At 56.5% G+C, this 49,498-nt stretch carries 60 protein-coding genes; 8 read left to right on the plus strand and 52 right to left on the minus strand.

Annotated features, from left to right (window positions below; genetic code table 11):
* Positions 1 to 259: 259 nt before the first annotated feature.
* Together ABIE61_RS15540 and clpB are read right to left on the minus strand one after the other, a co-directional pair.
* Positions 260 to 577, minus strand: a complete 318-nt coding sequence (locus ABIE61_RS15540) for an antibiotic biosynthesis monooxygenase family protein (RefSeq protein WP_354411135.1) — start codon at positions 575 to 577, stop codon at positions 260 to 262.
* Between the two features lie 589 nt (positions 578 to 1,166).
* Complete coding sequence (gene clpB / locus ABIE61_RS15545; protein WP_354411137.1) at positions 1,167 to 3,743, minus strand: ATP-dependent chaperone ClpB; 2,577 nt, start codon at positions 3,741 to 3,743, stop codon at positions 1,167 to 1,169.
* 225 nt (positions 3,744 to 3,968) lie between these two features.
* Here clpB and ABIE61_RS15550 point away from each other — a divergent pair, with 225 nt between their 5' ends.
* Complete coding sequence (locus tag ABIE61_RS15550) at positions 3,969 to 5,882, plus strand: PhoX family protein (RefSeq protein ID WP_354411140.1); 1,914 nt, start codon at positions 3,969 to 3,971, stop codon at positions 5,880 to 5,882.
* A gap of 38 nt (positions 5,883 to 5,920) precedes the next feature.
* On the opposite strand, the gene ABIE61_RS15555 is transcribed toward ABIE61_RS15550, so the two are convergent.
* The 5 genes from ABIE61_RS15555 to rluD are packed head-to-tail and all read right to left on the minus strand — an operon-like array spanning position 5,921 to position 10,026.
* Positions 5,921 to 6,130 carry a hypothetical protein gene (locus tag ABIE61_RS15555; RefSeq protein ID WP_354411142.1) on the minus strand — a complete coding sequence of 70 codons (210 nt, stop codon included), beginning with the start codon at positions 6,128 to 6,130 and terminating at the stop codon, positions 5,921 to 5,923.
* Positions 6,127 to 8,082 (minus strand): ferrous iron transport protein B, encoded by a 1,956-nt coding sequence (feoB, locus tag ABIE61_RS15560; protein ID WP_354411145.1) that lies wholly within the window; start codon positions 8,080 to 8,082, stop codon positions 6,127 to 6,129. The genes ABIE61_RS15555 and feoB overlap by 4 nt, the downstream gene beginning before the upstream one ends.
* Entirely contained in the window at positions 8,075 to 8,305 is a 231-nt protein-coding gene (locus tag ABIE61_RS15565; RefSeq protein WP_354411148.1) for a FeoA family protein, read from the minus strand. The genes feoB and ABIE61_RS15565 overlap by 8 nt, the downstream gene beginning before the upstream one ends.
* The gene (gene pgeF, locus ABIE61_RS15570; protein WP_354411151.1) at positions 8,306 to 9,061 is read right to left on the minus strand and encodes a peptidoglycan editing factor PgeF; all 756 of its coding nucleotides are present in this window, start codon (positions 9,059 to 9,061) and stop codon (positions 8,306 to 8,308) included.
* Complete coding sequence (rluD, locus tag ABIE61_RS15575) at positions 9,058 to 10,026, minus strand: 23S rRNA pseudouridine(1911/1915/1917) synthase RluD (protein ID WP_091826474.1); 969 nt, start codon at positions 10,024 to 10,026, stop codon at positions 9,058 to 9,060. The genes pgeF and rluD overlap by 4 nt, the downstream gene beginning before the upstream one ends.
* Before the next feature lie 136 nt (positions 10,027 to 10,162).
* On the opposite strand from rluD, the gene ABIE61_RS15580 reads away from it, so the two are divergent.
* Entirely contained in the window at positions 10,163 to 11,125 is a 963-nt protein-coding gene (locus ABIE61_RS15580) for an outer membrane protein assembly factor BamD (protein WP_206838424.1), read from the plus strand.
* Between the two features lie 74 nt (positions 11,126 to 11,199).
* On the opposite strand, the gene ABIE61_RS15585 is transcribed toward ABIE61_RS15580, so the two are convergent.
* The 8 genes from ABIE61_RS15585 to murJ all read right to left on the minus strand — a co-directional run bounded on the left by ABIE61_RS15585 (position 11,200) and on the right by murJ (position 20,944).
* The gene (locus ABIE61_RS15585; RefSeq protein WP_354411155.1) at positions 11,200 to 12,828 is read right to left on the minus strand and encodes an NAD+ synthase; all 1,629 of its coding nucleotides are present in this window, start codon (positions 12,826 to 12,828) and stop codon (positions 11,200 to 11,202) included.
* Between the two features lie 17 nt (positions 12,829 to 12,845).
* Positions 12,846 to 13,952 carry a glycine oxidase ThiO gene (thiO, locus tag ABIE61_RS15590; protein ID WP_354411157.1) on the minus strand — a complete coding sequence of 369 codons (1,107 nt, stop codon included), beginning with the start codon at positions 13,950 to 13,952 and terminating at the stop codon, positions 12,846 to 12,848.
* A 63-nt stretch (positions 13,953 to 14,015) separates the two neighbouring features.
* The gene (locus ABIE61_RS15595) at positions 14,016 to 14,555 is read right to left on the minus strand and encodes a GspH/FimT family protein (RefSeq protein ID WP_354411160.1); all 540 of its coding nucleotides are present in this window, start codon (positions 14,553 to 14,555) and stop codon (positions 14,016 to 14,018) included.
* Positions 14,556 to 14,643: 88 nt separating this feature from the next.
* Complete coding sequence (locus ABIE61_RS15600) at positions 14,644 to 15,078, minus strand: FKBP-type peptidyl-prolyl cis-trans isomerase (protein WP_354411163.1); 435 nt, start codon at positions 15,076 to 15,078, stop codon at positions 14,644 to 14,646.
* Positions 15,075 to 15,587 carry a signal peptidase II gene (gene lspA, locus ABIE61_RS15605; RefSeq protein ID WP_091826465.1) on the minus strand — a complete coding sequence of 171 codons (513 nt, stop codon included), beginning with the start codon at positions 15,585 to 15,587 and terminating at the stop codon, positions 15,075 to 15,077. Before lspA ends, ABIE61_RS15600 begins: the two co-directional genes overlap by 4 nt.
* Entirely contained in the window at positions 15,587 to 18,403 is a 2,817-nt protein-coding gene (gene ileS, locus ABIE61_RS15610; protein ID WP_354411166.1) for an isoleucine--tRNA ligase, read from the minus strand. Before ileS ends, lspA begins: the two co-directional genes overlap by 1 nt.
* Positions 18,404 to 18,427: 24 nt before the next feature.
* Entirely contained in the window at positions 18,428 to 19,366 is a 939-nt protein-coding gene (gene ribF / locus ABIE61_RS15615; protein WP_091826461.1) for a bifunctional riboflavin kinase/FAD synthetase, read from the minus strand.
* Between the two features lie 81 nt (positions 19,367 to 19,447).
* Entirely contained in the window at positions 19,448 to 20,944 is a 1,497-nt protein-coding gene (gene murJ, locus ABIE61_RS15620) for a murein biosynthesis integral membrane protein MurJ (RefSeq protein ID WP_502915065.1), read from the minus strand.
* 253 nt (positions 20,945 to 21,197) lie between these two features.
* Here murJ and rpsT point away from each other — a divergent pair, with 253 nt between their 5' ends.
* A complete protein-coding gene (gene rpsT, locus ABIE61_RS15625; RefSeq protein ID WP_091826457.1) occupies positions 21,198 to 21,461 on the plus strand; it encodes a 30S ribosomal protein S20 in 264 nt (87 codons plus the stop codon).
* Positions 21,462 to 21,553: 92 nt separating this feature from the next.
* Here the strand turns inward: rpsT and proB are convergent, their stop codons facing one another.
* The 4 genes from proB to rplU all read right to left on the minus strand — a co-directional run bounded on the left by proB (position 21,554) and on the right by rplU (position 24,635).
* On the minus strand, positions 21,554 to 22,678 hold the full coding sequence (proB, locus tag ABIE61_RS15630; protein ID WP_354411171.1) for a glutamate 5-kinase: 1,125 nt from the start codon (positions 22,676 to 22,678) through the stop codon (positions 21,554 to 21,556).
* Positions 22,679 to 22,693: 15 nt separating this feature from the next.
* Complete coding sequence (cgtA, locus tag ABIE61_RS15635; protein ID WP_206841830.1) at positions 22,694 to 23,893, minus strand: Obg family GTPase CgtA; 1,200 nt, start codon at positions 23,891 to 23,893, stop codon at positions 22,694 to 22,696.
* A gap of 148 nt (positions 23,894 to 24,041) precedes the next feature.
* Positions 24,042 to 24,299 (minus strand): 50S ribosomal protein L27, encoded by a 258-nt coding sequence (rpmA, locus tag ABIE61_RS15640; protein WP_091826454.1) that lies wholly within the window; start codon positions 24,297 to 24,299, stop codon positions 24,042 to 24,044.
* Between the two features lie 24 nt (positions 24,300 to 24,323).
* Complete coding sequence (gene rplU / locus ABIE61_RS15645; RefSeq protein ID WP_091826453.1) at positions 24,324 to 24,635, minus strand: 50S ribosomal protein L21; 312 nt, start codon at positions 24,633 to 24,635, stop codon at positions 24,324 to 24,326.
* A gap of 267 nt (positions 24,636 to 24,902) precedes the next feature.
* On the opposite strand from rplU, the gene ispB reads away from it, so the two are divergent.
* From ispB to fabB, 3 genes are all read left to right on the plus strand, one after another.
* Positions 24,903 to 25,871, plus strand: a complete 969-nt coding sequence (gene ispB / locus ABIE61_RS15650; RefSeq protein WP_091826451.1) for an octaprenyl diphosphate synthase — start codon at positions 24,903 to 24,905, stop codon at positions 25,869 to 25,871.
* A 173-nt stretch (positions 25,872 to 26,044) separates the two neighbouring features.
* Positions 26,045 to 26,560 carry a 3-hydroxyacyl-[acyl-carrier-protein] dehydratase FabA gene (gene fabA / locus ABIE61_RS15655; RefSeq protein WP_206838369.1) on the plus strand — a complete coding sequence of 172 codons (516 nt, stop codon included), beginning with the start codon at positions 26,045 to 26,047 and terminating at the stop codon, positions 26,558 to 26,560.
* A 74-nt stretch (positions 26,561 to 26,634) separates the two neighbouring features.
* On the plus strand, positions 26,635 to 27,852 hold the full coding sequence (fabB, locus tag ABIE61_RS15660; protein ID WP_206838349.1) for a beta-ketoacyl-ACP synthase I: 1,218 nt from the start codon (positions 26,635 to 26,637) through the stop codon (positions 27,850 to 27,852).
* 84 nt (positions 27,853 to 27,936) lie between these two features.
* On the opposite strand, the gene ABIE61_RS15665 is transcribed toward fabB, so the two are convergent.
* Complete coding sequence (locus ABIE61_RS15665; RefSeq protein WP_242530077.1) at positions 27,937 to 28,683, minus strand: lysophospholipid acyltransferase family protein; 747 nt, start codon at positions 28,681 to 28,683, stop codon at positions 27,937 to 27,939.
* A complete protein-coding gene (locus tag ABIE61_RS15670) occupies positions 28,683 to 29,804 on the minus strand; it encodes a 1-acyl-sn-glycerol-3-phosphate acyltransferase (protein ID WP_206838335.1) in 1,122 nt (373 codons plus the stop codon). The genes ABIE61_RS15665 and ABIE61_RS15670 overlap by 1 nt, the downstream gene beginning before the upstream one ends.
* A gap of 188 nt (positions 29,805 to 29,992) precedes the next feature.
* On the opposite strand from ABIE61_RS15670, the gene ABIE61_RS15675 reads away from it, so the two are divergent.
* Entirely contained in the window at positions 29,993 to 30,379 is a 387-nt protein-coding gene (locus ABIE61_RS15675) for a SirB2 family protein (RefSeq protein WP_091826443.1), read from the plus strand.
* Between the two features lie 24 nt (positions 30,380 to 30,403).
* Here the strand turns inward: ABIE61_RS15675 and rfbD are convergent, their stop codons facing one another.
* Positions 30,404 to 31,330 (minus strand): dTDP-4-dehydrorhamnose reductase, encoded by a 927-nt coding sequence (rfbD, locus tag ABIE61_RS15680; RefSeq protein WP_254775009.1) that lies wholly within the window; start codon positions 31,328 to 31,330, stop codon positions 30,404 to 30,406.
* Positions 31,331 to 31,498: 168 nt separating this feature from the next.
* Positions 31,499 to 32,044, minus strand: a complete 546-nt coding sequence (gene ssb, locus ABIE61_RS15685; RefSeq protein WP_354411178.1) for a single-stranded DNA-binding protein — start codon at positions 32,042 to 32,044, stop codon at positions 31,499 to 31,501.
* A 145-nt stretch (positions 32,045 to 32,189) separates the two neighbouring features.
* Between ssb and uvrA the strand changes: the two genes are divergently transcribed.
* Entirely contained in the window at positions 32,190 to 35,018 is a 2,829-nt protein-coding gene (gene uvrA, locus ABIE61_RS15690; protein ID WP_354411181.1) for an excinuclease ABC subunit UvrA, read from the plus strand.
* A 107-nt stretch (positions 35,019 to 35,125) separates the two neighbouring features.
* On the opposite strand, the gene rplQ is transcribed toward uvrA, so the two are convergent.
* The 29 genes from rplQ to ABIE61_RS15835 form a co-directional block, all read right to left on the minus strand.
* The gene (gene rplQ / locus ABIE61_RS15695) at positions 35,126 to 35,521 is read right to left on the minus strand and encodes a 50S ribosomal protein L17 (protein ID WP_091826436.1); all 396 of its coding nucleotides are present in this window, start codon (positions 35,519 to 35,521) and stop codon (positions 35,126 to 35,128) included.
* A 38-nt stretch (positions 35,522 to 35,559) separates the two neighbouring features.
* A complete protein-coding gene (locus ABIE61_RS15700) occupies positions 35,560 to 36,564 on the minus strand; it encodes a DNA-directed RNA polymerase subunit alpha (protein WP_091826434.1) in 1,005 nt (334 codons plus the stop codon).
* Between the two features lie 26 nt (positions 36,565 to 36,590).
* Positions 36,591 to 37,211: a 30S ribosomal protein S4 gene (gene rpsD, locus ABIE61_RS15705; RefSeq protein WP_354411184.1), complete on the minus strand. Its 621-nt coding sequence runs from the start codon at positions 37,209 to 37,211 to the stop codon at positions 36,591 to 36,593.
* A 15-nt stretch (positions 37,212 to 37,226) separates the two neighbouring features.
* Positions 37,227 to 37,616: a 30S ribosomal protein S11 gene (gene rpsK, locus ABIE61_RS15710; protein WP_010324082.1), complete on the minus strand. Its 390-nt coding sequence runs from the start codon at positions 37,614 to 37,616 to the stop codon at positions 37,227 to 37,229.
* Between the two features lie 19 nt (positions 37,617 to 37,635).
* Positions 37,636 to 37,992: a 30S ribosomal protein S13 gene (rpsM, locus tag ABIE61_RS15715; RefSeq protein ID WP_091826430.1), complete on the minus strand. Its 357-nt coding sequence runs from the start codon at positions 37,990 to 37,992 to the stop codon at positions 37,636 to 37,638.
* A 139-nt stretch (positions 37,993 to 38,131) separates the two neighbouring features.
* Positions 38,132 to 38,248 carry a 50S ribosomal protein L36 gene (gene rpmJ, locus ABIE61_RS15720; protein WP_007021200.1) on the minus strand — a complete coding sequence of 39 codons (117 nt, stop codon included), beginning with the start codon at positions 38,246 to 38,248 and terminating at the stop codon, positions 38,132 to 38,134.
* Between the two features lie 17 nt (positions 38,249 to 38,265).
* Positions 38,266 to 39,591: a preprotein translocase subunit SecY gene (gene secY, locus ABIE61_RS15725; RefSeq protein ID WP_091826428.1), complete on the minus strand. Its 1,326-nt coding sequence runs from the start codon at positions 39,589 to 39,591 to the stop codon at positions 38,266 to 38,268.
* On the minus strand, positions 39,592 to 40,026 hold the full coding sequence (gene rplO / locus ABIE61_RS15730) for a 50S ribosomal protein L15 (protein ID WP_091826427.1): 435 nt from the start codon (positions 40,024 to 40,026) through the stop codon (positions 39,592 to 39,594). It lies immediately after the preceding gene.
* Between the two features lie 13 nt (positions 40,027 to 40,039).
* Complete coding sequence (rpmD, locus tag ABIE61_RS15735; RefSeq protein WP_091826425.1) at positions 40,040 to 40,222, minus strand: 50S ribosomal protein L30; 183 nt, start codon at positions 40,220 to 40,222, stop codon at positions 40,040 to 40,042.
* A gap of 3 nt (positions 40,223 to 40,225) precedes the next feature.
* The gene (gene rpsE, locus ABIE61_RS15740; RefSeq protein ID WP_091826423.1) at positions 40,226 to 40,729 is read right to left on the minus strand and encodes a 30S ribosomal protein S5; all 504 of its coding nucleotides are present in this window, start codon (positions 40,727 to 40,729) and stop codon (positions 40,226 to 40,228) included.
* Between the two features lie 11 nt (positions 40,730 to 40,740).
* A complete protein-coding gene (rplR, locus tag ABIE61_RS15745; RefSeq protein ID WP_091826421.1) occupies positions 40,741 to 41,091 on the minus strand; it encodes a 50S ribosomal protein L18 in 351 nt (116 codons plus the stop codon).
* Positions 41,092 to 41,100: 9 nt separating this feature from the next.
* Positions 41,101 to 41,634 carry a 50S ribosomal protein L6 gene (rplF, locus tag ABIE61_RS15750; protein WP_091826419.1) on the minus strand — a complete coding sequence of 178 codons (534 nt, stop codon included), beginning with the start codon at positions 41,632 to 41,634 and terminating at the stop codon, positions 41,101 to 41,103.
* Positions 41,635 to 41,645: 11 nt separating this feature from the next.
* Complete coding sequence (gene rpsH / locus ABIE61_RS15755; protein WP_206838304.1) at positions 41,646 to 42,038, minus strand: 30S ribosomal protein S8; 393 nt, start codon at positions 42,036 to 42,038, stop codon at positions 41,646 to 41,648.
* A gap of 83 nt (positions 42,039 to 42,121) precedes the next feature.
* Complete coding sequence (gene rpsN, locus ABIE61_RS15760) at positions 42,122 to 42,427, minus strand: 30S ribosomal protein S14 (protein ID WP_091826414.1); 306 nt, start codon at positions 42,425 to 42,427, stop codon at positions 42,122 to 42,124.
* A 15-nt stretch (positions 42,428 to 42,442) separates the two neighbouring features.
* The gene (gene rplE / locus ABIE61_RS15765) at positions 42,443 to 42,982 is read right to left on the minus strand and encodes a 50S ribosomal protein L5 (RefSeq protein WP_091826412.1); all 540 of its coding nucleotides are present in this window, start codon (positions 42,980 to 42,982) and stop codon (positions 42,443 to 42,445) included.
* Between the two features lie 15 nt (positions 42,983 to 42,997).
* Positions 42,998 to 43,321: a 50S ribosomal protein L24 gene (rplX, locus tag ABIE61_RS15770; protein WP_091826410.1), complete on the minus strand. Its 324-nt coding sequence runs from the start codon at positions 43,319 to 43,321 to the stop codon at positions 42,998 to 43,000.
* A gap of 99 nt (positions 43,322 to 43,420) precedes the next feature.
* Positions 43,421 to 43,789, minus strand: coding sequence for a 50S ribosomal protein L14 (gene rplN / locus ABIE61_RS15775; protein WP_091826408.1), 369 nt, complete (start codon positions 43,787 to 43,789; stop codon positions 43,421 to 43,423).
* Positions 43,790 to 43,877: 88 nt separating this feature from the next.
* On the minus strand, positions 43,878 to 44,141 hold the full coding sequence (gene rpsQ, locus ABIE61_RS15780) for a 30S ribosomal protein S17 (protein ID WP_010324095.1): 264 nt from the start codon (positions 44,139 to 44,141) through the stop codon (positions 43,878 to 43,880).
* Positions 44,138 to 44,332: a 50S ribosomal protein L29 gene (gene rpmC, locus ABIE61_RS15785; RefSeq protein ID WP_091826407.1), complete on the minus strand. Its 195-nt coding sequence runs from the start codon at positions 44,330 to 44,332 to the stop codon at positions 44,138 to 44,140. The genes rpsQ and rpmC overlap by 4 nt, the downstream gene beginning before the upstream one ends.
* Entirely contained in the window at positions 44,332 to 44,745 is a 414-nt protein-coding gene (rplP, locus tag ABIE61_RS15790; protein ID WP_091826405.1) for a 50S ribosomal protein L16, read from the minus strand. The genes rpmC and rplP overlap by 1 nt, the downstream gene beginning before the upstream one ends.
* An 11-nt stretch (positions 44,746 to 44,756) precedes the next feature.
* On the minus strand, positions 44,757 to 45,440 hold the full coding sequence (gene rpsC / locus ABIE61_RS15795; RefSeq protein ID WP_091826403.1) for a 30S ribosomal protein S3: 684 nt from the start codon (positions 45,438 to 45,440) through the stop codon (positions 44,757 to 44,759).
* Between the two features lie 25 nt (positions 45,441 to 45,465).
* Positions 45,466 to 45,798, minus strand: a complete 333-nt coding sequence (rplV, locus tag ABIE61_RS15800; protein ID WP_425270423.1) for a 50S ribosomal protein L22 — start codon at positions 45,796 to 45,798, stop codon at positions 45,466 to 45,468.
* An 8-nt stretch (positions 45,799 to 45,806) separates the two neighbouring features.
* Positions 45,807 to 46,085 (minus strand): 30S ribosomal protein S19, encoded by a 279-nt coding sequence (gene rpsS, locus ABIE61_RS15805; protein WP_010324100.1) that lies wholly within the window; start codon positions 46,083 to 46,085, stop codon positions 45,807 to 45,809.
* Positions 46,086 to 46,097: 12 nt separating this feature from the next.
* Positions 46,098 to 46,925 carry a 50S ribosomal protein L2 gene (gene rplB / locus ABIE61_RS15810; RefSeq protein WP_091826398.1) on the minus strand — a complete coding sequence of 276 codons (828 nt, stop codon included), beginning with the start codon at positions 46,923 to 46,925 and terminating at the stop codon, positions 46,098 to 46,100.
* A gap of 14 nt (positions 46,926 to 46,939) precedes the next feature.
* Positions 46,940 to 47,236 carry a 50S ribosomal protein L23 gene (rplW, locus tag ABIE61_RS15815; protein ID WP_091826395.1) on the minus strand — a complete coding sequence of 99 codons (297 nt, stop codon included), beginning with the start codon at positions 47,234 to 47,236 and terminating at the stop codon, positions 46,940 to 46,942.
* Positions 47,233 to 47,838, minus strand: a complete 606-nt coding sequence (gene rplD / locus ABIE61_RS15820) for a 50S ribosomal protein L4 (RefSeq protein WP_091826393.1) — start codon at positions 47,836 to 47,838, stop codon at positions 47,233 to 47,235. Before rplD ends, rplW begins: the two co-directional genes overlap by 4 nt.
* An 11-nt stretch (positions 47,839 to 47,849) precedes the next feature.
* Entirely contained in the window at positions 47,850 to 48,488 is a 639-nt protein-coding gene (gene rplC, locus ABIE61_RS15825) for a 50S ribosomal protein L3 (RefSeq protein WP_091826391.1), read from the minus strand.
* Between the two features lie 110 nt (positions 48,489 to 48,598).
* Positions 48,599 to 48,910 carry a 30S ribosomal protein S10 gene (gene rpsJ / locus ABIE61_RS15830; RefSeq protein ID WP_091826389.1) on the minus strand — a complete coding sequence of 104 codons (312 nt, stop codon included), beginning with the start codon at positions 48,908 to 48,910 and terminating at the stop codon, positions 48,599 to 48,601.
* Positions 48,911 to 49,099: 189 nt separating this feature from the next.
* Positions 49,100 to 49,498, minus strand: a 399-nt coding sequence (locus ABIE61_RS15835; RefSeq protein ID WP_502915064.1) for an EF-Tu C-terminal domain-related protein, incomplete at its 5' end; no start/stop codon positions are given.

Raw genomic sequence — 49,498 nt, forward strand, 5'->3', positions numbered from 1 at the left:
GGCGGCAGAATCCGGATAAGATCGAGCGGTGTTAAAGAATGTGGTTATATTCAATGCGGTGGCACGGCAATAGCAGATGAATTCACTGATTCAGGTATCAACTACGTAGCTAAGCACAGTGGAAGCCAGAATTATGTAGATAAGCCAACCAAATAAACTTATTCCTGTTTTGATACTCACTACAAATCCTTTTGCTATATAACGCCCCAATAAGCCGCCGAAAGGAGCGCAGCGTATTGAGGTCGGATTAATTGGTTTGTTAAATGCCGTAGTCCCGTTCTACCTTCGATATACGAGTTTTGAATGATGAATACCATTTTTCATGACCAAGCCTTTGGGCTTCTTGGTGCTCTGCATTTGCCTTCCACTGCCTGATGGACTCAAGGTCAGCCCAATATGAAACGGTAATTCCAACATCCTCTCGTGCCGACTCCACGCCCAAAAACCCTGGTTGTTTTGAGGCCAGTTCAACCATTCGATCTGCCATTTGTCCGTAACCGCTATCACCTTCAGTACGGTGAGATGTAAAAATTACGGCGTAGTATGGCGGCTTCGGTGTGTTAGCGATGAGGGACATCTTTACTCCTTTAGGTATTTAACAGCCTATTTATGAGGTAAACCTCATAATAATTATTAACCCGGCGGCAGTTCCTGTCGGAAAGAGGCCAGTAGCCATGCTGCTTTCAGCGGCGCCTTGCAGGTCTAAATTGCCACCGGTTTAATATTAGCGGGTATACCTTTTAATTCCTTCACCCATCACATAACCAACTGATAGATAAGGATTTATTTTTCGTTGAATTGACAAAAAGGTATACCCGTTCGACAGAGGGCCACTCAGCAGTGAGCACCATCAACGGCAGCCGGGAAGGGATCAGAGGAAAAATATGGTGAGGTTTGGTCATACCTGATACTCCTTCATTACGTGCTGAACGCCGCCGTGCTGCGCTGATCTGCACGGTACTCCCTGTCATCCATTAACAACACTATAGCCAGCACAGTCTGAACTGACCACCCAACCAAAGTAAAAAATCTATCATCCTGGCTCTGCACCTCCTCTCCTGGGTAGCCGTGCATCGGTTCACTGCCAGCTTCAGTAGCCGAAAAGCAAAAAAGCCCACCGATCGCTCGGCAGGCTTTTTCTATCAACACGGTGTGACAACCAGAGATTACCTGAAGGTAAACTCCCCAGCCTCCACATCCACCGCGATCTCGCGACCGGGTTCGTATTCTCCGGCCAGCAGTCTCTGCGCCAGCGGGTTTTCGATCCACTGCTGGATCGCCCGCTTCAGCGGGCGGGCGCCGTAGATCGGCTCGAAGCCCACGTCCACCAGTTTGTCCATAGCGGTGCTGGTGAAGGTGATGCTCAGCTCGCGCTCGGCCAGGCGCCTGCGCAGGCGGTCCAGCTGGATCTCGGCGATGCCGGCCACCTGTTCCTTGCGCAGGCTGTGGAATACCACCACCTCGTCGATGCGGTTGATCACTTCGGGACGGAAGTGAGTACCCACAGACTCCATCACTGCCTGTTTCATCAGGTTGTAGTCGTCGTCATCGCTGTAGTTCTGGATCAGGTCAGACCCCAGGTTGGAGGTCATCACCACGATGGTGTTGCGGAAGTCCACGGTACGGCCCTGGCCATCGGTCAGGCGGCCGTCTTCCAGCACCTGCAGCAGGATGTTGAATACATCCGGGTGCGCCTTCTCCACTTCGTCCAGCAGCAGCACCGAGTAGGGCTTGCGGCGCACCGCTTCGGTCAGGTAGCCGCCCTCTTCGTAGCCGACATAGCCCGGAGGTGCACCGATCAGGCGTGCGACGGAGTGCTTCTCCATGAACTCGGACATGTCGATGCGGACCATGGCGTCTTCGGTATCGAACAGGAAGCTGGCCAGCGCTTTGCACAGTTCGGTCTTGCCCACCCCGGTCGGGCCGAGGAACAGGAAGGAGCCGTTGGGGCGGTTGGGGTCGGACAGACCGGCGCGGGAACGGCGCACGGCGTTGGACACGGCCACCACCGCTTCGCTCTGGCCCACCACGCGCTGGTGCAGGGCATCTTCCATGCGCAGCAGCTTTTCGCGCTCGCCTTCCAACATCTTGCTGACCGGGATGCCGGTCCAGCGGGCGACCACTTCGGCCACTTCCTCTTCAGTCACCTTGTTGCGCAGCAGCTTGTGCTCTTCCGCCTGTTGCTCGGTGCTGTCGGCGGCCTGCAGCTGTTTCTCCAGCTCGGGAATGCGGCCGTACTGCAGCTCGGACATCTTCGCCAGGTCACCGGCACGACGCGCCTGTTCCATTTCGACACGGGCCTGATCAAGCTGTTCCTTGATCTGCTGCGAACCCTGCAGGCTGGCTTTTTCGGCCTTCCACACCTCTTCGAAGTCGGAGTACTCTTTCTCCAGCTTGCCGATGTTGTGCTCCAGCTCTTGCAGACGCTTGCGCGAGGCTTCGTCTTTCTCTTTCTTCAGTGCTTCGCGTTCCATCTTCAGCTGGATCAGGCGACGGTCGAGACGATCCATCTCTTCCGGCTTGGAGTCCATCTCCATGCGGATGCGCGAGGCGGCTTCGTCGATCAGGTCGATCGCCTTGTCCGGCAGCTGGCGGTCAGTGATGTAACGCTGACTCAGCTTGGCGGAGGCGATGATCGCGGAGTCGGTGATATCGACGCCGTGGTGCACTTCGTAGCGCTCCTTGAGGCCTCGCAGAATGGCGATGGTGTCCTCTTCGGAGGGCTCATCGACAATCACCTTCTGGAAGCGACGTTCCAGCGCAGCGTCCTTTTCCACGTACTGACGATACTCGTCCAGCGTGGTGGCACCGACACAGTGCAGCTCGCCACGCGCCAGCGCGGGCTTGAGCATGTTGCCCGCATCCATGGCGCCTTCGCCCTTGCCGGCGCCGACCATGGTGTGCAGCTCGTCGATGAACAGGATGATCTGGCCTTCCTGTTTCGACAGTTCGTTCAGTACCGCTTTCAGGCGCTCTTCAAACTCGCCACGGAACTTGGCACCGGCAATCAGCGATCCCATATCCAGCGACAGCACTTTCTTGCGCTTGAGCCCTTCGGGCACTTCGCCGTTGACGATGCGCTGCGCCAGCCCTTCAACGATGGCGGTCTTGCCCACACCGGGCTCACCGATCAGCACCGGGTTGTTCTTGGTGCGGCGCTGCAGCACCTGAATAGTACGGCGAATCTCGTCATCACGACCGATCACCGGGTCCAGCTTGCCGGACTCGGCGCGCTCGGTCAGGTCGATGCAGTATTTGTCCAGCGCCTGACGGGTCTCTTCCGCGTTGGGATCGTTCACGCTGTCGCCTCCCCGCATGTTATTGATAGCGTTTTCCAGTGACTGGCGGTTCACGCCACAGTCTTTCAATACTTTGCCGGCATCGCCCTTGTCATCCAGCATCGCCAGCAGCACCAGCTCGCTGGCGATGTACTGATCGCCACGCTGCTGCGCCAGCTTGTCGGTCAGGTTGAACAGACGGGCCATGTTCTGGGACAGGCGGATCTCGCCATCGGGGCTGCTGACGACCGGCAGGCGGTCCAGTGCTTCGCCCACCTTGGCGGTCAGGGTCATCCGGTCGGCACCGGCCTGACGCAAAAGCGGCGCCACCGAGCCGTTCTGCTGCTGCAAAAAGGCAGCCAGCAGGTGGATCGGCTCCATCATGTTGTGGTCCTTGCCGATCGCCAGTGACTGGGCGTCGGACAGGGCTTCCTGAAGTCGTGAGGTAAATTTGTCGGGTCGCATGAGGTCTCCTGTGGATCTCTCGGTGCCGCTGGTCCGACATAGGGGGTCAGACGGTTCGGCTGTTTCTGTTACCCCTATAGATAGGGGCCAGCAGGGGCGGCTTCAAGATCTGACAGTAATTAAATTAGTTATTTCTTATACAGCAGTACACTTTTCTTAATTCTGTAATAGCACACTGCTACAACATGCACCTGCATCCCGGTAACCCAATACAGGACAGGTGACATGAATCAGATTGAGCATTTTGATCCCGAAGATCATCCGGAACTGGAACAGACCGATTTTGACCGCATGACGGCGAAAGGCATCAGCCGTCGCAACTTCCTGCGTGGTGGAGCCGCTGCCATGGGCCTGTTCCTGGCCGCCAACCCGCTGGCACAGGCAGTTGCAGCCGTGACCCGCCCGAAACCCAGCAAGCTGATGGGATTCAAGGCCGTACCGGCCAGCACCGCCGATACTTTTGTGGTGCCCGAAGGCTATGTAGCCAAGCCGCTGATTTCCTGGGGCGATCCCATCCTCAAGGGTGCGCCGGCGTTTGACGCATCCGGTTCCCAGAATGCAGCCGCGCAGGCCGGTCAGTTCGGTGACAATACCGACGGCATGAGCTTCTTCCCACTGGACGAAGACCGTGCATTGCTGGCAGTGAATAACGAGTACATCAACCCGGAATACCTGTTCGCCCATCAGGGCAAGCAGGACCTGACCGCCGATGAGGTGAAAAAATCCCAGGCGGCACATGGCGTGTCCATCTTCGAGATCCGCCGCAACGCCAAGGGCGAGTGGCAGGTGAACCGCAATTCCGACCATAACCGTCGTATCACCGCCTACACACCGATGGAGCTGACCGGCCCGGCCGCTGGCCATGCGCTGATGAAAACCGCCGCCGACCCTTCAGGCCGCAAGCCGCTGGGCACATTCAACAACTGCGCCAACGGCGAAACGCCCTGGGGCACCTACCTGACCTGCGAAGAGAATTTCCACAAGTACTTCGCCTCGGCTCAGGATGACGTTGCACTGCCGGCACGCGATACACGCTACGGCCTGAAAGCGGGCAACCGTGACTACCAGTGGTATCGCCATGATGAGCGATTCGATCTGGCCAAGCATGCGAACGAGCCGCACCGCTTCGGCTGGGTGGTCGAGATCGATCCGATGGACCCGACCGCTACACCGAAGAAGCGCACCGCTCTGGGCCGTTTCAAGCATGAGAATGCCGCTCTGACCATCGACCCGTCCGGTCATGTGGTGGTGTATTTGGGTGATGACGAGCGTGGCGAGCACCTGTACAAGTTCGTTTCCAAGGCCAAATACAACCCGAACAACCAGCAGGCCAACCGTGACCTGTTGGAAGAAGGCACCCTGTACGTGGCACGCTTCTCCGCCAATGACGGCGAGATCAAGGGCCAGGGCGAGTGGATCGAGCTGACTCACGGCAAGAATGGCCTTACCGCCGAGAACGGCTTTGCCGACCAGGCGGAAGTGCTGATCTTTGCCCGTGAAGCCGCCACGCAAGTAGGCGCCACCACCATGGATCGCCCGGAGTGGGTAGCTGTTCATCCGGACAACAAGGCAGTGTTCTGCACTCTGACCAACAACAAGAACCGCGGCAAGGAAGGCCAGCCGGTGGGTGGTCCGAACCCGCGAGCCAAGAACAACTACGGCCAGATCGTGCGCTGGTGGCCGCATCAGGGCAACCATGTGGACAGCCGCTTTGACTGGGACCTGTTCGCCATGGCCGGCAACCCAACCGTTGCCGAAGGCCTCTACGCCGGCAGCGACAACATCACTGCCGACAACATGTTCAACAGCCCGGATGGTCTTGGCTTTGATGCTGCCGGCCGCCTCTGGATTCAGACCGACGGCAAGTACAGCAACGAGGGCGAGTTTGCCGGCATGGGCAACAACCAGATGCTTTGTGCCGATCCGCAGACCGGCGAAATCCGCCGCTTTGCCACTGGCCCCATCGCCTGTGAGATCACCGGTCTGGCGTTCTCGCCGGATCAGCGCACGGTATTCATCGGTGTGCAGCACCCGGGTGAAGAGCTGGCCCCGTCGCACTTCCCGGGCGGCGGCAACAGCAAGCCGCGTTCCACCATTATGGTGGTACAGCGTGAAGATGGTGGTGTGATCGGCGCCTGAAACCCATAAGCGCTTTGATAAAAAGCCCGGCTGAGCAATCAGTCGGGCTTTTTGTTATTGGCAGCCGAGGGGCTGACATTCGTCTGGTTACGCTTGCCGCAACTACCACTGCAACCGGCACAAGTGGAGGTATCAGTGCTGCAGCAGCCGACCTTAAGGCTGGAGCGAATACGGTGCAGCAGCCAGATGCTGACCAGTAACACCAGGCCGACCAAAATGACCCAATCGAACACAGTCATCGTGCTCACAGCAACCACTGCCCTACATGAAAGGTTATCCAGGCACACACCCACGCCAGTGTCAGCCCAAGCAGCAGTGAAACAACAGCCCAGGCCCACCGCCCGGTTTCACGCCGAATTACTGCCAGTGTTGCCAGACAAGGCATGTAAAGAAGGGTGTAGACCATAAAGGCCAGCCCCGCGCTTGCCGGCAGTACCTGGCCTATCGCCTGCTGCAGCTGGGCGGTATTCTCGCTGTTGGCCTGATAGACAACCGCCAGCGATGCGACGATCACCTCTTTGGCAAGGAAACCGGACAGCAGTGCAACCGTTTCATGCCAGGTGAACCCCAAAGGAGCAAAGAGCGGCGTTAGGGCATGACCGAACTGTTCCAGCAACGGTTCACCACCACGCGGGAAGGTTTGCAGCAGCCAGATCAGAATGGAACCAATCAGAATCACGGTGCCCGCCTTGGTTATAAAGTCGCGGCAGCGATCCCAAAGATGCAGCAGCAGTGAGCGGCCACCAGGCATACGCCAGGGCGGCAATTCCATGATGAACGTTTCGTCATAATGCGCCGGCAGCACCCGTGCAAAGATCGCGGCACATGCCAACGCGATCAAGACCCCAAGCCCGTAGACCGCAAACAACACCGTGCCCGCGTTGTCCGGAAAAAACACCCCGGCAAGTAACAGCAGTACCGGCAACCGCGCCGAGCAGCTCATAAAGGGGTTGATCAGAATGGTGATCAGGCGGGCGCGGGGTTCTTCTATGGAGCGGGTCGCCATAATTGCCGGCACGTTACAGCCAAACCCCATCACCAGAGGCACCAGCGCCTTGCCATGCAAACCCACTCGACTGAGCAGCCGGTCGACAAGAAAGGTAGCACGGGCCATGTAGCCACTCTGCTCAAGCAACTCCATGAACAGGAACAGAAGCACTACATTGGGCAGGAATACCAGCACACCACCGACACCGGCCAATATCCCATCGACTATCACTTCCCGCAGCAGAGACTCAGGTATGTGTTGTGCCACCTGTGTCGTAATCCAGTCCACGCCCTGAGAGATCCAGTCTGCAGGCAGCGCCCCTGCGGTAAAGGTGGTTTCGAACATCAACCACAGCAGTGCAACCAGAACCGGTAGCCCCAGCCAACGGTTCAGCACAATACGATCCAGACGATCATCAGCCAAATTGCACTCTTCATGGCTCTGCCCCATGCGGTGCAGCAAGCCATGAACCCAGCCGTAGCGCCCTTCGGACACCAGTTCGCCAGCTCCGAGTGCGTGCTCGGCCTGGATGCTGTTCTGCCCCTCATCCAGCATGGCCTGCTGTTCATCGGTCAAGGCAAAATCCACGTCGCCAGCGGACTCCAGCCAGCGCACGCTCTGCCAACGCGGCAGCCCATGTGTTTCCAGACGATTCAACAGGGTATCAATATGAGGTTCGTATTCGATTGTAAGCGGGGGTACTGCAACCGGCTGCTGCAGCCGAGTCACGACCGCGTCCAACAGTTTGTCGCAATAGAGTTTGCGTCGGCCATCGCTGGGCAGCACCGGAACGCCCAATACCTCCGACATGGCGGCCAGGTCTGGTCGAGTGCCGTTGCGCTCAGCCTCGTCCAGCATGTTCAGCGCCAGCAGCAGCGGTACGTTCTGTTCCATCAACTGACTGGTTAACGCCAAGTGCCGACCCAGGTTGCCTGCATCCAGCACGTTGATCACCAGATCCGGCTGCTCTTGCGTCAGGTAGTCTCTTGCGACTCGCTCTTCACTGCGGTTCTGACTCAGGGAATAGATACCCGGCAGGTCGACGATTTTCAGCCGCACACCTCGGTGCTCACATTCCCCGATACGACCACTGACCGTCACCCCTGACAGGTTCCCGGTACGCTGACTGGCCCCAGTGAGCTGATTGAATAACGAGGTCTTACCGCAGTTGGGGTTGCCTATCAGGGCGAGCGTGTAGCAGCGATCAGTCATCTTGCAATTGTATCCAAATATGTTGCGCCTCAGCGTTGCGCAGACAGAATTTCTGATTGCCGATCCGGTATGCACGCGGGTCGCCCCAGAGAGACTTGGTACGCAGCTCTACTCGCTGGCCTCGCAGGATGCCCAATGCTGCCAGCCGCTGCCGCAAGGACTGCGGCCCATCCAGAGCCAGGATAAGCGCAACTTGCTGAGCTTTTAAATCAGTCAGGTTCATTCAGCTGTCCCTGCGGCCTCCGGCCGCTGCTTCTAGCCAGATAAGACTCGCCATGCGACCGGTTACGCCGTCGCGGCGATAGGAGAAAAACAGATCCTGCTGGGTGAAGGTGCAATACTCACCGCCACTGATCACGGTAACACCGGCCCGGTGCAGTCGCTGCCACGCCAACTGATAAAGATCCGCCAACCAGCGGTTGGGGTGCAGTGGCGAGGGGACGAATGCCTGTTCCGCCGCGGGCATCTGTTCACAGAAGGCGGCCCGTACCTCAGGCCCGACCTCAAAGGCCAGTGGCCCGATCGCCGGCCCCAGCCAGACCTGCACCCGCTCGGGTGTTTCAAAACAGTCCAGGGTGGCTTCCAGTACACCGTTCAACAGCCCGCGCCAACCGGCATGGGCAGCAGCAACTCGCTGGCCGGCCGGATCGGCAAACAGCACCGGCAGGCAATCTGCCGTCAGCACTGCACACGCCACGCCGGGAGTCGAACTCCAACAGGCATCGGCCTCGCGGACACGGCCATCGGCCTGAGCCTCGACCACTTCGATGCCGTGTACCTGCGACAGCCATTGAGGCTTGATGCTACCGAGCGCCTGCTGCAACTGCCAACGGTTGGTGGCCACGGCCTCCGGCTGATCACCCACATGGTCACCCAGATTCAGCGACGCCCATGGCGACTGGCTCACCCCGCCAATACGGGTGGTGACACATGCACCAATACCATCAGAGAGGGACCAGTCCGGCCGGATCAGTTTCATAGCTCGTAGTCGTATTCCTGTGCATCCCGTTTCAAAACGGTCAAAAGATGCTGCATGTCTTCGGGTAGATCGATTTCCCAGGACATCAGCTCGCCACTGGTCGGATGATACAGCTCCAGTTTTTTGGCATGCAGCGCCTGACGGTGGAACGCTTTCAAGGCACGCTGCATGGCACCACTGGCTCCTTTGGGCATGCGAAAGCGACCACCGTAAAGCGGATCACCCACCAGTGGGTAATTGATATGAGCCATGTGGACACGGATCTGGTGGGTGCGCCCGGTCTCCAGCTTGAGCCGGATGTGCGTGTGCGCACGAAACTTTTCAAGTACTCGATAGTGAGTGATCGCTTCCTTCCCAACCCCTACAACCGCCATCTTCTGGCGGTTTTTGGAGTGGCGTCCCATTGGCTCCTCGACGCAGCCCCCACCTGTCATGACACCATTTACAACCGCTTCATATTCCCGCCCCATGCTGCGCTCCTGCAGCTGGACCACGATATCGGTCTGGGCAGCAATTGTCTTGGCCACGACCATGAGGCCTGTGGTTTCCTTATCCAGCCGATGCACGATGCCGGCACGCGGTACCTGAGCAATATCCGGGCAGTGGTGCAGCAGGGCATTCATCAGTGTACCACTGGCATGACCGGCGCCGGGATGGACGACCAGCCCTGAAGGCTTGTTGATCACCATGATCGATTCATCTTCGTAGATGATGTCGAGGGGGATCACCTGTGCCTCGTGATGCTCGATGCGCTGCAGCTCGGTTTTGACCTCGATCCGTTCGCCACCATTAAGCTTGTCACGGGGCCGGAGCACCTTGCCGTCAACGGTTAGAGTTCCCTCCTTGATCCAGCCCTGCAGGCGGGAACGGGAATAATCCGGGAACAGCTGCGCGACCGCCTGATCCAGTCGCATTCCGAACATTTCGGTCGGTACCTGTGTTTCTAACTCTAACTGTTCTGACATCAATATGATTCTTAATCGGCGGATGTTTTGGCATGGGCTCCGGTTATGTTTAAATAGGCCGGATACTATCTGGCCAGTATAACCGAATCCGGCCAGTCACGCCGAATTCGGCTCCCAGCATCAGGAATGATCGATCATGCGACCCTTGAAAATCTTGGCTACTCTGGCGCTTTTCAGCCTGCTCTCCGCCTGCTCATGGTTTGGAGGCGACAAGGTAGCACCGGATGTACCGGAGCAGCAGCTCTATGACGAGGCACTCAGCGCTCTGGAAGCCGACAACTACGGCCTGGCGGTTGAAAAGCTGCAGCTGCTGGAAGCCCGCTATCCGTTTGGCCGTTACTCGGAGCAGGCTCAGCTGGAGTTGATCTACGCCTACTTCCGCAATTACGAACCGGAATCGGCCCGTGCCGCTGCCGACCGCTTCATTCGTCTGCACCCGAACCACGATAACATCGACTACGCCTACTACCTCAAGGGCCTGACCGCATTCGAGGAAGACCGTTCCTTCTTCGAAAAATATCTGCCAATCGATGTGAGCCAGCGCGATCCCGGTGCCGCACTTGAGTCTTTCGAGAGCTTCTCGACCCTGCTCAACCGCTACCCGCAGAGCGAGTATGCACCGGATGCGCAAAAGCGCATGCAGTACCTGAAAAACCGTCTGGCTACCCACGAGATCCATGTGGCCTCCTACTACATGCGCCGTCAGGCTTGGGTGGCCGCAGCCAACCGTGGTCGTTATGTGGTCGAGAACCTGCAGGAAACTCCAGCCGTTCCCGATGCGCTGGCGATCATGGCCGAGGCCTATACCGAGCTGAACATGCATGACTTGGCCAAAAATGCATTGGAAGTGCTGCAGCTGAACTACCCGGAGTATCAGATACGTCCGTTCAAGCAGGACAGTGCGACCCTGATGCAAGCCGCCAGTTTTGGTCTGCTCGGCGGTGCCGAGCCGGCTGAACCGGCCCGCCCCACTCCGGCCGCTGACCGCCTGCGGGCCGAAGCGCAGGATCGTGCAGACGCTGAAGAGCAAGCCAACAAGCGCTCGCTGTTCAGTCGCATGACCTTTGGTGTATTTGATGATGAGGATGCGGCCGAATAAGCCAAGGCTTCATCCTTACGCACATAAAAAGGCCGGCAAAATGCCGGCCTTTTTTGTTGCAGCGACAACCGGAATCAGATTCCGGCTTTCCAGCCTGACGTAATCGGATAACGCCGGTCGCGGCCAAAGCCGCGCTGGGTTACGCGTGGCCCGATCGGTGCCTGACGCCGCTTGTACTCGTTTATATCGACCAGACGCAGCACTCGGTTTACATCCTCTGCGGCAAAACCCTCGTCGATAATCGCCTGAGCGGAGTAATCACGCTCCACATACAGTTCAAGAATGCGGTCCAGTACATCGTAGTCCGGCAGGCTGTCCTGATCGGTCTGGTCAGGCGCCAGCTCGGCCGATGGCGGACGATCGATGACGCGCTGAGGTATCACCGGCGACAGCGTATTGCGATAGCGCGACAGCCGGTATACCAGCGTTTTGGGGATATCCTTGAGCACATCAAAGCCACCGGCCATATCGCCGTACAGGGTGGAATAGCCCACGGCCATTTCACTCTTGTTACCGGTGGTGAGCACCAGATAGCCTTTCTTGTTGGAGATCGCCATCAGCAGCACACCCCGACAGCGGGCCTGCAGATTCTCTTCGGTGGTATCCGGATTCAGCCCCTCGAACTGGGGAGCCAGCTGCTGCATGAAGCTGTCATACAGCGGCTCGATGGAGATCACATCGTACTGAATATCCAGCGCCCGCGCTTCGGCTTCGGCATCCTCAAGGCTCATGGAGGAGGTATAGCGGAACGGCATCATCACCGCTTCTACCCGGTCGGCACCCAGCGCATCCACCGCCACCGCCACCGTCAGGGCCGAATCGATGCCACCCGATAGCCCCAGCACCACGCCGCGAAAACCGTTCTTGTTGATGTAATCACGCACGCCTTGCACCAGTACCTGATAGACCAGTGCGTCACTGTCCGGCTCGGCCACGCCAGCCTGCTCCGGTTTCAGCACAGCCGTTGCCGGGTCGAAACTGCAGCTGTACAGCGCTTCTTCGCAATGTACCCCCTGAAACAGAATATCGCCCTGGGCCGAGGCCAGCATGGAGCCGCCATCGAACACCAGTTCATCCTGCCCGCCGGTCAGGTTCAGATACACCAGAGGGCAACCCAGTTGCTGCGCCCGCTGATGCAGCACATCGCGACGTTGTGCCGGTTTGCCGATATGGAAAGGGGATGCGTTGAGGCTCAGTACCAGCTCTGCACCCGCAGCCCTCAGCTGTTCAACCGGCCCGGTGTGCCAGATGTCTTCGCAGATGCTCAGGCCGATTTTGATGCCCTTGTGCTCAAACAGCCCGACTTCATCGCCCGCCGCAAAATAGCGCTTCTCGTCGAACACCTGAAAGTTGGGCAGGCACTGCTTGGCATACTCATGCAGCAGCTCACCGTCACGGATCACGCCGGCCATGTTGTAAAGCGCGCCCTCGCGATAGCGTGGGTAGCCCAGCACCAGCGTAACCCCCGATACGGCGGCAAGAATGCGCTGCAGCGCTTCCTGAACACGCAGCTCAAGGCTGGGGCGCAGCAGCAGGTCTTCAGGCGGATAACCGGTCAGGGCCAATTCGGGGAACAGCACGAGATCAGCGTTCAGTTCATCTCGTGCCTTGAGAGCCGTATCGATGATACGGCCCGTATTGCCGGGGATATCTCCCACCAGCAGATTCAGCTGGGCCATGACGACCCGGATCGGTGTGCTCATCTCTCTCCTGCGACTGCTCAGAGTGCCTGTAAACGTCCAGCAGGAGAGTATGCCTCAGGATTGATGACGGGTGAACGCTCAAGCAGCAGATCGGACAACAGGCGCGTGGACGCCGGCGCCAAAACCAGACCGTTGCGGTAGTGTCCGGTATTCAGGTGTAGCCCCTTCCAGCCGGGAACGGCACCGATAAAGGGAATACCGTCAGGAGAGCCTGGACGCAGGCCGGCCCAATGATGTTCGACTTCATATGCGGCCAGCTCGGGCACAATGCGGGTGGCGGTATCAAACAGGGAATGGCCAGCCTCTTCCGTGGTCTGCTTGTCAAAGCCCACATGCTCCAGTGTGCTGCCTACCAGTACGCGGCCATCATTGCGCGGAATAACGTAACGTCCTTCCAGCATCACCACACGATTGACCAGCCCAACAGGGGCTCTGAACACCATCATCTGCCCGCGCACCGGCTCGACTGGCAGCTTCAGCCCCAGTGATGCCAGCAATTCACCACTCCAGGCCCCACCGGCCAGAATCACCTCATCGGCTTGATGCTGGCCACGAGCCGTTTTCACGCCAGTCACTCGCTCACCGAAAGTGGTAAAGCCCACAATCTCGGTATCTTCATACAGGGTGATATTGGGGTGCTTCTGTACGCTTTCGCGCAAAGCGCGACCAAGGCGCGGGTTGCGGATGCTGGCGACTTCCGGCATCCAAATACCAGACTCGAAGCCTGCTGCCAGATTGGGTTCGGTTTCGTAGATGAATGGGGCCTCAACACGAGTCAGAGGGCGGTGATAACGCCGCGCCCAGTCCAATGCTCGTTGCTCCTGTTCCGAGTCCACATTGACCATCAGCATCCCTTTCTGACGCAGTTCAGGGTCGCAGCCGGTTTCTGAGTACAGGTCTTCAGCCAGATGCACATAGCTGCTCTGAGACCACAGCGCCAGCGCTGTCACTTCATCGCTGTAACGCCAGGGGTACAGCGGCGATACAATGCCGCCCCCCGCCCATGACGCTTCACGGGCACATTGGCCGCGTTCAATCAGTTTTACCTTGGCACCAGCCTGCGCAAGCAGGCGGGCAGTCATCAGGCCAATAACACCAGCACCAGCTATCAGAAAATCGGACATGGAACGACGCTCCCTTGTTACGTTTTGTGGTCAGGCCCCCTCCCGGTGGAGCCCATTTTCGCTTCAGGGGTTGATCACCTCAGTACGCACACGGCCCAGTAAAGAGACCACCACCCGGTGCTCAATGGCCGTGCCCTCTGCCTGCAGAGCAAATGTGCCATTGGAGCCACCCAGAGCTGTACCGTCCGGTTGATAGATAAGAGAATCACCCCGATTCCAGATTATGTTCACAGCTGTGTGAAAGTTTGCAACGTAAAACACTGTTTCCCCTGCGCCAACCCTGCGATCCTGATCCAGATCAACGAACAGCAGGGCCCCTTGCCACTGCCGCTGACCGGCGCGACCGGTTCCGGCACATTGAGCACCATCCAGTGTACGACAGGCTGTTACCCGGCGATTGCGTGTGAGCGCTTCCGAGCGGGCACTGGCCAGCAACGAGCGAATTTCGGTTTGAGTCGATGCGAGCCGGCTGGAAGCCAGCAGGGAGTGAAAGCCGCCAGGGCCAATTGCAATCAGAATACCCAGTATGGCAATGGCCAACAGGCATTCGATCAGCGTAAGCCCCCGCTGGGTGGCCGGGGCAATATGGGTATGATCATCCATGATCCTGTCTCTTGCTGTACTTACCTTGTGCAGGCCGTTCTCGTCCTGAGTCGGGCCTTTTACAGACTGAACAGTCTGGTGACGGGTGTCAAGCGGCCTCGACCACCTCCACCTGTACTTCAAAGATAAGCGTCTTGCCGGCCAGTGGATGGTTGAAGTCCACCGTGACCTTGTCATCGTTGAACTCGGTCACCATGCCCGGCAGTTCACCGCCCGGCTCCTGAAATGATACGACCAGGCCCGGCTCCAGCTCCATATCCTTGAACTGACTGCGTGGCAGTATCTGGATATTGGAGGGGTTGTGCATGCCGAAGCCGCGTTCGGGTGCGATGGTCAACTCGGTGTGCTCACCGGCCTTGAGGCCGAGCATCGCCTGCTCGAATCCTTCCGGGATATTGCCGTCGCCGAAGGTGAAGCTGGCGGGCTGAGCATCGAAGTTGCTGTCGATGATCTGTCCGTCCTGCAGTTTAATTGCAAAATGCAGACTGACCCGAGTACCGGGACCGATTGCAGCGTCTGTCATTTCTGTTCCTCAACAGTTGTGTCGTTACGGCTGAACAGCATATCGACCAGCAGCGCGATGGTGCCCAGCGTGATGGCCGTGTCAGCGATATTAAAGGCCGGGAAGTAATAGCCTTCCCAGTGCAGCGATATGAAATCCACCACATGACCATGCACTGTACGATCATAAAGGTTGCCCAGAGCACCGCCCAGCACTAGCGCCAGTCCCACGCCCAACAGGTAATGTGACCGGGGGGTACGGTACATCCAGTGCAGCAGGAAGGCACTCATGCCCATAGCGATGGCCACGAACAGCCAGCGCTGCCAGCCACCGGCACCGGCCAGAAAGCTGAACGCGGCACCCGTGTTATAGAGCAGCGTCAGATCAAATACCGGCAGCAGAGGCACTGGGTTGGCATAGGTCAGCAGGCTGTCAGCCAGATACTTGCTGCCCAGATCAAGCACGATCACCAGCAGGCTGAGCCAAAGCCAGTGCAACGCACTGGCTCCTGTCTTGAGAGTCTTGGTCATCAGGCAAAATGGCGAGTTTCGCCCTCACCTTCAACGTTGCTGACGCAGCGACCGCACAGCTCCTCATGGCCGGCATGGCTGCCCACATCTTCGCGGTGGTGCCAGCAACGACCACACTTGGCATGACCAGAAGCCGCCACAGCCACCTTGAGGCCGTTCACATCCGTGGCCCGGGCATCACCGGCTTCGCTAAGCGGCTTCAGCGTGGCCTCGGAAGTGATCAGGACAAAGCGCAGCTCATCGCCCAGACGCTCCAGATCGGCCCGCAGACTGTCATCCACATACAGGATCGCCTCTGCCGCCAGTGAAGCCTTCACCAGCTTTTCGTTACGGGCATCTTCCAGACACTTGTTGACGGCGTCTTTCACCGCCATCACTCGCTGCCAGAACTCGCGACCAAAGGCATCGTCCTCAGCCAGCTCGAACAGTTCTTCATACCAGGTGGTCAGCAGAATCGAGTCCTTGTGCTCGCCCGGCAGCGCTTCATAGATCTCTTCAGCCGTGAAGCTGAGGATCGGCGCGATCCAGCGCACCAGCGCCTGGGCGATATGGAACAGCGCGGTCTGACAGGAACGACGTGCCAGCGAGTCCGGCTGGGTGGTGTACTGACGGTCCTTGATAATATCAAGATAGAACCCGCCCAGTTCCTGCACGCAGAAGTGGTGCACCTGCTGGTACACATCGAGGAAACGATAGCTGTCGTAGGCCGCAATTACCTTCTGCTGCAGACGCGCCGTGGCGTCTACGGCCCAACGGTCGAGTGCCAGCATGTCAGCAGCATCCACACTGTGGGTGGCCGGGTCGAAACCGTTCAGGTTGGCCAGCAGGAAGCGAGCGGTGTTACGAATACGACGGTAGGAATCAGCTGTGCGCTGCAGAATCTGCTTGGACACGGCCATTTCACCGGAGTAATCGGTCGAGGCGACCCAGAGGCGCAGGATATCGGCACCGAGGGTATCGGTGACTTCCTGTGGCGCGATCACGTTACCGAGCGACTTGGACATTTTGTAGCCCTTTTCGTCGACGGTGAAACCGTGGGTCAGCACCTGCTTGTAGGGCGCGCAGCCGTTGATGGCGATGGAGGTTTTCAGCGATGACTGGAACCAGCCACGGTGCTGGTCAGAACCTTCCAGATACATGTCGGCCGGGAAGCTGAGGCCTTCGCGCTCGCGCAGGACCGCATGGTGGGTCACACCGGAGTCGAACCAGACATCCAGAGTATCGGTGACCTTGTCGTAGTCGGCCGCTTCATCGCCCAGCAGTTCGGTTGCGTCCAGCTCAAACCAGGCATCGATGCCGCCCTGTTCGATCTTCTGCGCGACCTGCTCGATCAGTTCAGCGGTGCGCGGGTGCAGCTCACCGGTCTGCTTGTGGGTAAAGACGGTGATCGGCACACCCCAGGTACGCTGGCGCGAAACACACCAGTCTGGGCTCTGCTCAACCATGGATTCAATGCGGTTCTGGCCCCACTCGGGGAACCACTGCACGCCCTTGATCGCATCCAGCGCCTGGCTCTTCAGCTGCTTCGCCTCCATGGAGACAAACCACTGCGGTGTGGCACGGTAGATCAGCGGCGTTTTGGTTCGCCAGCAGTGCGGGTAGCTGTGCTGGAAACGCTTCAGGTGCACCAGGGTACCCTCACGTTCCAGCGCCTCGCACACCGGACCATCGGCCTTGTAGACGTGAACACCGGCAAATTCGCCGGCCGCATCGGTATAGGTACCGTCGGCCTGCACCAGGTTCAGTGTGCCCAGACCGTAGGCCTGACCGACCACAAAGTCTTCCATGCCGTGATCAGGCGCCGTGTGAACGGCACCGGTACCGGCATCGGTGGTGACGTGATCACCGAGGATCACCGGCACCTGACGGTCATAGATCGGATGCTTGAGCTGCAGCAACTCCAGCGCTGCGCCGTTGCAGGTCGCCAGCACTTCAAACTTGTCCACACCCCAGCGCGCCATGATGTCGTCGACCATCTCGGCAGCCAGGACCATGCGATCCACACCCTGCTCGGTGTGCGCTTCCACCAGCGCATAATCCAGAGCACCGTTGATCGACACCGCCTGGTTGGCGGGAATGGTCCAGGGCGTGGTGGTCCAGATCACCACCGATACCGGCGCCTCACCGGCAGTGGCGCCGAACAGTGCCAGCACCTTGTTCTGATCGATGAAGGTAAAACGCACATCGATGGCGGTGGAGGTCTTGTCCTGATATTCCACTTCGGCTTCAGCCAGTGCGGACTGACCGACCACACTCCAGTAGACCGGCTTGTAGCCCTTCACCAGATGGCCGTTGTCGATGATCTTGCCCAGCGCGCGCACGATGTTGGCTTCGGTGTCGAAATTCATCGTCAGGTAGGGGTTGTCCCAGTCGCCCAGTACGCCCAGACGGATAAAATCCGCTTTCTGCCCGGCGACCTGCTCGGCGGCGTATTCGCGACACTTCTGACGGAATTCACGGTAGGGCACCTTATCACCGGCCTTGCCGATCAGGGTTTCGACCTTGTGCTCGATCGGCAGCCCATGACAATCCCACCCTGGCACGTAGGGGGCGTCAAAGCCGCTCAGAGTCCTGGACTTGATGATCATGTCCTTGATCACCTTGTTGACCGCATGACCGATATGAATATTACCGTTGGCGTAGGGAGGACCATCGTGGAGGATAAACGTCTTGCGTCCCTTGCCCTCTTCACGCAACTGACGATACAGGTCGATTTCATCCCAGCGCGCCAGACGAGCCGGTTCACGCTGCGGCAGGTTGCCGCGCATCGGGAATGCCGTTTCCGGCAGGTTGAGTGTCGCTTTGTAATCGGTCATAACAGGTCGCTTCCAGAGGTAAGGTCAGTCTCGGCCCGCCTGGGCAAACCAGGCGCGGACATGTTCAATATCGGCTTCTATCTGTGTCTTGAGCGCGTCCAGGCCATCAAAGGCCTGTTCGGGGCGAATGAAGTGCAGAAACTCCACCCGCATCAGGCTGCCATACAACTCGGCCCCTGTGTAGTCGAGCAGGTGCGCTTCCAGCACCGGCAGACGGCCATGTACGGTGGGACGCAACCCCACATTACAGACGGCAGGCAAACACTGGCCATCAAAATGAGCCCAGGCTGCAAACACCCCTCGCAGAGGACAGGGGTAGCGGTGCATGCGCACGTTCGCGGTTGGCACACCCAACTGCCGCCCCAGTTTCTGGCCATGCATCACTCGGCCGGTAACGGCGTAACGCCAACCCAGCAGTTGCTCGGCCAGCTCAAAATCATTCCGCATCAGCGCAGTGCGAACACGCGTGCTGCTGACACGCTCGCCCAGCAACGTGAAGGTGTGCGTGCCCTCAACCGTGAAACCGTGACGCTCGCCGGCTTCGCACAGCATGTGATAGTCGCCGCGGCGGTCACAACCAAAACGGAAGTCATCGCCCACCACGAAATGCTCTACCGCCAGCCCCTTCAGCAGCAGCTCATTGATGAACGCTTCCGCCGACATCTGTCGCAGGCGTGCATTGAAGCTGAGGCAGACCACCCGGTCTACACCCTCGGCCGCCAACAGACGTACCTTTTCATCAAAACGGGTCAGACGGGGCGGCACGCTGTCGCCGCCAAAGAATTCACGCGGCTGGGGTTCAAAAATGATAACGACACTCGGCAGCCCAAGCGCAGCCGCCTTTGCCTTGACCTGCGCCAGCACCTTGCGATGGCCCAGGTGAACACCATCGAAGTTGCCAATTGTTGCCACGCAGCCACGGTGGCGATCACGCAGATTGTGTAAGCCTCGTATCAGTTCCATGCAGTTGCCGAGCCAGCGCCAGAATTTCGGACTGCGAAGTATATCGTACTCTGAACCCGGCGAGTACCGCTCAGAAAGTGTTCAACCGCGCAGATGGCGTAACCTGAGACCGGTCACCAGCAGCATCAGGAGATACGCCCCCGCTCCGGCCAGCACCAACACTGTCATCCACTGCACTCGCAGCCATACACTTGCCTCAAGCCAGTTCCCGGCCAGCCAATTCATGATCAGCAACAGCACCGCCACCAGCGTGATGGAAGCACTGGCCAGCCGGAACAGCATCATGGCCCAGCCCGGTTGCCAGCGGAACACGCCTTCCTTGATCAGCCCATGCAGCAGCCAGCCCGCATTCATGAAGGCAGAAATGGATGTTGCCAGCGCCAGCCCCACATGGTCCAGCGGCCAGATCAGAATCAAGTTGAGTACCATATTGGCGGCCATCGCCTTGACGGCAATTTTGACCGGGGTACGGGTATTCTGACGGGCAAAATAGCCCGGTGCCAGCACCTTGATCAGCATGAACGCCAGCAGGCCAAAGGCATACGCGCGCAGACTCATGGCCGCCATCTGCACATCCCGATCGGTCATCTCACCGTAATGGAACAGGGTTGCGATCAGCGGTTCGGCCAGCACCGCCAGCGCCAGCGCAGCGGGCAGACCGATCAGCAGAATCATGCGGATCGCCCAGTCGAGGGTATGGGCAAAACGTTCCGGGCTTTTTTCGGCATGAATACGGGACAGACTGGGCAGAATCACGGTAGCGATAGCGATGCCGAACACACCCAGCGGCAGCTCCGACAGCCTGTCAGAGTAGTAAAGCCAGGACACACTGCCGGTCTGCAGGAAGGAGGCCAGCACTGTATCCAACAGCAGGTTGATCTGCGCCACCGAGACGCCGAACAATGCCGGCAGCATCAGCTTCAAAATTCGGCGCACACCCTCATCCTTGAAATCAGCCTTCGGAAGCGGCAACAACCGCAGCCGCGCCAGAAACGGCAACTGGAACAGCAGCTGTACACCGCCGGCCATCAGCACCCCCCAGGCCAGTGCCATGATGGGGGTTTCGAACCAGGGGCTGAGCCAAACCGCAGAGCCAATCAGACACAGATTCAGCAGCACCGGGGTAAAGGCCGGAATGGCGAAGCGCTCGTAGCTGTTCAGAATGGCACCGCAAAAAGCAGTCAGAGAGATCAGCAGCAGATAGGGAAAGGTGATTCTGAGCATGTTGGCGGCAAGCTCAAACTTTTCGCCACCGGCCATGTAAAAGCCCGGCGCAAAAACAGCAGCCAGCACAGGCGCTCCTATCACCGCAATTACCGTGACCAGCACCAGCACCGAACCCAGCGCCCCGGCAACGCGATCAACAAGCTGTTTGACCGCGGCAAGATCTCGCTGGCTGCGATACTCGGACAGCACCGGCACAAAGGCCTGGGAGAAAGCGCCCTCGGCAAACAGACGGCGGAGGAAGTTGGGTATCTTGAATGCGACAAAGAAGGCATCGGCACTGCCACTGGCACCAAAGTAATTGGCAATCACCACATCACGCACCAGGCCAAGCACTCGCGACATCATGGTCATGATGCCCACAACGCCACTGGAGCGCAGTAGCCCGACACCGCCCCGTTTCGCCTTGTCTGTCACACTGACCCCTTTATTGAAATGCAAAAAATGTGCGCCGATCATATCCCCCTTTGCCAGACAGACAAAGTGGATTCAAGACGACGCGCGTAAAGGTTGACATCGACCGGCCGGACATGAATAATGTCGCGTCTAATTTTCGGCACTCGCATCGTCGTAATCTGATCAACCCAATTATCAAAGGAGCCGGACCGTGGCTAATTCCGCAGGATCCAAAAAACGCGCTCGCCAGGCGGAGAAGCGTCGTCAACACAACGCTAGCCTGCGCTCCATGGCGCGCACGTACATGAAAAAAGTAATCGCTGCCATCGACGGCGGTGACAAGGCTGCTGCTGAAGCAGCGTTCAAGGTCGCTCAGCCGATCATGGACAGCTCTGTAACCAAAGGCATCTTCCACAAGAACAAGATCGCCCGCACCAAGAGCCGCCTGACCGCTCGCATCAAGGCAATGGCATAAGTCACTACCTTGTCAGCATAAAAAAACCGGCAATTGCCGGTTTTTTTGTGCCTGTCATTCAGCTGCTGTAATAACGCCGCGAGGTACCGACCTCAGGCCAGCACCAGGTTATCGCGGTGCACCAGCTCTTCCTCGCCCATGAAGCCCAGCAATGACTCGATTTCGCGACTGGGACGACCGATAATTCGACGCGCATCCTCTACGCCGTAATTTGCCAGCCCGCGTGCAACCACACGCCCCTGCTCATCCATCATCATCACCATCTCGCCACGCGAGAAATCACCGCTGACCGAGCGTACTCCAGCAGGCAGGAGACTCTTGCCCCGTTCCGCCAGCGCCATCACAGCACCAGCATCCAGCACCAGCGTACCGCGCGCCTGCAGGTGCCCGGCAATCCACTGCTTGCGTGCCGCCATGGGCTCTCGCTCAGGCAGCAGCAAAGTACCGATCAGCTCACCGCGGTGGAGCCGCAGCAGCACATCCGGCTCGCGCCCACTGGCAATCAGCGTCAGTGCACCAGAGCGCGCTGCCAGCTTGGCTGCACGCACCTTGGTCGCCATGCCACCGCGTCCAAGCCGACCACCATCTCCAGCCATGGCGACCAGTCGCTCATCCTCCGCCATCGCTTCACTGATCAGCTCGGCATCGGGATTGCTGCGCGGATCAGCGGTATACAGCCCCTGCTGATCAGTCAGCAGTACCAGCACATCCGCTTCGACCGCGTTGGCCACCAGCGCCCCCAGCGTATCGTTGTCACCGAAGCGAATCTCACTGGTGACAACGGTATCGTTTTCGTTGACCACTGCAACCACACCCAGCTCGATCAGGGTACGCAGCGTGGAGCGAGCATTGAGATAGCGCTTGCGATTGGACAAGTCATCGTGGGTCAGCAATATCTGAGCCGTGTGCATGCCGTGACGGCGGAAATTGGTCTCATAGGCCTGCACCAACCCCATCTGACCGACAGCCGCTGCCGCTTGAAGGCGGTAAATCTCGCGCGGACGCCCAGCCCAGCCCAGCCGGGTCATTCCCTCAGCCACTGAGCCAGAAGACACCAGCACCACCTCGACACCACTGCGCGTCAGCTCTACCAGCTGGCCCACCCAGTGCGCAATGGCGACCTGATCCAGCCCCTGACCATCATTGGTCAGCAGCGCACTGCCAATCTTGACCACCCAGCGCCCGCGCTGGGTCAGACCATTACGTCCCGCTGTCACCTTATACCTTCTCCGTCAGGGTACATACTCCACTTCGACATCGTAATCATCATCGTCGAAGTCATCATCATCGAGACCATCATCCGCCATGCGACGCGCCCGTTGCTCCATGCGCAGACGCTGCAGATTTTCACGCGCCTCTTCATCGATCAGTGCACGCGTATGCCGCTCTTGCTCGAGCAGTTCCGGATCTTCCGCTATAGCTGCCGCACGGGCATCCAGAAAATCCTGCAGGTCATGCACCAGCGGCGTCAGCCCCAGCTTGTTCAGCGCTGAAATTCGATAAACTGGACCTTCCCAGCCCAACGCGTCGATTACGGCCTGACAGGCTGCATCCTGCTCCTCTTCAGGCAACATATCCAGCTTGTTCAGCACCAGCCAGCGCGGCTGTTGCGCCAGCGTCTGGCTGAATTTTTCAAGTTCGTTCACGGCGGTCACCGCCGCCTGCGCGGGCGTAGTTTCATCCCAGGGCGCCATATCCACCAGATGCAGCAGCACCCGGTTGCGCGCCAGATGCTTGAGGAAGCGAATCCCCAGCCCCGCGCCTTCGGCCGCACCTTCGATGATGCCCGGAATATCGGCCACCACGAAGCTGCGATGCGCTTCGGTGCGCACCACGCCAAGGTTGGGCACCAGCGTTGTAAACGGGTAATCCGCCACTTTCGGCTTGGCTGCCGAGATGGAGCGAATAAGGGTGGACTTGCCCGCATTGGGCAGACCCAACAACCCTACATCGGCCAACACCTTCAGCTCCAGCCGCAGGTTGCGCAATTCGCCTTCACTGCCCTTGGTGGTCTGGCGTGGTGCGCGGTTGACACTGCTCTTGAAGCGCGTGTTACCCAAGCCATGAAAACCGCCCTGAGCAATCTTGTCCTGCTGACCGATACGGGTCAGATCCGCCAACACCTCTCCGGTATCGACATCCACTATTGTTGTACCCACAGGCACCTTCAGGATGAGATCTTCCCCCTTGGAGCCGGTGCAGTTGCGCCCGCTGCCGGATTCACCGTTCTGCGCCTTGAATCGGCGGGTAAAGCGATAATCGATCAGCGTATTGAGCGATTCATCCGCCTCAACCCAGATCGAGCCACCATCACCGCCATCTCCGCCATCAGGCCCGCCCTTTGGAATGAATTTCTCACGCCGGAAGCTCAGACAGCCGTTACCACCCTTGCCAGCTTCCACTGTGATGGTCGCTTCATCTACAAATTTCATCATTACCTCCAACTTTCATTCATCCCGGGATCAGAGGAGTACACCCTCTCAATCCGGGCGGGACAGCCGGACGCTTGCGCACGGCCGCCTGCAAACGAAAAAAGCCCCGCCTGGGCGGAGCTTTTCGATGCGAGTATCAGATCACTGCTCAGGCAGGAACGACGCTCACATATTTACGGTTGTTCGGACCCTTGACCTCGAACTTGACCACGCCGTTTGCAGTTGCAAACAGGGTGTGATCCTTGCCCAGACCAACGTTGGTGCCGGCGTGGAACTTGGTGCCACGCTGACGGATCAGAATGTTACCCGCGATAACGGCCTGACCACCGAAACGCTTTACGCCCAGACGCTTTGATTGTGAGTCGCGGCCGTTACGCGTTGAACCACCAGCCTTCTTATGAGCCATTATTCAATCTCCTAATTCGGTTGATCAGCCACTGATGCCTGTGATTTTAACTTCTGTAAACCACTGACGGTGACCCTGACGCTTCATGTGATGCTTGCGGCGACGGAACTTGATGATGGTGACCTTGTCACCACGGCCGTGAGCTACAACTTCTGCAGCCACTTTGGCACCTTCAACAACCGGAGCACCGACCTTAACGTCGTCGCCGTTACCGACCAGCAAAACGCGGTCGAACTCAACGCTGGAACCTGCTTCAGCAGTCAGTTTTTCCAGCTTCAGTGTCTGTCCTTCCTGCACACGGTACTGTTTACCGCCGCTTACGATTACTGCAAACATGCTTTTCTCCAAGTATTAACCTGCCCGGCTACTGGAAACGAAACCTACTTCTAATGGCCGAAGTCTGAAGACTTCTGGACACCCTATGGTAGGGAGCGATCGTGGACAGGTTTAAGGCGCGCAATTTTACCCGAGTCCCTCGCCACAGGCAAGCGCAATCCTTGCCAAATCCCCCGCCCCGACACCCGTCTCCCAGCCCGGCTTGACACCCTTCTCCCAGCCCCCTAGCATGCGGCGGGTGTTCAGTCCACATACAGAACCCCGCCCATGCAGCCACACCAGCTTAATCCGACCATAGAGCCGCAGTTCGATGCGGTAACCGATTATATTCTCAACCACCTTGGGTCGACTGTGCCTCTGGTCGAGAAAATCGGTCACTATATTGTCGCCGGCGGCGGCAAGCGACTGCGCCCGCTATTGGTACTACTCAGCGCCAACGCTTGCGGCTACAGGGGAGAGCAACATATCCCGCTGGCCGCCGTAATCGAATTCATCCATACCGCTACCCTGCTGCACGACGATGTTGTGGATAACTCAGAGCTGCGCCGTGGCAATGCAACCGCCAATGCCAAATGGGGCAATGCGCCCAGCGTACTGGTGGGTGATTTTCTCTATTCCCGCGCTTTCCAGATCATGGTCGAGATAAACCGCATGGAGATCATGCAGGTGATCTCCAATGCAACTACCGTAATCGCCGAAGGTGAAGTGTTACAGCTGCTGAATCAGCGCAACCCGGACACCTCCGAAGAGTCCTACATGCAGGTCATTCTCGGCAAAACGGCGATGCTGTTTGAGGCTGCTACCGAAGTTGGCGCCATTCTGGCCGATGCCAGCGCAGAAGAGCGAGAAGCACTGCGCCTGTACGGTCGCCACCTGGGTATCGCCTTCCAGCTGGTGGACGACCTGATGGACTATCTGTCCGACAGCGCCACCATGGGCAAGAATGTCGGTGATGACCTGGCCGAGGGCAAGGCCACCCTGCCACTGATCCACGCCATGCGAGTCGGCAGCGAGACTGAGCGCAAACTGATTCGTGGCGCCATTCGCGAAGGCGGCCTGGACGATCTGCAACCGGTACTGGATATCGTGCAGCGCACAGGGTCAATCGACTACACCCGCCAGCAGGCCGAAGCCGAAGTCAGTCGCGCCATTACCGCGCTGGAAGCACTGCCGGCCAGTTCTTTCCGTGAGACACTCACCACCCTGGCACAGATGGCAACCCGCCGCACCAGCTGATTCCAGAGCACGCTGCAGCTCGACCGCGGCGTGCAACTTGAGCCTTTGCAGCCGCTAAAATCCCCCATCTGATCCGATATCGATCAAATAAGGGCACACAGGCCGTGCCTGCAGGCAGTCAAATCGGTATAATCGGGCAAATTTTATGAAATGCCTTGGATATACGGTTTCCTATGACTAGACCCTCCTCCTTTGAACGTGAAGAGCTGCTCAAGTGCGGCCATGGCGAGATGTTCGGCCCAGGCAATGCCCAGCTGCCGGTCGGCAACATGCTGATGCTGGACCGCATCATCGACATCAACACCGATGGTGGTCAGTACGGCAAGGGTGAGATCATCGCCGAACTCGATATCCGCCCAGACCTTTGGTTCTTTGACTGCCACTTCCCGGGAGACCCTGTCATGCCGGGCTGTCTCGGTCTTGATGCCATGTGGCAGCTGGTAGGCTTTTTCCTCGGCTGGCGCGGCAATGAAGGACGCGGACGCGCCCTGGGCTCCGGTGAAGTCAAGTTCACCGGTCAGGTGCTTCCCACCGCCAGCAAGGTGACCTATCACATCGAACTCAAGCGTGTCATCGAGCGCAAGCTGGTTATGGGTATAGCCGATGGTTCACTGTCTGTTGACGGCCGTACCATCTATACTGCCACGGACCTGCGTGTCGGCCTGTTCAAGCAGACAGATAACTTCTGAGCCTGAACTTCGACCCGTTAACCTTGCCATATAATAAGACAGTATATTTCTGAACGATTGAAGAGAGGCTACACATGCGACGCGTCGTTGTGACCGGTATGGGGATCGTTTCCTGCCTGGGAAATGATCTGGAAACAGTTCTGGACTCACTGAAGCAGGGGCGCTCCGGCATCAAGTTTCAGCCGGAGTACAAGGAGCTTGGCTTCCGCAGTCAGGTTGCGGGCAGCATCGATATCGACCTGGACAGCCTGATCGATCGCAAGCTGCGTCGATTCATGGGCAACGCTGCGGCTTATGCCTACCTGGCCATGAAGCAGGCGATTGAAGATTCCGGCCTGAGCGAAGACCAGATCTCCAATGTCCGTACCGGCCTGATCGCCGGCTCAGGGGGTGCATCTTCAGCCGATATCGTTGAAACCGCTGATATTCTGCGTGAAAAAGGTGTCCGCCGCGTAGGCCCCTACCGCGTTACCCGCACCATGGGCTCCACCGTCTCCGCCTGTCTGGCAACTCCGTTCAAGATCAAGGGTGTCAACTACTCGATCACCTCAGCCTGCGCGACCAGTGCACACTGCATCGGTAACGCCATGGAGCAGATCCAGCTCGGCAAGCAGGACGTTGTTTTTGCCGGTGGTGGTGAAGAGCTGCACTGGTCGCTGAGTGTCATGTTTGACGCCATGGGCGCGCTGTCCAGCAAGTACAACGATACTCCGGAAAAAGCGTCTCGTGCTTATGACGCCAATCGCGACGGTTTCGTGATCGCAGGTGGTGCCGGCATGCTGGTGCTCGAAGAACTGGAGCACGCCAAAGCTCGTGGTGCCAAGATTTACGCTGAGCTGACTGGCTACGGCGCTACTTCCGACGGCTACGACATGGTTGCACCATCCGGTGAAGGCGCCATTCGTTGCATGCAGCAGGCGATGGCCACCGTAGATGGCCCCATCGACTACATCAACTCCCACGGCACCTCCACTCCGGCTGGTGACATTCAGGAGCTGAAGGCGATGAAGCAGACCTTCGGTGACAAGATGCCGCCGGTCAGCTCTACCAAGTCACTCACCGGTCACTCACTGGGCGCCACCGGTGCACAGGAAGCGATCTACTCGATCCTGATGCAGCAGAACAACTTCATCTGTGCGTCGGCCAACATCGAAGAACTGGATCCGGAAGCGGCCGGCATGCCGGTTGTCACGGAACGCAAGGACAACATCGAGCTCAAGCGCGTCATGTCCAACAGCTTCGGCTTCGGCGGCACCAACTCAACTTTGGTGTTCGAGAAATACGAAGGCTGATACTGCGGCCAGCCCCATTGGCTGGCCCATAAAAAAGCCGCTCATAATGGAGCGGCTTTTTTATGGGCCGAATTCAACCTTAGCTTACTCCAGACTGCCCTGCTCTCGCATGGTCTGCTCCAGCCAGCCTGCTACTTCAGCATGCACTTCATCCACACTGCGCCCTTCCGTCTGGATCGCGGGACCTACACTGACCTGCACGGTGCCGGGATACTTGACGAACGAGTTACCGGGCCAGTAAAGACCCGCATTATGTGCCACCGGTACAATCGGTACACCGCGACTCACGGCCAGCATCGCACCGCCCTTGTTCAGCTTGCCCATCTGCCCCACAGGTACACGTGTACCCTGCGGGAAAATCAGCAATGGAATACCGCTGTCCAGCCGCTGCTGCCCCTGCTCCAGCAGCTGTTTCAGCGCACCGCGCCGCTTGCTGCGATCAAGCGCGATCGGACGCAACAGTGCCAGTGCCCAGCCGAACAGCGGGATTCGTAGCAGCTCGCGCTTGAGCACCACGGCCTGAGGCCGAATGAGTGTCTGGAAGTACAGCGTCTCCCACTCGCTCTGATGATTGGCAACAACCACATACGCACCTTCTTTTGGAAGATGCTCACGCCCCTTCAGTTCAACCCCCAAACCACAGCAGATGCGCAACCAATCGATATAAAAATAATTGATCAGGGTCAGAAACTTGAACCGGGCCCGAAACGGCAGCAATGGGCCAATCAGCAAACAGGGGATCGCAAACAGCATGGTCAACGGGTAAAAGCCAACCGCATAGAGCAGGCCGCGCAGATACAGCCGCATGCCCCCAGAGCGTTGAGCAGGCATCAGCTCTCCCCCTGGCTGGCATTGTGATGATTGAAGACCGGGTTGGCGTACATCTGACGCAGGAACGGCCGCTCCTCATCGCTCACACTTTCAAGGCGCGCGTCAAAGGCCTGCTGCTGCTCGACACTGACCGCCTCGCCGGCAGCAGCAAGATTGCTTGGGTGCAGCCGGTAATTGAGGTGGATTTGACGATCGATCTCAGCGGCAATCTGCTCAGGGGTTTCAAACTCGCCACTCAGCGGAGTACCAAAAGCGATGTGAACCTCCCCCTTGTCGCCGGTAATGCCTCGGACAATACTGCTGATATCCTCGTATTCAGATTTCTCGTATGCACCGTGCAGCGCAACAGCGGCCAGCTCACGAGCCTTGAGCGCATCACAGGGGTCAAGCTCATAGGCAATGGATACCGGTACAATGTTGAGCCGCCCCACCATCTCGCCCAGGCTGCGCTGCTTGCGGTGCGACATGTAGAACATTTTCATCAATGCCGGATCTGTACGGTCATTGCCATCTTTCGCTCGCCCCTCACGCTGCGCGATCCAGATAGAGTGGCCATTGCTGATGCTGTGATCGATGTAGGAAGAGAGTTGAGTCAGCGCCGACATCATCTCTCGCCCCTTGGCAGAGCGATTAACGATGAAGCTTTTATTAAGCCGCATCAGGTCCGACACATAGGGTTTGCGCAGAAGGTTATCACCGATCGCAATGCGCACCGTCGACATGCCAGCCTTATAGCGAACCCAGTTCACAAACGCCGGGTCCATGGCGATGTCACGGTGATTGGATACGAACAGATAAGCTTCGTTGGGGTCCAAACGCTCAATACCCGAGCAGCTAACCCGCGTTGTGGTGCGTCCGATCATTTTCTGCATGTAATCGGCCACCAGCTGCTGGAAACCATCTATGCTTTCGATCTCGCCAACTCGTGCTGCCACAGCAATGCGCACCAGTGGACGCAGCAGCCAACCCAGCGGGCCGGAAGCCCTGGGAAACTGGTAGCGCGTCAGGGCCGAGATACATTCGTCGTCGCGCACCAGCCGCTGAAGTACCGCCTCGACTTCATCATCCCGGTAGGGGCGGATGGACTGATAGGGATCCGGTGTCAGAGTCTGAGCATTCATTCGCGTATGTCACGCCTCTAGCGGCTGCTGAAAAGTTGCACATTTTACCCTGTTACTGCCCGTTTTACAGTGCAACGGGAGGTAAAACATTACCCTGCAGGCAAAGGCGAATTTCAAATCAGACATGCCGCAGGTATAGTGAAGCCCATCCAACACCCACCCGCCTGCAATAGTTGAGGAAACCGGCATTGAATACTTACCTGATGCTTAAACATGCACACCTGACCATGGTCGGACTGAGTATCATCCTGTTCATGTTGCGCGCAGCACTTATGCTGGTTTGGCCCAAGGCGCTCAATGCTCGCTGGCTCAAGATTTTCCCCCATGTGATCGATACGTTGCTGCTGGTCAGTGCGATCGGCCTGATGCTGGTGCTGTCGCAATACCCGCTCACCCATCACTGGCTCACAGCCAAGATACTGGGTCTGGTCGGATATATTGGTTTTGGAACGGTTGCGCTGAAGCGTGGCAAAACAATGAAAACACGCCTGCTGGCTCTGGTCGCGGCACTGTTGTGTCTGGGGTATATTCTGGCAGTGGCTTTGACGCGTTCTGCCAGCCTTGGACTGTTTTAAAATGTGAAGGTATACGGCGAACATTTAGAGTTCGCCGTAATGCTCCCGAATGACGCGCTGCAACTCACTGCGCCAGGGACGCTGACGAATACCGAAGGTACTGAGCAGCTTACGGCACTTGAGCACAGATGAAGCCGGCCGCTGTGCAGCAGCCGGATAATCAGCCGATGCTACGGCACGAAGTTCCTGTACAGCAAGCTCCTCATACTGCCGCGCCGCGGCCAGAATCGCCTCACTGAAGCCATAACGGGAGGTGATTTCAGCGCCGCAATAGTGATAGGTTCCCCACACATCAATACCGCAGGTCAGCTGGCGCAGGATGGCCAGGATGACACGCGCCACATCTTCAGCCGAGGTAGGGCAGCCACGCCGGTCATCAACCGCCTCAATCATGGCTTCATGCCGCGCCTGCTCCAGTGTACGCAAAAGATAATTGTCACCACGGGCACTGAACACCCAGCTCACACGCAGGATAAGATGTTGAGAGTGCAGGCTGCGCACGGATTCTTCACCTTCCCACTTGCTGCGCCCAAATACGCCCAGCGGGGAGGCAGCGTCATCCTCACTGTAGCCACTGGCATAGTGGCCATCGAAGACATAGTCCGAGGACAGGTGCAGCAGCGGGATACTGAGCAGCGCACAGGCGGCAGCAAGGTTGGCCGCGCCGGCACTGTTCACGGCCAAAGCCTGATCAGGCTGCCGTTCGGCATCATCAACCCGGTTGAAGCCGGCACAGTTGATCACGTAGTCAGGCAGGTGTCGTTCAAGTTGCTGTCGGATCTGCTCAGGGTCGGTCACATCAAGTTTGCGTCGTCCCAGGGCGATACACTCAAGCCCCTGCTGTTGCAACAACAGCTCCGCCAGAGCATGACCAATCTGGCCATCCGCTCCGCAGATGAGAACCTTGGCTGATGTTGTATAGGCGCTGGCCACCATTGACGGGATGTTCACCTGTTACTGGAATGAAAGTTCGGGGGCAAGCCCGGTTCATTTCGAGCATACCGCAAACTCTGCCCCTGCACACCTGCCCGATATGAAAAAAGTGCCCTGCAACAGACACAAAAGCCCCGCGTTGCGGGGCCTTTGAACAGGTATTGCTGCAGTCGCGTGGATCAGCTCTCAGAACGGGATGTCATCATCAAAGTCATCAAAACCCGGGGCTGGCTGCTGAGATTGTTGCGAGGGTTGTTGTGGCGGCTGCTGACGCGGAGCCTGCTGTGGCGGTGCCTGATTGTATTGTTGTGGCTGACCATAGCCCATGTCGCCGCCCTGAGGTGCATAACCGCCACCCTGTGAAGGTTGCTGGTAACCACCACCCCCTTCACCACCGCGTCCATCCAGCATCTGCATCTCGCTGGCTACAATTTCAGTCGTGTAGCGATCCTGGCCATCCTGTCCCTGCCACTTGCGGGTACGCAGGGAGCCCTCAATGTAAACCTTTGAACCCTTGCGCAGATATTCGCCCGCAATTTCAGCCAGACGGTTGAAGAATACGACCCGATGCCACTCGGTACGCTCCTGCATCTGGCCGCTCTGTTTGTCTTTCCAGCTATCGCTGGTGGCAAGGTTCACGTTGGTGACCGCATTGCCAGATGGCATGTAACGTACTTCGGGATCAGCTCCCAGATTACCGATCAGAATTACCTTATTGATACCGCGCGCCATCTCACTCTCCCGTTATCCTGTTAGCCTGGGCCACCGCATCCTGCATGTGGCCGTACGCCCATGAGGATACCACAAGCACAGCTGTTTTTGCTGTCCCGCTATAGGCTCTATAATAGTCCTTTTTGCCAGCCAAGGCGGAGCCGCAATGGACAAGATTCTGGTACGGGGTGCACGCACCCACAACCTGAAAAATATTGACCTCGATATCCCCCGCGACCAGTTGATCGTCATCACAGGGCTGTCGGGATCAGGCAAGTCCTCACTCGCCTTCGACACTCTCTACGCCGAAGGACAGCGCCGCTACGTGGAATCCTTGTCCACCTATGCACGCCAGTTCCTGTCGATGATGGAAAAGCCCGATGTAGACCATATCGAAGGACTGTCACCGGCCATATCGATCGAGCAGAAATCCACATCGCATAATCCCCGCTCGACAGTTGGTACCATCACCGAGATTTACGATTACCTGCGTCTGCTCTTTGCCCGAGCAGGCGAACCGCGCTGCCCTGAACATGACTTGCCGCTGGCGGCACAGACCGTCAGCCAGATGGTTGATCAGGTGCTCGCACTGCCCGAAGGCACACGCGTAATGCTGTTGGCTCCCGTCGTACAGGGCCGCAAGGGTGAGCACTTACATATCATCAGCCAGCTGCGCAGCCAGGGCTTCGTCCGCGCCCGTATAGATGGGCTGGTGGTCGATCTTGATGATGCCCCAACACTGGACAAGAAACGCAAACACGATATTGAAGTGGTGGTTGATCGCATCAAGGTTCGAGAGGACCTTCAAACCCGCTTGGCAGAATCATTTGAAACCGCTCTGGAGCTGAGCGATGGCATTGCCAGAATTGCCCCCATGGATGAGGGTATGGAGGAGATGGTATTTTCGGCACGTTTCGCCTGCCCGACCTGCGGCCACAGCATTCAGGAACTCGAGCCTCGTTTGTTCTCATTCAACAACCCCCACGGCGCCTGCCCTGCCTGTGATGGTCTTGGGGTACGACAGTATTTTGATCCAGCCAAACTGGTACAGGACGCATCACTGACCCTTGCACAGGGTGCCATACGTGGCTGGGATAAGCGAAGTCTCTACTATTACCAACAGCTGCAGGCGGTAGGTCAACACTACGGCTTTGATCTGGATACCCCGTTTGAGAAACTCAGCGAACAACACCGCAATATCATTCTGCACGGCAGTGGTGATGACAGCGTAGACTTTCACTACCGTAATGACCGAGGCGAACGCGTTAAGAAGGCGCACCCCTTTGAAGGCGTGATCAATAATCTGGAGCGGCGCTACCGGGAAACCGAGTCCGAAAGCGTACGCGAAGACCTGGCTCGCTATCTCAACATGCATGCATGCCCCTCATGCAATGGCAGCCGACTGCGTGCTGACGCGCGCCATGTATTTATTGACCAACGCACTCTGCCTGATCTTGTACGCCTGCCGATTGGTCAGGCAAAAGAGTACTTTGAACAGCTTCAACTCGGAGGCAAACAAGGCGAGATCGCCGACAAGATTCTGAAAGAGATTCGTGAGCGCCTGAGTTTTCTGGTCAATGTAGGACTCGACTACCTATCGCTTGAACGCAGTGCTGATACTCTTTCAGGTGGTGAAGCTCAGCGCATCCGACTGGCAAGTCAGATTGGTGCAGGTCTGGTCGGTGTCATGTATGTACTGGATGAGCCATCCATCGGACTGCATCAACGCGACAATGAACGTCTGCTCAAAACTCTGGAACACCTGCGTGACCTGGGCAATACCGTAATCGTAGTAGAACACGATGAAGACGCGATTCGAATGGCGGATTATCTGATCGATATTGGCCCCGGAGCCGGCGTACATGGGGGCCGAGTCATCGCTGCGGGCCTGCCCCAGACCATTATGGACAATCCCGAATCGATCACAGGCCAGTATCTGTCCGGCAAACGGTCGATTGCGATACCGGAACAGCGCAAGCCGGTGGACAGTGACAGGATACTGCGTCTGATAGGCGCCAGCGGCAACAACCTGCAGCAGGTGACGCTCGAAATTCCTGTTGGACTGATGACCTGCGTGACCGGCGTGTCGGGTTCCGGCAAATCCACATTGATCAACAACACGTTGTACCCGGTTGCCGCCACGGCACTTAATCATGCGACAACGCTGGACGCGGCACCTTATGAGCGGATTGAAGGATTGGACCTGTTTGATAAGGTCATCGATATAGACCAGAGTCCGATTGGACGCACTCCACGCTCCAACCCCGCAACCTATACCGGCATTTTCACACCGATCCGTGAACTCTTTTCCGGGACCCAGGAAGCACGTTCACGCGGCTACAAACCGGGACGTTTCAGTTTCAATGTAAAAGGTGGCCGCTGTGAAGCCTGCCAGGGGGACGGCGTAATCAAGGTGGAGATGCACTTCCTGCCGGACATCTATGTGCCCTGCGATATTTGCAAAGGGAAGCGCTATAACCGTGAAACCCTGGAAGTGAAATACAAGGGCAAAAGCATTGATGAGGTGTTACAGCTGACGGTTGAGGATGCGCGTGAATTCTTCGACGCCATACCGGCGCTGGCTCGACGATTGCAGACGCTGATCGATGTCGGTCTCAGTTATATCCGCCTCGGGCAGGCCGCCACCACGCTGTCTGGCGGCGAAGCCCAGCGTGTCAAACTGGCGCGAGAATTAAGCAAGCGGGACACCGGCAAGACCCTGTATATTCTTGACGAGCCCACCACCGGGCTGCATTTCTATGACATACAGCAACTGCTCAATGTCCTTGATCGCCTGCGGGATCACGGCAATACCATCGTCGTGATTGAACACAACCTGGACGTAATCAAGACCGCCGACTGGATCATAGACCTGGGCCCGGAAGGTGGCAGCGGTGGTGGCGAAATCATTGCCACCGGCACACCTGAGACCGTTGCAAACGTGCCACAGTCACATACCGGACGCTTCCTGAAATCCATGTTGAAATCTGTCTGACCTTGTGCGGGCTGTCACCAACACTACAGCCCGCCTTCACCAAATTACAGGCGAAAAAAAACCCGGTAACCAAAGGCACCGGGTTTTTTTAACAGTTCAGAAGAGTATTAATCTTCTGCACTCTCATCTGCAACAGTCTGACCAACCGGACGATCTACCAGTTCAACGTAGGCCATTGGAGCCTTGTCGCCGGCACGGTATCCGCACTTGAGAATGCGGATATAGCCACCGGGACGAGCCGCATAACGCGGACCCAGTTCGTTGAACAGTTTACCTACAGCATCGTTGCTGCGGGTACGGGAGAACGCCAGACGACGGTTAGCAACCGAATCGATCTTGGCCAGAGTGATCAGCGGCTCAGCAAAGCGGCGCAGTTCTTTAGCTTTAGGCAGAGTAGTCTTGATCAGTTCGTGTTCGAACAGAGACACTGCCATATTTTTGAACATCGCTTTGCGGTGAGCACTTGTACGATTTAAGTGTCGACCAGATTTACGATGACGCATTTTCTAAATCCTTTGCAACTTAGGGTTAGAAGTCAGACTCAAGAGGCAACCTTGTCATCGCCTTTCAGACTGGCCGGGGGCCAGTTTTCCAGACGCATGCCAAGCGACAGACCTTTAGATGCCAGCACATCTTTGATCTCGGTCAGAGACTTCTTGCCCAAGTTAGGAGTCTTCAGCAGCTCTACTTCGGTGCGCTGGATCAGATCACCAATATAATAGATCTGCTCTGCTTTCAGACAGTTCGCGGAACGTACAGTCAGCTCCAGGTCGTCGACCGGGCGCAGAAGAACAGGATCAATCTCCGGCTCATTCGGCTCGGCGCGAGTCTGTTCACCCGCGTCTTCCAGATCAACAAACACGACCAGCTGCTGCTGCAGTATGGTAGCCGCACGACGGATGCACTCTTCCGGATCGATAGTACCGTTGGATTCAATATCGATCACGAGCTTGTCCAAGTCGGTGCGCTGTTCTACACGTGCACTTTCAACTGCATAGGACACGCGCAGAACAGGGCTGTAGCTGGCATCCAGCTGCAGACGTCCGATGGCACGAGTTTCATCCTCGTCGCTGTTACGTGAGTCAGCCGGCACATAGCCACGGCCGCGTGTCACGCGCAGCTGCATGTTCAGTGCAGCACCTGGATTCAGGTGAGCAATTACATGTTCGGGATTGGCAATTTCAACGTCCTGAGTCAGCTGAATATCGCCAGCCGTGACAGAACCTGCCTCTGACTTGGAGAGTGTCAGAAGCGCCTCATCACCGTTGTGCAGAGCGATAGCAACACCTTTGAGGTTCAGCAGGATCTCGATGACATCCTCCTGCACCCCTTCTATGCTGCTGTACTCGTGCAACACACCCTCAATCTCAACTTCCGAAATTGCACAACCCGGCATGGAAGAGAGCAGGATACGGCGCAGCGCATTGCCCAGGGTATGGCCGAACCCTCGCTCCAGTGGCTCAAGAGTCACCTTGGCGCGGGTTTTGCTAATCTCCTGCACGTCAATGTGACGCGGGTAAAGAAACTCGTTTACTGAACGCTGCATAGTTCCACCAGTCAAGAGTTCAAGAATTACTTCGAGTAGAGCTCGACGATCAGGTGCTCGTTGATGTCGGCTGAAAGATCGCTACGTTCCGGCAGGGACTTGAAAGTACCTTCCATCTTCGAAGCATCAACTTCAATCCATTCAACGGGAGCACGCTGAGCAGCCAGATCCAGTGCGTGTTTGATACGCAGCTGGTTTCTGGCTTTTTCGCGAACTGCTACTACGTCGCCAGCCTGTACCTGGTAGGAAGGAATATTAACTACCTGACCATTGACAGTGATCTGACGGTGAGACACAACCTGACGTGCTTCAGCACGGGTAGAACCATAACCCATGCGGTATACAACGTTGTCCAGACGGCCTTCGAGAAGCTGAAGCAGGTTTTCACCTGTAGCACCCTTGCGGCGTGCTGCTTCTTTGTAATAACCACGGAACTGACGTTCCAGCACGCCGTAAATGCGACGTACTTTTTGCTTTTCACGCAGCTGCAGACCGTATTCAGACAGGCGACCGCGACGGGCACCGTGAACACCGGGTACTGTTTCTGCTTTGCACTTGCTGTCAAGCGCGCGGACACCACTCTTCAGGAAGAGATCGGTGCCTTCACGACGGGACAGCTTGCACTTTGGTCCAAGATAACGAGCCATATTACCGTCTCCAGATTAAACGCGACGCTTCTTCGGCGGACGACAACCGTTGTGCGGAATCGGGGTCACGTCCGTGATGTTTGTGATTTTGTAGCCACAGCCGTTCAGTGCACGGACTGCTGACTCACGACCCGGTCCCGGGCCTTTCACAAACACGTCGAGGTTTTTCAGACCGTATTCCAGAGCTGCCTGACCGGCACGCTCAGCTGCCACCTGGGCGGCAAACGGGGTGCTCTTGCGGGAACCACGGAAGCCGGAGCCACCTGAAGTTGCCCAGCTCAGAGCATTACCCTGGCGATCGGTAATAGTGATGATAGTGTTGTTAAAAGAGGCGTGGATGTGCGCGAGCCCATCCGCTACCTGCTTTTTAACCTTTTTACGAGTGCGATTACCTGGCTTAGCCATATTCGGAAATTCCTATCGCTTACTTACGGATCGGCTTACGCGGCCCTTTACGGGTACGCGCATTGGTCTTGCTGCGCTGACCACGCACCGGCAGATTACGACGGTGACGCAGGCCACGGTAGCAACCGAGGTCCATAAGGCGCTTGATGTTCATGTTGACTTCACGACGCAAGTCGCCTTCAACGGTCAACTTGGCAATTTCACCACGAACATTATCGAGCTGCTCTTCAGACAGATCACCAATCTTGGTGCTAGGCGCAATGCCGGTAGCATCACAGATCTGTTGTGCAGTCGTGCGGCCTATCCCGTAAATGTAAGTCAGAGAAATTACCGCATGCTTATTGTCAGGAATATTGACGCCAGCTATACGGGCCATTCAATGTACTCCATATTTATGTCCTGGGAGAAATGCTCACCAGAACCAATCATTCTTTAGTTCGTGGAAGGCGCGCAATGTTACACCCTGATCAAAAATAAATCAAGGCTACGCACCTCCACTCCCGGCCAGCTGTGGATTAACCCTGGCGCTGCTTGTGTCGGGGTTCCACTTTGCAGATCACGCGCACGGAACCGTTGCGTCGTACGATCTTGCAGTTACGGCAAATCTTTTTAACAGATGCACGTACTTTCATGATCCACCTCATTAGGCTTAGCGCAGCAGACCTGCGCCGCCTTTAAGATTCGATTTTTTCATCAGGGACTCATACTGGTGTGACATCAGATGCGACTGCACCTGCGCCATAAAGTCCATAACCACTACCACCACGATCAGCAACGATGTACCGCCGAAGTAGAATGGCACGTTCCAGGCTACCACCAGAAACTGGGGCATCAGCGAAACGGCCGTGATATAGAGTGCACCAAACAATGTCAGGCGACTCAGCACGGAGTCGATATACCGTGCGGACTGATCACCAGGACGAATCCCTGGAATAAAGGCACCTGATTTCTTCAGGTTATCTGCTACATCACGTGGATTGAAAACAATCGCAGTGTAGAAGTAGCAGAAGAACACAATTGCCATCGCAAACAGCAGAATGTACAGCGGCTGTCCTGGCCCAAGAGCCAGTGCCACATCCTGCAGCCACTCCATCCCTTCAGACTGACCAAACCATTGGCCAACCGAAGCCGGGAAGAGCAGGATGCTGGACGCGAAGATCGGCGGGATAACCCCAGCCATATTGACCTTCAAAGGCAGATGACTTGACTGCGCGGCATAGACACGACGTCCCTGCTGACGTTTTGCATAGTTAATGGTAATGCGGCGTTGGCCACGCTCCATGAACACAACAAAACCAACAGTAGCAATGGCCATGACAGCAATCGCCAGCAGCGCCAGGATATTGAGATCACCCTGGCGCGCTGATTCGAAGGACTGACCGATCGCACCCGGCAAACCAGCCACAATACCGGCAAAGATCAGAATCGAGATGCCGTTGCCAATGCCGTGCTCAGTGATCTGCTCACCCAGCCACATCAGGAATACAGCCCCTGCAACCAGCGTTACGACTGCTACAAAGTAGAAGCTCATATCGGCTGCGAAGGCAACGCCCTGACTGGCCAGACCAACTGCCATACCAAGCCCCTGTACAGTCGCGAGAATGACTGTACCGTAGCGGGTGTACTGGCTGATCTTGCGACGACCCGCCTCTCCTTCCTTCTTCAACTGCTCCAGGTGCGGACTGACCACTGTCATCAACTGCATGATTATGGATGCAGAGATGTAGGGCATGATCCCCAGCGCCAGGATTGACATCCTTTCCAGCGCACCACCTGAGAACATGTTGAACAGACTGAGAATGGTTCCCTGATTCTGATCAAACAGCGCAGCAAGACGATCAGGGTTGATACCCGGCACCGGAATATGAGCCCCGATACGGTATACGATGATCGCAATCAGAACGAATCTGAGACGAGCCCAAAGCTCTTTCAGTCCACTCTGCATGCCTGCCGGTATTTGTCCTTGCTTAGCCATTTACGCCTCGACTTTGCCGCCAGCAGCCTCGATCGCAGCCTGTGCACCTTTGGTCACTTTAAGACCTTTAACGGTGACTGCCTTTTTGATCTCACCAGACAGTATCACGCGTGCAGACTTGATCTCTTCACGGATGATATCAGCCTGTTTCAGCGCAGCCAGGTCGACAACGTCAACACCGGCAGCAGCCAGTTCGTTCAAACGAACTTCAGCTACATAGCGTGCCTGACGAGAGGTAAAACCAAACTTCGGCAGACGACGCTGGATTGGCATCTGACCGCCTTCGAAGCCCGGGTTCACGCTACCGCCAGAACGGGACTTCTGGCCCTTGTGGCCACGGCCACCAGTTTTACCCAGTCCGGAACCGATACCGCGACCTACACGCTTGGGAGCATGCTTGGAACCGGCGCCCGGGCGCAGAGAATTCAAACGCATTGGGTGACTCCTTTTATTCGCCTTCTACACTAACCATGTAGTTGACCTTGTTGATCATCCCGCGCACAGCCGGAGTATCTTCCACTTCTACGGTGTGGCCGATACGGCGCAGACCCAGACCCTTCACACACTGAATGTGCTTGGGCAGCCGACCGATGGTGCTACGAGTCAGAGTTACCTTGATAGTATTCGCCATCGCTTAGCTCTCCAGAATCTCTTCAACGGACTTGCCACGCTTGGCTGCAACATCTTCAGGCGCCTTCATGACTTTCAGGCCGTTGATAGTTGCACGTACTACGTTTACCGGGTTGGTAGAGCCGTAGCACTTGGCCAGTACGTTGTGAACGCCTGCCAATTCCAGAACGGCGCGCATTGCACCACCGGCAATTACACCGGTACCTTCTGAAGCGGGCTGCATGTAAACACGGGAAGCACCGTGACGGGCTTTAACCGGGTACTGCAGAGTGTGGCCATTGAGCTGGACGCTAACCATGTTACGGCGCGCCTGCTCCATCGCTTTCTGGATCGCAACAGGAACTTCACGTGCTTTACCGCGGCCGAAGCCCACACGTCCGTTACCGTCACCAACGACAGTCAGCGCTGTGAAACCGAAGATACGACCGCCTTTTACCACCTTGGCGACGCGGTTTACCTGAACCAGCTTCTCTTGCAGTTCACCGTCTTTCTGTTCGTGATTTGCCATAATAGAAACCTTTAGAATTCCAGGCCGCCTTCGCGAGCAGCATCAGCAAGAGCTGCAACACGACCGTGGTATTTAAAACCGGAGCGGTCAAACGCTACCTTGGAAACGCCTGCTTCTTTAGCACGGCTGGCGATCAGAGCACCCACTTTCTTGGCTGCTTCGATATTTCCGGTAGCACCTTCACGCAGATCTTTTTCTACTGTGGAAGCAGAGGCCAGAACCTGGCTGCCATCAGCAGAGATAACCTGCGCGTAAATGTGACGCGGAGAGCGATTCACGCAAAGGCGAACAGCACTCTGCTCGCGCATTTGCATGCGCGACCGACGCGCACGACGGATACGAGCTTGTTTCTTAACGTTCATGACCCTGCCTTACTTCTTCTTAGCCTCTTTACGGCGTACATATTCGTCAACATAACGAACACCCTTACCTTTATAAGGTTCAGGCGGACGGAATGCGCGAACTTCTGCAGCCACCTGACCAACACGCTGCTTATCAGCACCGCTGATAACGATCGTGGTGTTGTTCGGTGTTTCAGCTGTAACACCTTCGGGCAGTTCGTAATCGATCGGATGAGAGAAGCCAAGCGTCAGGTTCAGAACTTTACCTTTAGCCTGCGCACGGTAACCAACACCCAGCAAATTCAGGGTCTTGGAAAAGCCTTCACTTACACCAACCACCATATTGTTGACCAGTGCACGTGTAGTACCAGCCAGTGCCATGGACTGTTTGGCGCCATCACGCGGAGCAAAAACGAGCTGACCTTCAGCCTGCTCTACAGCAACTGAAGCATGAACATCCAGGCTCAGCTGACCGTTTTTACCTTTGGCTGTCAGAGACTGACCCGCCAGTTTAATCTCCACGCCTGCCGGTACTACTACGGGTTTCTTCGCAATTCGTGACATTGGAATACCTCTTAGAATACCGTGCAGATAACTTCACCACCGATGCCGGCCTTACGGGCAGCGCGATCGGTCATGACGCCTTTGCTGGTAGAGACAATTGCGATACCAAGACCATCTGCCACTTTCGGCAGCTCAGACGCGCTCTTGTAGATACGCAGACTGGGACGGCTTACACGCTTGATCTCTTCGATAACCGGCTTGCCTTCGAAATATTTCAGTTCGATGGACAAGACCGGCTTAACATCACCTTCAACGGAGAAGTCGGTAATGTAGCCTTCATCCTTCAGAAGATTTGCCACTGCAACCTTCTGTTTGGAAGACGGCATGGCAACATGGGCTTTTTCAGCCATGTGTCCGTTGCGGATACGGGTAAACATATCCGCGAGGGTGTCTTGCATACTCATGCTATTAACGTCCTCTTAAGTGCAGCGCAGTGCGGTAGCAGGCAAATTGCCTGCCCTGACCACTGAGCTTACCAATGACAAGCTTACCAGCTTGCCTTCTTCAGACCCGGAACATCGCCACGCATAGCTGCTTCACGCAGCTTGATACGGCACAGTCCGAACTTGCGATATACGCCGTGCGGACGACCTGTAACCTGACAGCGACGCTGCTTACGCACCGGGCTAGCATCACGCGGCAATTTCTGCAGCGCGACCTGTGCATCCCACACCTCATCTTCTGAGCTGTTCGGGCTTGCAATAATTGCTTTGAGCTCAGCACGCTTTGCGGCGTACTTGTTCACGAGATTCTCGCGCTTGAGCTCACGATTGATCATGGAAACCTTGGCCATTATTCAACCCCTGCCTTATTTCTTGAACGGGAACTGCAGAGCGGACAGCAGCGCACGACCTTCGTCGTTATTCTTCGCGGTAGTGGTGATCGTAATATCGAGACCACGCAGCTTGTCGACTTTGTCATAGTCGATTTCCGGGAAGATAATCTGCTCTTTGACGCCCATGCTATAGTTACCACGGCCATCGAAGGACTTCGGGTTCAGCCCACGGAAGTCGCGGATACGCGGGATGGAAACGTCAACCAGACGATCCAGGAATTCCCACATCTGCTGACCACGCAGAGTGACTTTGCAACCGATAGGCCAACCTTCACGAACCTTAAAGCCTGCAATTGACTTGCGAGCATTGGTTACGACCGGTTTCTGACCAGCGATTGCAGTCATGTCAGCAACAGCGTTTTCGAGCTGTTTCTTGTCGCCCAGTGCTTCACCAACACCCATATTCAGGGTGATTTTGGTAACACGGGGAACGGCCATGACGTTCGGGCAGTTCAGCTCTTCTTTGAGCTTCTGCTTGATTTCGTTTGCGTAAAGCGCTTTCAATCTGGACATTTGCACCAACCTCTCTTACTTAGCACCAACGATGGTTTCGCCGGTAGACTTGTAGAAGCGGACCTTGGTGCCGTCTTCGAGCAGCTTGAAGCCTACACGATCGCCTTTTCCGGTCTGCGCGTTAAAGATAGCCACGTTGGAGGTCGCGATAGCCGCTTCCTTCTCAACAATGCCACCCTGACGACCCAGCATCGGATTGGGCTTCTGGTGCTTCTTGATCATGTTGATGCCAGAAACGATCAGACGATCGTCCTGAAGCACGCGCATAACCTTGCCGCGCTTGCCCTTATCTTTACCTGCGATAACGATGACTTCATCGTCGCGACGAATCTTACGCATTATTTTACCTTGTCTTTTCCTGCTACCCTCTCATGCTCAAAAACGCCAAACCCTGGTGGGAGTGGCGTTTTTAACAAGACACTGTTAATAAACAGAGTCTTAGAGCACTTCAGGCGCCAGGGAAATGATCTTCATGAACTTCTCATTACGAAGCTCACGCGTTACTGGCCCGAAGATACGCGTTCCAATCGGAGCGTCGTTGTTGTTCAGCAGAACCGCAGAGTTGGTATCAAAGCGGATCAGTGAACCATCTGGACGACGAACACCTTTACGGGTACGTACTACGACAGCCTTAAGTACCTGGCCTTTCTTCACCTTGCCACGCGGAATTGCTTCCTTGACGGTCACCTTGATGATGTCGCCAACGGATGCGTAGCGGCGGTGGGAACCACCCAGGACCTTAATACACTGCACACGCTTGGCGCCGCTGTTGTCAGCAACATCAAGCATCGTTTCAGTCTGAATCATGGTCTACTCCACAAACTGTATAAACCGTCACCACAACTGCCATTAGCAGCTGAGGTGAGCAGGCATAATGGAGCAAAGGCGCACTAGTTTACACCTTTGCTGCACGCTCTTCAATGCGAATAAGCGACCAGGTTTTGGTCTTTGAAAGCGGACGGGATTCGGCAATAGTTACCAGATCACCCATCTGACACTCATTCTTCTCATCGTGAGCATGCAGTTTGGTGGAGCGCTTTACAAACTTACCGTAGATCGGGTGTTTTTCCTTACGCTCAACCAGAACTGTGATGGTTTTATCCATCTTGTCACTGACGACCTTACCGGTCACAGTCCGAGTACGTTTTTCCGCGCTCATTTGGTCACCTGCATTTCGTTAAGTACTGTCTTAACGCGAGCGATGTCGCGACGAACCTGACCAAGCAGGTGAGTCTGCGCCAGCTGGCCAGTAGCTTTCTGCATACGCAGGTTAAACTGGTCCTTCAGAAGGCCCAGCAGAGCCTGCTGAAGCTCTTCAACGGACTTGTCACGCAGTTCAGTAGCTTTCATTACATCACCGTCCGTTTAACAAAAGTGGTTGATACCGGCAGCTTGGCAGCAGCCAGAGCGAAGGCTTCTGCAGCCAGCTCTTCGGGAACACCGCTCATTTCAAACAGCACCTTGCCGGGCTGAATCTGAGCGACCCAGTATTCCACGCTACCCTTACCTTTACCCATACGTACTTCAAGCGGCTTGGTGGTGATCGGCTTATCCGGGAAAACCCGAATCCAGATCTTGCCACCACGCTTTACGTGACGGGTCATGGTACGACGGGCCGCTTCGATCTGGCGAGCAGTGATGCGGCCACGACCGGTCGCTTTCAGTGCAAACTCACCAAAGCTGACCTTGCTGCCGCGCTGTGCCAGGCCGCGGTTGCGACCTTTCATTACCTTGCGGTATTTCAGTCGTTTCGGTTGCAGCATTGACGTCTACCTCACTTAGAACCTTTCTTCTTGGGCGCGTTCTTCTCGGCACGTACCTGTTCGATACCGCCGAGGATCTCACCCTTGAAGATCCAGACTTTAACGCCAATCACACCATATGTAGTGTGGGCTTCGTAGGTAGCGTAATCGATGTCTGCACGCAGAGTGTGCAGAGGAACACGACCTTCGCGATACCATTCAGTACGTGCAATCTCGGCACCGCCGAGACGTCCGCCAACCTGAATTTTGATGCCTTTGGCGCCCTGACGCATGGCGTTCTGAACCGCACGCTTCATGGCGCGACGGAACATTACGCGACGTTCCAGCTGACTGGCGACGCTCTGTGCAACCAGTTTTGCATCCAGATCCGGCTTGCGTACTTCTTCGATGTTGATGTGAACAGGCACACCCATCATCTGGGAAACGGCGTTACGCAGCTTCTCGACATCTTCGCCCTTCTTGCCGATCACAATACCCGGACGAGCCGTGTAGATGGTGATCTTGGCATTCTGTGCCGGACGCTCGATTTCGATGCGGCTCACAGATGCATTTTTCAGCTGCTGATCCAGGTACTTGCGAACCTGGAGATCGTTCAGCAGCCGTGCAGAGTATTCAGACTTGTCCGCGTACCACACAGAGGTGTGGTCTTTAACGATACCAAGCCGAATACCGGTCGGATTTACTTTCTGACCCATATTGAACTCTCCTAGCAGTCAGCTCTTAGTCGGCCACCTTGACGGTGATATGTGACGTACGCTTCAGGATGCGATCAGCGCGACCCTTGGCACGCGGCCGGATACGCTTCATGGTCATCCCTTCATCAACGAAGATCGTTGATACACGCAGCTCGTCAACATCAGCACCTTCGTTATGCTCCGCATTCGCGATAGCAGACTCGAGTACTTTCTTGACCAGGTGTGCACCTTTCTTCGTGCTGAACGCCAGGATATTCAGAGCTTCGCCCACAGACTTACCACGGATCTGATCAGCGACCAGTCGGGCCTTCTGGGCGGAGATGTTGGCGCCTACATGCTTGGCGATAACTTCCATCATCAACCCCCTTACTTCTTCTTGGCCTTCTTGTCGGCTGCATGACCGCGGTATGTACGTGTCGCAGCGAACTCGCCCAGTTTATGGCCTACCATGTCCTCGGTAATAAAAACCGGAACATGCTGACGACCGTTATGTACTGCAATAGTGAGACCTACAAACTGTGGGAACACAGTTGAACGACGTGACCAGGTCTTGATCGGACGACGCTCGTTAGCCTCGATTGCAGCCTCTACCTTCTTCAACAGGTGAAGGTCAATGAACGGACCTTTCTTCAGTGAACGTGGCACAGCTGTATCCTCTTATTTAGCCTGACGACGGCGTACGATCAGTTTATCAGTACGCTTGTTCGAACGGGTTTTGTGACCCTTGGTCGGCACGCCCCACGGTGTAACCGGGTGACGACCACCAGAGGTACGACCCTCACCACCACCGTGCGGGTGATCAACCGGGTTCATCGCCACACCGCGAACGGTCGGACGAACACCACGCCAGCGCTTGGCACCAGCTTTACCCAGCTGACGCAGGCTGTGCTCAGAGTTGCTCACTTCACCCAGGGTCGCGCGGCATTCGGACAGCACCTTGCGAGTTTCACCTGAACGCAAACGCAGTGTCGCGTAGGTTCCCTCACGGGCTACCAGCTGTGCTGAAGTTCCTGCTGAACGTGCGATCTGAGCGCCCTTACCCGGCTTCAGTTCGACACAGTGAACAGTACTACCCAGCGGAATGTTACGCAGCGGCAGAGTGTTACCGATTTTGATATCGGCATCATCACCAGACTGAATTTTGGAACCCGCAGTCAAACCTTTAGCCGCAATAATATAACGACGCTCACCATCTGCGTACTTCACCAGAGCGATGTGCGCAGAACGGTTCGGATCGTATTCCACACGCTCGATTACAGCGGGGATACCATCCTTGTTGCGACGAAAATCGACGATACGGTAATGCTGCTTGTGACCACCACCGATATGACGGGTGGTGATACGGCCGTTGTTGTTACGACCACCGGACTTGCTCTTCTTCTCGACCAGTGCGGAAAAAGGCTTACCCTTATGCAGATCAGCGCTGACCACCTTTACGAGATGACGACGTCCAGCAGAGGTCGGCTTTGCTTTAATAACTGCCATTGTTCAACCCCTCGTTATTCGCCTGCCAGGAAATCGATTTCGGAGCCTTCGGCCAGACGGACATACGCTTTACGAACATCGTTACGCTTGCCAAGACCACGCTGAGTGCGCTTGGTTTTGCCCTTGATATTCAGAACGCTGACGCCTGCGACCTTAACATTGAAGAGTTCTTCAACGGCTCGCTTGATTTCCGGCTTGGTTGCATCTTTGGCCACACGGAAGACAACCTGTTCGCTGCCTTCTGCTACGATTGTGGCTTTTTCAGAGATGTGCGGTCCGAGCAGCACTTTATAAATGCGTTCCGGGTTCATGCCAGCACCTCCTCAATTTTCTTCAGAGCAGGGACTGTTACCAGGACCTTCTCGAAACCAACCAGGCTAACCGGGTCGATACCTGCAGCGTCGCGTACATCAACGTGCGGAACGTTGCGCGCAGCCAGATACAGATTCTGCTCGACGTTTTCGGTAATCAGCAGGGCATTGTCCAGCTTCAGCTCACCGAGCTTGGCAATGAACTGCTTGGTTTTGGGTGCTTCAAGCTGGAAGTCTTCAACAACAACCAGACGTTCCTGACGCACCAGCTCAGACAGGATGCAACGCATTGCAGCACGATACATCTTCTTGTTTACTTTCTGAGCAAAGCTACGCGGCTGCGCAGCGAAGGTAACACCACCCGAGCGCCACAGCGGCGAGCGACTGGTACCGGCACGGGCACGGCCAGTTCCCTTCTGACGGAAGGGCTTGGCACCACCGCCGGATACAGCTGAACGATTTTTCTGCGCTTTGGTACCCTGACGGCCAGCTGCCATATAGGCAGTGACAACCTGGTGAACCAGCGCCTCATTGAACTCTTTACCAAAAGCCAGATCGGAAACTTCAACCGATCCGTTGGCTCCAGTCAGATTCAGATTCATAACAATCCTCCTCAGGCGCGTGCTTTAACAGCAGGTTTAACGATGACATCGCCACCAGTGGCGCCCGGGATTGCTCCCTTGACGATCAGCAGGTTGCGCTCTGCGTCAACACGTACGACTTCAAGAGTCTGTACAGTGCAACGCTCGTCACCCATGTGACCGGCCATCTTTTTACCCTTGAAGACACGACCCGGGGTCTGGCACTGACCAATGGAACCCGGAGCACGGTGAGAAACGGAGTTACCGTGAGTCATATCCTGAGTGCGGAAATTCCAGCGCTTAACACCGCCCTGGAAACCTTTACCCTTGGATTGACCGGTAACATCGATCTTCTGACCTGCTTCGAAGCGCTCAACCGTCAGCGAATCGCCAACGTTGATTTCCTCGTCACCATTCAGACGGAACTCCCACAAACCGCGGCCGGCTTCGACACCTGCCTTGGCAAAGTGACCCGCTTCCGGCTTGCTCAGGCGATTGGCCTTCTTGCTTCCGGTGGTCACCTGTACCGCTGCATAACCGTCAGTTTCGACGGTCTTGATGCTGGTAACACGGTTCGGTTCCATTTCGATGACGGTGACTGGCACGGACACGCCATCTTCTGTGAAGATACGGGTCATACCCGCTTTACGTCCGATAAGTCCTACAGACATGTTTATACCTCTTGCCAGTTGTGTACGGGGCTGTCACCCGCTATGGCTGCCCTTTTCAGGCGCATTCCACAAATAGCGCTTCATTAATTGAATAATTAGCGCAGTGCTTATTAGCCGAGGCTGATCTGCACTTCAACACCCGCAGCGAGATCCAGCTTCATCAGTGCGTCGACAGTTTTTTCTGTCGGCTCAACGATGTCCAGTACACGCTTGTGAGTACGGATTTCGTACTGGTCACGCGCGTCTTTGTTGACGTGCGGAGAGATCAGTACGGTAAAACGTTCTTTGCGGGTAGGAAGTGGGATCGGACCACGCACCTGAGCACCCGTCCGCTTAGCAGTCTCAACGATCTCCTGAGCAGATGAGTCGATCAGGCGATGATCAAAAGCCTTCAGACGAATTCTGATTTTTTGGTTCTGCATTCTGATCACGCATTTCCTGTAAGTTTTTTAACGGCAATAGCCGACCTCCCCTCGGATAAAGGGGACGCAAATTTTACCCAGTGGAGCCACCATCGTCAACCGAAAGTTTACTTTTTGACCAACCATGGTAACAGCTACAAAAAAGCCCTCCGAGGAGGGCTTTTTGACTCATGCTGTAATCAACAAGGATTACGCAATGATTTTGGCAACAACACCCGCACCAACAGTACGACCACCTTCACGGATAGCGAAGCGCAGGCCTTCTTCCATCGCGATCGGGTTGATCAGGGTAACAGACATCTGAACGTTGTCACCCGGCATTACCATTTCAACACCTTCCGGCAGTTCACACGCGCCAGTGATGTCAGTGGTACGGAAGTAGAACTGCGGACGGTAGCCTTTGAAGAACGGAGTATGACGACCGCCTTCTTCTTTGCTCAGTACGTACACTTCGCCTTCGAACTGAGTATGCGGCTTGATTGAGCCCGGCTTACACAGTACCTGACCACGCTCAACGTCGTCACGCTTGGTACCACGCAGCAGCGCACCAACGTTCTCACCGGCACGGCCCTGATCCAGCAGCTTGCG

The sequence above is a fragment of the Marinobacterium sp. MBR-111 genome, from assembly GCF_040547585.1.
GTDB lineage: Bacteria > Pseudomonadota > Gammaproteobacteria > Pseudomonadales > Balneatricaceae > Marinobacterium > Marinobacterium iners.

Excerpts from the sequence above, each read along its gene's own strand:
- ABIE61_RS15540 (WP_354411135.1), bottom strand. The coding sequence starts at position 577 with ATGTCCCTCATCGCTAACACACCGAAGCCGCCATACTACGCCGTAATT.
- clpB (WP_354411137.1), bottom strand. The coding sequence starts at position 3,743 with ATGCGACCCGACAAATTTACCTCACGACTTCAGGAAGCCCTGTCCGAC.
- ABIE61_RS15550 (WP_354411140.1), top strand. The coding sequence starts at position 3,969 with ATGAATCAGATTGAGCATTTTGATCCCGAAGATCATCCGGAACTGGAA.
- feoB (WP_354411145.1), bottom strand. The coding sequence starts at position 8,082 with ATGACTGATCGCTGCTACACGCTCGCCCTGATAGGCAACCCCAACTGC.
- ABIE61_RS15565 (WP_354411148.1), bottom strand. The coding sequence starts at position 8,305 with ATGAACCTGACTGATTTAAAAGCTCAGCAAGTTGCGCTTATCCTGGCT.
- pgeF (WP_354411151.1), bottom strand. The coding sequence starts at position 9,061 with ATGAAACTGATCCGGCCGGACTGGTCCCTCTCTGATGGTATTGGTGCA.
- rluD (WP_091826474.1), bottom strand. The coding sequence starts at position 10,026 with ATGTCAGAACAGTTAGAGTTAGAAACACAGGTACCGACCGAAATGTTC.
- ABIE61_RS15580 (WP_206838424.1), top strand. The coding sequence starts at position 10,163 with ATGCGACCCTTGAAAATCTTGGCTACTCTGGCGCTTTTCAGCCTGCTC.
- ABIE61_RS15585 (WP_354411155.1), bottom strand. The coding sequence starts at position 12,828 with ATGAGCACACCGATCCGGGTCGTCATGGCCCAGCTGAATCTGCTGGTG.
- thiO (WP_354411157.1), bottom strand. The coding sequence starts at position 13,952 with ATGTCCGATTTTCTGATAGCTGGTGCTGGTGTTATTGGCCTGATGACT.
- ABIE61_RS15595 (WP_354411160.1), bottom strand. The coding sequence starts at position 14,555 with ATGGATGATCATACCCATATTGCCCCGGCCACCCAGCGGGGGCTTACG.
- ABIE61_RS15600 (WP_354411163.1), bottom strand. The coding sequence starts at position 15,078 with ATGACAGACGCTGCAATCGGTCCCGGTACTCGGGTCAGTCTGCATTTT.
- lspA (WP_091826465.1), bottom strand. The coding sequence starts at position 15,587 with ATGACCAAGACTCTCAAGACAGGAGCCAGTGCGTTGCACTGGCTTTGG.
- ileS (WP_354411166.1), bottom strand. The coding sequence starts at position 18,403 with ATGACCGATTACAAAGCGACACTCAACCTGCCGGAAACGGCATTCCCG.
- ribF (WP_091826461.1), bottom strand. The coding sequence starts at position 19,366 with ATGGAACTGATACGAGGCTTACACAATCTGCGTGATCGCCACCGTGGC.
- murJ (WP_502915065.1), bottom strand. The coding sequence starts at position 20,944 with ATGACCATGATGTCGCGAGTGCTTGGCCTGGTGCGTGATGTGGTGATT.
- cgtA (WP_206841830.1), bottom strand. The coding sequence starts at position 23,893 with ATGAAATTTGTAGATGAAGCGACCATCACAGTGGAAGCTGGCAAGGGT.
- rpmA (WP_091826454.1), bottom strand. The coding sequence starts at position 24,299 with ATGGCTCATAAGAAGGCTGGTGGTTCAACGCGTAACGGCCGCGACTCA.
- rplU (WP_091826453.1), bottom strand. The coding sequence starts at position 24,635 with ATGTTTGCAGTAATCGTAAGCGGCGGTAAACAGTACCGTGTGCAGGAA.
- ispB (WP_091826451.1), top strand. The coding sequence starts at position 24,903 with ATGCAGCCACACCAGCTTAATCCGACCATAGAGCCGCAGTTCGATGCG.
- fabA (WP_206838369.1), top strand. The coding sequence starts at position 26,045 with ATGACTAGACCCTCCTCCTTTGAACGTGAAGAGCTGCTCAAGTGCGGC.
- fabB (WP_206838349.1), top strand. The coding sequence starts at position 26,635 with ATGCGACGCGTCGTTGTGACCGGTATGGGGATCGTTTCCTGCCTGGGA.
- ABIE61_RS15665 (WP_242530077.1), bottom strand. The coding sequence starts at position 28,683 with ATGCCTGCTCAACGCTCTGGGGGCATGCGGCTGTATCTGCGCGGCCTG.
- ABIE61_RS15670 (WP_206838335.1), bottom strand. The coding sequence starts at position 29,804 with ATGAATGCTCAGACTCTGACACCGGATCCCTATCAGTCCATCCGCCCC.
- ssb (WP_354411178.1), bottom strand. The coding sequence starts at position 32,044 with ATGGCGCGCGGTATCAATAAGGTAATTCTGATCGGTAATCTGGGAGCT.
- uvrA (WP_354411181.1), top strand. The coding sequence starts at position 32,190 with ATGGACAAGATTCTGGTACGGGGTGCACGCACCCACAACCTGAAAAAT.
- rplQ (WP_091826436.1), bottom strand. The coding sequence starts at position 35,521 with ATGCGTCATCGTAAATCTGGTCGACACTTAAATCGTACAAGTGCTCAC.
- ABIE61_RS15700 (WP_091826434.1), bottom strand. The coding sequence starts at position 36,564 with ATGCAGCGTTCAGTAAACGAGTTTCTTTACCCGCGTCACATTGACGTG.
- rpsD (WP_354411184.1), bottom strand. The coding sequence starts at position 37,211 with ATGGCTCGTTATCTTGGACCAAAGTGCAAGCTGTCCCGTCGTGAAGGC.
- rpsK (WP_010324082.1), bottom strand. The coding sequence starts at position 37,616 with ATGGCTAAGCCAGGTAATCGCACTCGTAAAAAGGTTAAAAAGCAGGTA.
- rpsM (WP_091826430.1), bottom strand. The coding sequence starts at position 37,992 with ATGGCCCGTATAGCTGGCGTCAATATTCCTGACAATAAGCATGCGGTA.
- rpmJ (WP_007021200.1), bottom strand. The coding sequence starts at position 38,248 with ATGAAAGTACGTGCATCTGTTAAAAAGATTTGCCGTAACTGCAAGATC.
- secY (WP_091826428.1), bottom strand. The coding sequence starts at position 39,591 with ATGGCTAAGCAAGGACAAATACCGGCAGGCATGCAGAGTGGACTGAAA.
- rplO (WP_091826427.1), bottom strand. The coding sequence starts at position 40,026 with ATGCGTTTGAATTCTCTGCGCCCGGGCGCCGGTTCCAAGCATGCTCCC.
- rpmD (WP_091826425.1), bottom strand. The coding sequence starts at position 40,222 with ATGGCGAATACTATCAAGGTAACTCTGACTCGTAGCACCATCGGTCGG.
- rpsE (WP_091826423.1), bottom strand. The coding sequence starts at position 40,729 with ATGGCAAATCACGAACAGAAAGACGGTGAACTGCAAGAGAAGCTGGTT.
- rplR (WP_091826421.1), bottom strand. The coding sequence starts at position 41,091 with ATGAACGTTAAGAAACAAGCTCGTATCCGTCGTGCGCGTCGGTCGCGC.
- rplF (WP_091826419.1), bottom strand. The coding sequence starts at position 41,634 with ATGTCACGAATTGCGAAGAAACCCGTAGTAGTACCGGCAGGCGTGGAG.
- rpsH (WP_206838304.1), bottom strand. The coding sequence starts at position 42,038 with ATGAGTATGCAAGACACCCTCGCGGATATGTTTACCCGTATCCGCAAC.
- rpsN (WP_091826414.1), bottom strand. The coding sequence starts at position 42,427 with ATGGCCAAGGTTTCCATGATCAATCGTGAGCTCAAGCGCGAGAATCTC.
- rplE (WP_091826412.1), bottom strand. The coding sequence starts at position 42,982 with ATGTCCAGATTGAAAGCGCTTTACGCAAACGAAATCAAGCAGAAGCTC.
- rplX (WP_091826410.1), bottom strand. The coding sequence starts at position 43,321 with ATGCGTAAGATTCGTCGCGACGATGAAGTCATCGTTATCGCAGGTAAA.
- rplN (WP_091826408.1), bottom strand. The coding sequence starts at position 43,789 with ATGATTCAGACTGAAACGATGCTTGATGTTGCTGACAACAGCGGCGCC.
- rpsQ (WP_010324095.1), bottom strand. The coding sequence starts at position 44,141 with ATGAGCGCGGAAAAACGTACTCGGACTGTGACCGGTAAGGTCGTCAGT.
- rpmC (WP_091826407.1), bottom strand. The coding sequence starts at position 44,332 with ATGAAAGCTACTGAACTGCGTGACAAGTCCGTTGAAGAGCTTCAGCAG.
- rplP (WP_091826405.1), bottom strand. The coding sequence starts at position 44,745 with ATGCTGCAACCGAAACGACTGAAATACCGCAAGGTAATGAAAGGTCGC.
- rpsC (WP_091826403.1), bottom strand. The coding sequence starts at position 45,440 with ATGGGTCAGAAAGTAAATCCGACCGGTATTCGGCTTGGTATCGTTAAA.
- rplV (WP_425270423.1), bottom strand. The coding sequence starts at position 45,798 with ATGATGGAAGTTATCGCCAAGCATGTAGGCGCCAACATCTCCGCCCAG.
- rplB (WP_091826398.1), bottom strand. The coding sequence starts at position 46,925 with ATGGCAGTTATTAAAGCAAAGCCGACCTCTGCTGGACGTCGTCATCTC.
- rplW (WP_091826395.1), bottom strand. The coding sequence starts at position 47,236 with ATGAACCCGGAACGCATTTATAAAGTGCTGCTCGGACCGCACATCTCT.
- rplD (WP_091826393.1), bottom strand. The coding sequence starts at position 47,838 with ATGAATCTGAATCTGACTGGAGCCAACGGATCGGTTGAAGTTTCCGAT.
- rplC (WP_091826391.1), bottom strand. The coding sequence starts at position 48,488 with ATGTCTGTAGGACTTATCGGACGTAAAGCGGGTATGACCCGTATCTTC.
- rpsJ (WP_091826389.1), bottom strand. The coding sequence starts at position 48,910 with ATGCAGAACCAAAAAATCAGAATTCGTCTGAAGGCTTTTGATCATCGC.